Source organism: Variovorax sp. UC74_104 (assembly GCF_044055375.1).
Lineage (GTDB): Bacteria > Pseudomonadota > Gammaproteobacteria > Burkholderiales > Burkholderiaceae_C > Variovorax.
Window position 1 is genome coordinate 1,753,343 of sequence record NZ_CP171978.1, and the last position, 56,047, is coordinate 1,809,389.

A 56,047-nucleotide genomic window follows, 5' to 3' on the forward strand; every position below is an offset into this window, starting at 1 on the left:
CAGCGCGTCTTCTGCGTGTTGCCGTACTGGTAGGTCTCGTTGACGATCTTGCCGTCCTTCAGCACCAGCAGGCCGGCCACGCGATTGGTCGACATGAAATCAGCGAGCTTGTACGCCGTCGTGCCGACCATGAAGTTGAGCTGCGTCAGCTGCGTGGCGGCCATCGGCAGCGCATACGGCGTGCCGCCGGGCTCGATGGTGCGTGTGGGAAAGAGCCGGTCGATGTTGCGGTACGTGTTGACGGCCAGGTCTGGAGACAGGGCGCCGTCGTAGATCTGGCGCACCGTGCCGATGGGCTCCGACGCATGCGGATAGCCGCTGCCTGCACCCGGGTCGCCACCGCCGCCTCCGCCGCTGGCGGGCGGCGCCACCACGATGGGGAGGACGGCTCCGCCTCCACCACCGCCACCTCCGCCACCACCACCGCAGGCCGAGAGCAGCAATGCAGCCGTAAGCAGGGAAACCGGCAACGCGGCGCGCAACGGACGCGCAAATACGACGAACACCCTCCGGACACCTTGATCCACGCGAATCTCCTCGTCTGTTTGTTGGCGATGGCACCTGCGCGCCACGGGCAGGGCATTGCACCCTGCCGCCGCGAATGATCGCATTCATGCGCTCCGGCACCAACCCTGTCGTCGGAATTCACGACGATGTTGTTACTCACCACTCCGCCAGCCTCTGAATAGAGTGACCTCACGGCGCCATTCGAAGCGCGCCAAGAGGAGCTGGCAATGTTCATCACCAGAAGCAGCGGCAGCAATACGACGAAGCCGCCTTCCACCCGCGTCGCGCGTGCGCTCGAAATCCATCGAAGCGTGATGGCGTGCAACGCGCACATCGCGCGCGGCAGCGAAACCACTCACGCACTCACCGCAGCGCTGATGCTGCCTTGCTACAAGGCCGAATTCCGCACCCTCGTGCTCGCAATGACCGCGAACGAAGAGCGCGAACTTAGGTACGCGCTCGATGCTTCTTGCGCGAGCGCCGCATGAAGAAGAGAACCTTCGCGGCAATTTCCGCCGCTCCAGGTTTCATTCCGAAAGCTTGCGCGGCTTGCGGAATTACAGAGTTGGATTGAACGGGATTCCACTCGTAGCGGCAAACATCGCGAACGCCCAGACTCCGCTTCCCCGGCCGGGAAGTCATTTCATGGAAGTCATTTCTCTTGAAAGGAGTTGGCTATGGCGGAAACGCAGAAATTCACCATCCTGTCGTTCGTAGGCGGTGGCATACGAGGCCTGATGTCGGTCACCATCCTGAACAAGCTGTACGCGAAGTTCCCGCAGATCATCGACAACACCGACCTCATCGCCGGATGCTCGACGGGCTCGATCATCACCAGCGAGCTGCTCGCGGGAACGAAGCCGCAGGACCTCATCACCTTCTTCACCACGAAGGAGATCGACTTCTACAACAAGATGAACTCAGACCCGAACGTGCCCGCGTACTCGATCGACGAGGTCTTCGCCTCGCAGCTCAAGTTGCACCCCACGGCGAAGGTGTCCGACCTCGGGCGCTGTGCGCTGTTCGTGTCGTTCAACGTCGGCGGTGCCGCGCTGAAGGACGGCGTGAAAACGCCGACGCCATGGGAGCCGGTCATGTACACCAACATGATCGCGGACCACGGCGACGTGCTGGTCGCGAAGGCGGCCACCTCCAGCGGCGCGATGCCCGGGCAACTGGGCTCGTACGAAGGCAACATAGACGGGGCCTTCTTCAACCACGACCCGACGGTGGCCGCCATCGCGCTGGCTGTGAAGGCGGGCTACAAGCTGGAGGACATCACGGCCATCACCATCGGCACCGGCCTCATGTACGACTGGATCGCGAGCGATACCCACAACTGGGGCGCCAACCAGTGGATGACCGGTACGGCCAATCCGTTCAACGTCACGCCGCCCTTTCTCATGAACCAGTCCACGCCCGGGCCGGTGCTCGACGCGAGCCTCAGCGGCACGTCGGCCCAGATCATGCCCATGCTCGCCGGGTTCCTGCTGGGCGACCGCTACGCGAACGTCAACCCGACGCTGCCGTTCTTCATTCCGGAGAACACCACCTACCCGCAGGCCATCGACCTGCTGCAGGCCAAGGGCAAGTCGGCCGACACCGCAAAGGCCGAAGCGCTGCTGCAGGCCTACTGGGTGAACCACTCGCTCGGCCCCGTTGCGCCCCCGAAGACCGCCTCCGCCAATCGCGCGTGAGCGGCACCCCTGAACGCATTCCTGACACAGGAGGAACGATGTCGATCACTGAAGAGAACATTGCCGACGCAGCCGCCGGCGTCCTGGACTCGCAGGACCTCGGCCCGCACGTCATCCAGCAACTGCTGCCCACCCGCTACGTGCTCGACGTGGACGGCGGCAGCACCAAGGAAGGCACCGCGGTCATCGGATGGACCCGCAAGCCGGACAAGGGCAACACCAACCAGCAATGGATGTTCGTTCCCGCCGGAGTGAACGCCCCGGGCTGGTGGTATCTGCAGACCAACATGGGCACGGGCCTCGTGATGACCGTGCTGCCCAAGCTCGTGGTCCCGGTGCCTCCACCCACGCCCATCGTGATGATGAGGAAGGGGGCAGTTGCCGACAGCAGCCTGCAGCTCTGGTGCCTGCTGCCCACCGAGAAGCTCGGCTACTGGTACATCCAGAACAAGAGCGGTGCGAGCAACTCGAAGACGCCGATGGTTCTTACGCTCGATGGCGACAAGTCCGCTGCGCGTGCGGTGCTTGGCGCCATCAGCTTCACCGGGTTTGAAACCCAGGCCTGGGGGTTTGCACCGGCGTAGTGGTGTGGTGGCGTAGCGGTAGTCAGTCCCAGGCCGGCGACAGACCGGCCGGGTCCGTCAGCCGCTCATTGCGGTCGAGCGCCGCAATCTGCGTCATCTCCGCGTCCGTCAGCGTCAGCTGCAGCGCCTTCAGGTTTCCTTTGAGGTTCGCGCGCTTGGTGGACGACGGAATCACCGCATAGCCCAGCTGCATCGCCCAGGCCAGCACCACCTGCGCGGTGGTCGCGCCGTGCGCCTTGGCAATCGCTTCGACGACCGGGTCGTTCAGCACCTTGCCGTAGGCCAGCGTCATGTAAGACGTGATGTGGATGCCCGCGCTCTTCGCGAACTCCGCCACCTTGCGGTTCTGCAGGTAGGGGTGCAGCTCGATCTGGTTGGTGGCGATGTTCTGTGCGCCCACGGCCGCGATGGCTTCCTTCATCAGTGCGATGTTGAAGTTCGACACGCCGATGTGCTTCGTCAGCCCCTGCGCCCTGGCCTCGGCCAGCGCGCCCATGAACTCGGCCACCGGCACCGCGTTGCCGGGCGAGGGCCAGTGGATCAGCGTCAGGTCGACATGGTCCGTGCGCAGCTTCGCGAGGCTTTCCTTCAGGCTGGGCACCAGCTTGTCTTTGGCGTAGTTGTCGGTCCAGATCTTGGTGGTGATGAAGAGGCTCTCGCGGGCGATGCCGCTTTCGGCAATCGCCTGGCCCACCTCGGCCTCGTTGCCGTAGATCTGCGCCGTGTCGATGGCGCGGTAGCCCACGTCGAGGCCGTTCTTCACCGAGTCGATGACCACCTGGCCCTTCAGGCGGAAGGTGCCTAGGCCGAAGGCGGGAATGGGGTTCTTGTTCATGGTGTTGTCCTTGTGCATTGAAAAGCGAAGAAGAAAGAAGAAAGAAGGAAAGGCGGCGCTCAGTGCCCGGCCGGCACCGGCCCCGAGGCGCGAACCGGAATGCCCGCACGGCGGTCGAGCGTTCCGCTCCATTGCGTGAGGGCCAGCGACACCAGCACCACCAGCGCACCGATCCACGGCGTGTGCATCAGCCCCAGGTGCGTCACGATCAGACCGCCGGCCCAGGCCGCGCCGGCAATGCCCAGGTTGAAGGCCGCGATGTTCAGGCCCGAGGCCACGTCCACCGCCTGCGGCGTGAAGCGCTCGGCCTGCTTCACCACGTACACCTGCAGCCCCGGCACGTTGCCGAAAGCCACCGCGCCCCACATCAGCACCGCCAGCAGCGCCAGCCACTTGTGCGGCGCCGCGAAGTTGAAGAGCAGCAGCACCGCGGCCAGCAGAGCGAAGATGATCTTCAGCGCCGGAATCGGGCCCTTGCGGTCGGCCAGCTTGCCGCCCCAGATGTTGCCCACCGCCACAGACACTCCGTAAACCAGCATCACCCAGCCCACGGCACCGGCGCTGAAGCCCGACACCTCCGTGAGGATCGGCGCGAGGAACGTGAACGGAATGAACGAGCCGCCATAGCCGATGGCCGTCTTCGCATACACCAGCAGCAGGCGCGGCTCGGCCAGCACCTTGGCCTGCTGCGCCAGCGAAGCCGGCGGCGTGTGGCGGATGTTGCCGGGCACGAAGACCCAGCTGCCGATGAACGCGACCACGCCCAGGGCAGACACGGCCAGGAAAGTCTCGCGCCAGCCGAAGTGCTGCCCGATGAACGTGCCCAGCGGCACGCCCGTGACCAGCGCCACCGTGAGGCCCGTGAACATGATCGCGATGGCGCTCGCCGCCTTTTCCTTCGGCACCAGGCCGGTGGCGATCGTCGAGCCGATGGAGAAGAACACCCCGTGTGCCAGCCCAGTGAGCACCCGGGCCGCAATCAGCGATTCATAACTCGGCGCCTTCCACGCCAGCAGATTGCCGAGCGTGAACAGCGCCATCAGCCCGAGCAGCAGCGCCTTGCGCGGCAGCTTGCCCGTGAGCGCGGTGAGCACCGGCGCGCCGATGGCGACGCCCAGTGCATAGAGGCTGACCAGCAGGCCGGCGGAGGGGAGGCCGATGTGGAGGTCGGCAGCGACTGTGGGGATGAGGCCAACGATGACGAACTCTGTCGTTCCGATGGCGAAGGCGCTGAGGGTTAGCGCCAGTAGGGCGATGGGCATGAGGCACTCCTTCTGGGATGGGGAGGAGTGTCTTGCGGTTACCTTTGCGGATAAATGGGGATCGCGGCAGAAGATTGTTGCTATGAAATCAATGATTAGTGCAAATCTCGCTCTCGCTCCGTAGAGCGAATGAGTCTAGAGAGGTGGAAGCTAGCGAGCTTCACATCTTCTGCGGAGAGGCGAACCGGCTCGTGCTGCAAGAAAGAGAGGAGCGCCTTGGGCTCCAGCACCCATAGATCACGAAAACCACCAGAGTTCGCAACGAACCAGCCAGGAAAGACAATCACGGGGCGAGCCTCGAAATTGCGACCCGTGCTTTCTCTCAACAGTTGCTTTAGCCAACTCGCTTGGGCACGTGCTTGGACGATGGGGTCTCGATTCGGTGCATGCAAACCTCAACGACGTGATGCGCGCCTACGCCGCACTCAGGAAGCTCGTCGACACCAGCGCCCCGAACGACAGCGAGGAGCTCACCCCCAGCCGCACCGAACTGAGCGTAAGCCGTCAATTAACCACGCCCTTGTTCAGGGAGCAATGAGCTGTGAGGCTACGTGCCCATGTATAGCAACATGGACACGTAGACATGACAGAGCAGTACGCAGAGTTGAGAGGCCGGTTGGTTGTGGGGCGCAAGAGTGACGGTCGCGGCGTCTACGACGAATCCGCCAAGAGGGAGTTGATCGTTGCCTGTCTCAAGCAGGGAGTGTCGGTGGCACGCATGGCGATGGAGCACGGTGTCAACACGAACCTGCTGAGGACCTGGATCGCGGCTTACCAGAGGCGAAGCGCCCAAGTGTCGGCGGGCGACATCGCGCGAACGCAAGATGCGGCATTCGTTGCCGTACACGTGGAGGGCGAACAGGATCCGCCGCAGCGCGAGCGTGCGGTGGCTGTGCCCGCGGTAGCCCACACACCTGCCACGGCCGTGGCGGTGATCCCGGATGAGAGCCCCTTGGCGACACCGACTCCGATGGTCGGTTTGCAGGTGCGGCTGCCCAACGGTGTGCAGCTCGATCTCGGCGAGACGAGCTTGCAGGAATTGCCGACGCTGGTGCAGATGTTGAGCCGATTGCCATGTTCCGCTTCGACGAAGGGCTGAAGGTCTACCTGCATCGCGAGCCGGTGGACTTCCGGCTGAGCATCAACGGCCTGGCGGTGCTGGTGGAGCAGGCGCTGGGCCTGGATCCGTTCGCATCGTGCGCCTACGTGTTCAGCAACCGCAGGCGCGACCGGGTGAAGATCCTGGGTTGGGAGCGCAACGGCTTCTGGCTGTTGCTCAAGCGGCTGGAGAAGGACAGGTTCATCTGGCCCTCGGCCGAGGCGGTTCCGGCGCTGACGGCCGAGCAACTGCACTGGTTGCTGGAAGGCATCGACATCGCGGTGGTGCAACGCCACCCCCATCTGCGCTATTGCAGCGTGGCCTGACGGAACAATGCTGGGGCACGCCGATCCAAGCTGGCGTGTCCACGCCTGCCACCATCACCGCTGAAGAACTCGCTGGCCTCATCGCCGAGCGCGATGCGCTGGCCGGCGCGCTTCGTATTGCGACCACCGAACGGGACTTGGCGCTCGAACGGTTGAGGTCGCTGCAGCGCCAGCTGTTCGCCGCCAAGAGCGAAGCGCGCGGCACCGAGCAGAAGGATCTGTTCCTCAACGAGGCCGAAGCACTCGCGCCCACTGATCAGGCACCGCAGGCCGAGACTGACGAAGAGGAATCGACACCGGTCGCCGGGCATCAGCGCAAAAAGCGCGGACGCAAGCCGCTGGACCCCGCGCTGCCGCGCGAGATCGTGCGCCACGAGCTGCCCGAGGCCCAGCGCGTGTGCGCACACGACGGACACGCGCTGGTGGAGATCGGCTCCGAGATCAGCGAGCAGATGGATGTCATTCCCGAACAGGTGCGCGTGCTGCAGCACCACCGCATCAAGTACGCATGTCCCTGCTGCGATCAGAGCCTGAAGGTCGCACCGGCGCCGGCGCGCATCATCCCTCGCGGGCTGCTCACCGAGCAGGCCCAAGCCTGGGTCATCACCGGCAAGTATCAGTTCGGCATGCCGCTGTACCGCACGGCCGCGCTGCTGCGCCGCTTCGGTGGCGACATCGTGAGCAACACCCTGGCCTCTGGCGTCGTGCGCATCGGCCGGGCTGTGCAGCCCGTCATCAACCTGCTGCGCGATCACCTGCTCGACTCGGACCTGATCTACGGTGACGAGACCACGGTCCAGGTGCTCAAGGAGCCCGGAAGGAAAGCCCAGACGAAGAGCTACATGTGGGCGCAGATGAATGGCACGGGTCCACCGGTACGGCTGTTCGCCTATGCGCCGGGGCGCGGCGCCGTGCACGCCGAGAAACTGTATGCCGGCATCCGCCCCGGCACCACGCTCATCACCGACGGCTACGAGGTCTACAACGGCATCGCGAAGGCCGGTGGCCTCACGCATCTTGGATGCTGGGTTCACGCGCGCCGACCGCTGATCAAGGCCGAGGAGGCCATCCCGAAGGCAGCTCGTTCGCTCGACCAGCTCGCGACCCGGTTCGTGCGGCTCATTGGCAAGCTGTACCGCGCGGAGGCACTGGCCAAGGACTGGACGCCCGCGCGTCGGCTGCGGCTGCGTTCGCGCTACAGCGCCGCCGTTGTGCGCAACATCGAGCGGTTGCTGCTCACGCACCTGCACAGCGTTGCGCCGTCGAGCCTGCTGGGCGAAGCACTGCACTACCTGCATGGGCAGTGGCCCAAGCTCGTGCGGTTCCTGGACAACGGAACCTGGCCGCTGGACTCCAACCCGGTGGAGAACGCGATCCGGCCCTTCGTCGTTGGAAGACGAAGCTGGTTGTTCGCCGACACCGTGGGCGGCGCGAACGCCAGTGCCAACCTGTACTCGCTGATCGAGACGGCCAAGGCCAACAACGTCGAGCCCTACCGCTACCTCGTCGCGCTGTTCAAGAAGCTGCCGCTGGCACAGACCGTCGACGACTACGAGGCGCTGTTGCCCTGGAACATCGAGCTCGGCTCGCCGTAGACCACCCCGTGCACGTCGATTCCGACACCGCGCGCAAGGGCGTGGTTTATTGACGGCTTACAACTGAGCGCCTTGCTCGGTGTGCTCAACGACGCGTTGACAGCGCGCATCGACGCGATCAACCTCGCGGCCGGTGCGGTGCGCGAAGCGCTGCAAGGGCGCAAGCCTTGAAGAAATGCTCCGGCACTGGTGTTTCCCGGCTCGGAGCTTGATGCGGAGGCGTTGAGATCGAGAGCGCGCAGCCTAGGCTGCTTCAAATGCGCAACGCTCACTGCTGCTGGGGCGATGCTGCGGGGCCTTCAATCCACTTGCAGCATGAGCGTGTCTTGGCGCAAGCTGGTTGAACCGTGGCTTGCAGCCTGTCCAGGCGCTCCAGGCGTCTTGTCGGCGGGTTTTCGAGTTCATCGACATGGGTTTCCACTTCGAAAGAAGTCCCGTCGCTGAGCGTCTTCAGAAGGCCGGCGATTTCGGCAAGGCGGAGATGTGCCTTTCTCGACGAATCGGCATCGCCCTTGATCGCGAACGCAAGGATGTAGGCACGGTATATGCCGTGTGTGGCTCTGCGTGTGTCCTTCTGCTCGATGAACCAGTTTGTCAGAGAGATGACCTGTTCAGACCCGAGGCGCGTGCTGCTTGGCGGGAACTGCACTTCGCGTTCGAGCCCACCAAAAGAACATGCGATGGCCCCTTTGAAGGCGATAGTGCAAATGAGGGCGACACTCGCACACAACCATCTTCCGCGAGGCAGCGTGGATTTGAATTTCTCTTTCATCTTTGCAGGGCCGGCGGTTTGTAGAGAGGGTCACCTTTTTGGCATGGGCATTCGTGTGGACACCGACCAAGACAACTTTGCGCATCATCCTGAAACCTCCCTTGTTGAGTCGGGGAGTTGTAGGAGGATGCGCGTGTTGACACTGTGGACCAATGTCAAACGGCTACAAATTCTTCACGCTGGTTGGAGTTTTCGATTTTTTGAAGAGACGCCGCATGCGCTGCGGGCGAGCCCGACCCCGTCTCAGCGCGCAGGTGCCTGGGTTTCCACCGGAGACGTGTCGATCGTCTCCACGGGCAATGGCCCGGTGAAGATCCGCTTGAGGCGCTGGCCCGTCCACAGGTAGTAGAACTTGCCCTCCGGAGGCTTCTCGTTGAAGCTGCCGGAGATGATCAGCAGCCGGCTGTCGAGCCGGAAATCCACTCGCTCGTCGTCGTTGCCCATGGCGCCCACGATCGCATCGACGCCGGGAAGGGTGTAGGCCTGGCCCGTTTTCTGGTCGAGCACCGCGAAGTTGCGGCAATCGGTGCCGCATCCCCAGCTCGCCACCCGCAGATGGCCGGCGAAGTTGGGCGGCTCTTTGTAGGCGTTGTGGATCACGGTGGTGTAGCGCCGGGCCGTTCGGGTCGTCAGCTGCAGCGGTGGGTGCGGGCCTGCACGGGGCTGGTCGCGCGCGGTGATCGGGTAGTCGGTGAACTTCGGCGGGGCCTTGGGCGCGGCAGCGGTGGCGGCCGAACACAGCAGGGCCAATGAGAGCGCGGAGGCAACCGCCAGTGCTTGTGGAAACGCGAGCCGGCTGGCGCGCCGGGTTTCTCGAATCTTCGGGGTCATGGGGCCTTTGCGAAATGCCGGGCACGCAAGGAATGCGGACTTAAAGAACTGCGTGCGGAGGCGTTCGATTCTCCGCTTTGAGCGGGCCCCGCTCAGAACCGATGTCGCAATCCCAGTGCGAAGGAACGACCCGAGGAAAGGCCGTCGACACGGTCGCTCATGCCGGCCACATAGACATCGGTCCGCTTCGACAGGAAATGGTTGTAGCCCAGGGTCACGGTACGACGGTCGGCTGCTGCGGCGTCGAGGAGAACACCATACTGGGCAAAGACCCGGCCCGGCCCGAGTGGTACGGACAGGCCCATCCCATGAATGTCAAATCGGTTCCGTGTGGACTGGTTGTTGACTCGCCCGGTTTGAGCGAAAAGTTTCGCGACGCCGAAATCGTATGACGTGCTCAGTTGCCAGGTCTCTGTGTCCTGGCCCGTGGCGCCATTCCTCGCTTTCTGCCACGTGGCTCCAAGACCGAAACCGGAGCGCATGTAGGTGGCGCCGGCGCCGACCTTGCGCCCACCGCTGCCTTCAGGGAGTGACGCAGAGGCGTTGAAGGTAAACCCGGACATGCTCGGGCTGATGTAAACGATCGAGTCGTTCCACACGCTGTCGCCGGTCACCGTGCCGCTTCTGAAATAGTGCCGAATGGTCGGTGAGTAGCCGAACGATCCCTCTACTGCATTGAACAGGACAGAGTTGGAGAACAACGAGGTCGCGTTTCGGCCAAAGGTCAATCGACCCCAGTTCGGGTTCGAGATGCCGACAAAGCTGCTGCGGCTCCAGAAGGCGTCGCCTGCGTATCGCCCCTGTTCACCGTCGTCGGCCCGAAAGAAGGCCTCGAGCTGGAAGATGGCTGCCCATCCGCCGCCAAGGTCTTCGATGCCCTTGATGCCATACCAACTGGTCGTCAGGCTCCCGCTTGAAACATTGCTCGTTGCATGTCTCGATCCGGCCGCTCGGGTGCTTCCGATGCTGAGGTCGACAAGCCCGTTGAACGTGACTGACGACTGGGCGCGTGCGGGGGACGCATGAAGCAGAGATGCCGCACACAGGGCGAGGCTGGCGGCGGATGCGCGCGAGGGGAGGAAGGCGCATGGCGTGGGCGTGCGCGAGTTGGAGGTGTAGCGCATGAGGCATTCAAGGTCGTGAAGCCGCGGATGCTAGGAACAACACATCGCCGGCGATAGCAGCAAATTCGTTCCATCCCGTTGCGCATTTCGCATCGGGCACGAATATCGCGGAGGCGGTGAATCGCGCGCACAGCCGCGCCTACGCTCCGAGCCGACTGCCATGCACATCCACGCAAGAACCCTCAAGTACTTCGACATGATCCGCCGGTGCAAGTCCATCAGGGAGGCCGCCCGACACCTTCATGTCTCGGCGTCTGCAGTCAACCGCCAGCTCCTTCAGCTCGAGCAAGAGATTGGCTCGCCGCTTTTCGACCGGCTCGTCGGCGGCATGCGATTGACCGCCGTGGGCGAGCTGTTCGCGCGCCACGTGACGACGGTTCTCCAGGACCAGAACAGACTCGTCAGCGAACTGGATGCACTGCGCGGAATTCGCAGGGGCGAGGTGAAGATTGCAGCCGTCGAGGGCGTGAATGCCGACGTGCTTCCGAACGTCCTGGAAACAATGGCGACCCGTCATCCGATGGTCAAGATCTCGGTCGTGACCGGAGGGTCGAGTCAGGTCGCGCAGGCGGTCGTCGATGGCGATGCCGACCTGGCTCTTGGCTACAACGTTCAGCGATCCGAGCTGCTGCGCCAGTATGCCGTTGGCAAGTTCAACCTCGGCGTCATCATGCCGACCGCGCATCCGCTTGCGAAGCGCAAGAGCGTGTCGTTTTCCGACTGCTCGCGCTACCCATTGATCCTGCCAGGCCCGTCGTTGTCGATGTACGCCCAGATGCGCTCGTTCCTCATCAATCACAAGCGACCACTGACGGTGGTGCTGGAAAGCGCTTCGGTCGAGCTTGCCAGAACAATGGCCATCAGGGGCGTCGGCCTTGCCTTCCAGACCAGGGTTGGCATCGAGAAGGAGATGAGAGAAGGGACCATGGCGCATGTTCCCCTCGTCGGGCCCATGCCGATTGTCTCGGAGCTCGGCGTGTATGCGCGGGATGGACGATGGCTGCCACCCGCCCTGGATGCTCTTCTTCGCGCGTTATCGGAGGAAATCGCCCGGCGCGAGGCCGAAGAGGTTTGGCAGCCGAGTTCTCTTGATGGTGCATCGGCACGGTGAGTGTCAAAAAAGCTCGATGCTGGTGCGATTGTTAGCAAATCACATCGCTCTCGCGCACCTGTCTGGGGGTCGAATTTCTCGATAGGACTGGTGTTGCGCATTAGGCAACGGCACGAGCGATATTCGATGCTATCTGCCGCACTGAATCGTTCCTAGGATGGCGACACATTCCATCCACACAGGCAGCTATGAACCAATCTATCGACCACGCTACGGTCCCCTTGATCGATATCGGAGGGCTGTATTCGGATGACATTGCTGAGCGCAAGGCGGTTGCGCAGGACCTGCGCAAGGCGTGCGAGAACAGCGGCTTCTTCTATATCAAGAATCACGGGATCGATGCCGAGCTGATCCGCAAGGTTCTGGCGGAGACCGCTGCGTTCTTCGACCAACCCGAACCGAAGAAGCTTCAGGTGTCGAAGGCTCTTTCTCGATGCAATCGAGGCTATGAGCCTCTACGTGCGCAGACGCTTGAAACCGGCGCGCCTCCGGACCTCAAGGAAAGCTATTACCTGGGCATCGAACTTCCCGATGACCACCCGTCGGTGATAGCCGGCAAGTTCAACCACGGACCGAACCAATGGCCCGCCGATATGCCGAACTTCAGGGTGGTCACTACCGATTACTTCAATGCCCTGTATCGGCTCGGGGGCGTCATGATGCGCGGATTGGCCCTTTCGCTGGAGTTGCCCGAAGACCATTTCGACGGCTTTCTCGACGGCGCGGCAGCCAACCTGCGATTGCTTCACTATCCACCGCAGCCCGCCGTGGCGCAGCCGGATGAGAAAGGGTGCGGTGCGCATACCGACTTTGGTGCCTTGACCTTCCTCCTTCAGGACGAGGCAGGCGGCCTGCAGGTGCAACCCGCGAACACGGGCAGATGGACCGACGCACCTCCGATACCTGGAACCTACGTCGTGAACATAGGCGACCTGATCGAGCGCTGGACCAACGGCCGCTACAAGTCGACCATGCACCGGGTCATCAACCGGTCGGGCCGAGAGCGGCACTCCGTCCCATTCTTCTTCACGGGCAACTACGACTGGGTCGTCGAGTGCATCCCCGCTTGCCTGAAGGACGGCGAGGAATCGAAGCACGAGCCGATCACGGTCGAGCAACATATCGTGAACTGCTACAAGCGCACGTACGGATGAGCATGAACCGCCATCTCGTACTCATCCACGGCGCTTGGCAGGGAGGCTGGGCGTTCGACGCCTGGTTGCCGTGTCTGCATGCCAGAGGGTGGCATGCGCACGCACTGGATCTGCCGGGAAACGGATGGGGAGCGCCCGGTCCGGCAAGCCTGGTGGCGTATGTCGATCATGTCGTCGCAAAGGTCGAGTCGGTCGGGGAGCGAGTCGTTCTGGTGGGGCACAGCGGCGGCGGGCTGATAGCGACCGCGGTGGCCGAGCGCATCCCCAGGAAGATCCAGTGCCTCGTCTACCTCGCGGGCATGATGCTGCCATCCGGCTTGACCTACGCAGAGTTGCTCAGGCAGGCAGCCTGCGATCATCCTGGGCAAGATCTTCGCGGCATCGGGCCCCACCTGGCATGGACGCCGGATCGCCGCTTCAGCTACGTCCCCGAGGCGGCTGCGCTGTCCTTCTTCCTTCAAGACTGCGAAGAAGGCGCTGCCCGGAGAGCCGCGTCCCTGCTCAGGCCCCAGGCGGAGGCCGGCCGGGCAATCTCTGTCGAGTGGACCGCCGAGCGTGCAGGACAGGTGCCCCGCGTCTATGTGGAAGCGCTGCAGGATCGCTCCATCCCGCTGGTGATGCAAAGGTGCATGCAAGCACTCGTTCCGGGCGCACATCGTGTCGAACTGGATTGCGGGCACGTTCCTCAACTTGCGAATCCCGAAGAGCTGACGCTGCAGTTGGCGGCAGCCCTCGCGACCGTCCCTGCGACCACTCGCACTTAGACACTCGACATCCGACCGAAAGCTCTCTCATGCACATCAAGACATTTCTCACGGCAACCTCTCTTGCGCTGGCGTCCATCACGGCCTGTGCTGCCGAACGGCTCACCTTTCAGCTGGACTGGCTGCCCAACGGCGACAAGGCCTTTGCATACGTCGCGCTCAAGCAAGGGTTCTACGCGGCTGAAGGCCTGGATGTATCCGTCGTTCCAGGCCGGGGATCTTCGGACGCCATCACGAAAGTTGCGACTGGCGCTGCGGACGTTTGCAACGGTGCTCTTGCTTCCTTGATGATGGCGGCCGCCGAGTCGCCGATCCCGGTCAAGGCCGTGATGTCGGTCTACTCCGTGCAACCCGACGCGCTCTTCACCATCGCCGGAAGCGGAGTCAACGAACTCAAGGACCTGGCGGGAAAGACCGTGGCAATGCCCACGTTCTCGTCCTCCAACGTGCTGTGGCCCGTCATTCTTCGGGCCAATGGCATCGACCCCGGCAAGGTGAAGACGGTCAAGGTCGATCCGAGCGCGCAGGCACCGATGCTCGCGCAGGGGCGGGTGGATGCCACTATCAATTGGACAACCGTGGTCCCGCAGTTCGACGAAGCCCTGAAGCAGACCAACAAGAAGCTCTCGGTCATCGAGTGGTCGAAGTACGGGTTGGACGGCTATGGCATGAGCATCTACGCTTCGGACAAGCTGATCAGGGAACGCCCGGAGGTTCTCGCGAAGTTCCTGCGGGCGACGGCCAAGGCCATTCGCTTCTCGATCGAGAACCCGGACAAGGCGGCTGCCGATCTCAAGGCGGCAGTGCCTGAGACGGATCCCAAGGTGGCTGCGGCGATGTTTCGTGCCTCCATTCCGCTGATCGACAACCCGGTTTCGAAACGCGATGGTTTTGGAGCATTCGAGCCGAAGCTTCTCGAGGCAACCTGGACCTGGGTGTCCAGGTCCATGAACTACCCTCCGGACAAGGTGAAGCCGGAATCCCTGGTCGATCGCTCGTTCCTTTCGAAGCTCGGCCGATGAACGATGTCATCAGCATCCACGATGTTGGACAGACTTTCGTCGGCCGCGACGGCTCCAAGGTGACTGCGCTGCAGAACGTCGACCTGAAGTTGCGCCGCCACGAGTTCGTTTCCCTGATTGGTCCCTCGGGCTGCGGAAAGTCGACGATCCTGCGCTTGATCGCCGGGCTTCTACGGCCGTCGGAGGGGGAGGTCAAGATCTACGGCATGCCGGTCCTGGAGCCTCGCGATGAGATCGGCATGGTCTTCCAGCGACCTACGCTGCTTCCATGGGCAAATGTGGTGGACAACATCACTTTTCCCATGAAACACAAACATGGGCGAGTCGATGATCGTGACCGGAAACGCGCACGCGACCTGCTTTCGATGACAGGCCTGGCCGATTTCGCGGAGCGGAACCCCAGCGAGCTGTCGGGTGGAATGCAGCAGCGCGTCGCCATCGCGCGTTCCTTGCTGCACGACCCGGACATCCTGTTGATGGACGAACCGTTCTCGGCGCTGGACTCCTTGACTCGCGACGAGATGAGCCTTGAGCTCCTGCGCATCTGGACGGAGCGTCCGAAGACGGTCGTCTTCGTGACGCATTCGATCCAGGAGGCCTTGCTGCTATCGGACCGCATTGTCGTCATGAGCGCACGACCCGGTCGAGTCGCGGAGATCATCGAGGTGCCCTTCGCGCGTCCGAGAACCATCGATACGCTTGCCGATCCGGCATTCAATGCCATGGCAAACGAGATGCGGATCAAACTTTTCAGCCGTGGCAAGGAGTGACGATGAGCGAACGCAGAAAGAATCTGTTGCTAGCAGCCATGGACCGGCATCTTGCAATCGTCGTGTTCATCGGGGTCGTGGCGGTGTGGGAGCTGGCCTGTCGGGCGCTACAAATACCCCAGTTCATACTGCCTGCGCCCAGTGCGATCGGCGCAAGCATGGTCGAGATGAACTTGCATCGCTGGATCGAGCACGCCTGGACGACGCTGTCGGTCGCATTGACCGGCTACTTTTGCGCAATCTTGATCGCACTCCCTCTGGCCATCGGAATCGTCAAGTCGAGGTTGCTGTCCCGTCTTGTCCTTCCTTGGCTGGTGGTCATTCAATCCACGCCCATCATCGCCGTCGCGCCCATTCTCGTGGTGACTCTCGGAACGGGCAGCTTGCCCAAGGTCGTGATCACGACGCTCATCACCTTCTTTCCGATCGTGATTGCAACGGCAACCGGACTTTCGGCTGTTCCTCCCGAGTTGGTGGAGTTGTCCCGGTCCCTGCGGGCGCCAATCCGCCGCCAATACCTTCAGATTCGCCTTCCCTATGCGGCGCCCTTCATATTCGGTGCGCTCAAGGTTGGCGTGACGCTAAGCATCATTGGCGCGGTGGTCGCGGAGTTCGTCGCCGCCGAGACGGGATTGGGCTACCTGATCCTTTTTTCGACGTCTTCGTTCAAGGTTCCTACTGCTTTCGCTTCTCTCACCATCCTGGTCGTGATTTCTCTTTTGCTCTATGGATTGGTCGACCTTCTGCATCGTCGATTTGTCTCCTGGCAGTGAGGATTCACGAAATCGCCTCTCAGGCTGGAGGGTTGGCTGGGGATCTTCGAGTCAGTCGTGATCGTCAGGCTGCCCGAGTTCACCTCTCATCTCCCCCAGCATCCACTCCCGAAATGCCACGACCCGTGTGTCCTCGCCGCTCTCCTGCGGACACACCAGGTAGTACGCATACGGCTGCGCCATGCGCACGCCGACGTCGAACAGCCGCACCAGCCGCCCCTGCGCCAGGTCGCCCGCGATCAGGTCTAGGTCTGCCAGCCCCACGGCGCCGCTTTCCAGCACGGCCTGCACCACGAAGCTCGAATCGGTGAAGCCCACGAAGCGGCTGTCGTCGATGTCCTCGTCGTCCACGCCGGCCGCGGCCATCCACATGCGCCAGTCGGGCCAGGTCATGGTGTCGGTCTTCCAGTCGACATGGCAGAGCGTGAGGTCGTGGCGAAGCAGGTCGCGCGGCTCGTTCAGCGGCGGGCCGGTCTCGATGAGCCTGGGGCTGCACACGGGCACGATGAGTGTGTCGAACAGCCGGTCGGCGCGCGCGCCTTCATAGCTGCCGGTGCCGAAGCGGATGGCGATGTCGATGTCGTCGGCCTCGAAGTCGCGCAGTTCGTCGGTGATGTCGAAGCTCAGCTCCAGCCCGGGGTTGGCGGCCCTGAACTTCGGCAGCCTCGGCAGCAGCCAGTTGGTGGCGAAGCGCGCGCTCAGCGACACACGCAGTTGCGCCGCGCTGCGCGTGAGCTTGCGCGCGCGACCGGCGGCGCGGTGCAGGGTGTCGAGCGCATCGGCGGTGGCTTCGAACATCACGGCGCCGGCTGGTGCGCGTGAAGAGCTCCACGCCGAGCTGGTCTTCGATCTCCTTGATCTGGTAGCTCACGGCCGCGGGCGTGAGCCCCAGCTCGTCGGCCGCGCGTGTGAAGTTGCGGTGCCGCGCGGCCGCCTCGAAGGTGCGCAGGGCGCGCGTGCCGGGGAGCATGCGGTTGTTGTTGTTCGTCATCGGCGTGGATGCCATCGATCTTCAAGCTCCGTTTGACGGTTCGTTGAGAACTACTCGTTTCTCATTGCAAGGCGGGCGCAGGACGATCGAGCCAATCAAGAAACCATGAATGAATCGATAGATCGATTGATTGGAGCCATCGAATGTCTGCCAGCCTGAACCCGTGCGACGCGCGCCCTGACGATGAGGGCGCTGCTGTTGTTATTGATGTTGTCGCCGCGACGGAGAGAAACAAGGACCCCCTGCACTGGCCCGCGCGAATGTGGATCGCGCTTCTCATCTTCAGCGGCGTGATTCTGCTCGACGGGCTCGACATCTCGATGATCGCGGTGGCAATCCCCGAGATCCAGCAGGCCTTCGGCATCGGCGCGGCCACGGCGCAGTGGCTGGTCAGCGCGTACATACTGGCCTTCGGCGGCTTTCTGCTGCTGGGCGGACGCTGTGCCGACCTGTTCGGCCGCAGGCGCGTGCTGGTGGCGGGGCTGGCGGTGTTCGCGCTGGTGTCGGTGGGCGGCGCCTTCGCTACCGACGCGGGGCTGCTGATCGTCTCGCGCTTCGTCAAGGGCATGGCCGCTGGCTTCACGGGGCCGGCGGCGATGTCGTTGTTGACCACCACCTTTGCCGAAGGGCCGGCGCGCAACAAGGCCTTCGGCATCTTCAATCTGTTCGAGGCCTCGGGATACTCGTCGGGCCTGCTCATCGGCGGGCTGCTGGCGGCGCTGAACTGGCGCTACATCTTCGTGCTGCCGATTCCGGTCGCGGTGCTGCTTTTGCTGGCCGCGCTGCGCTACCTGCCGCCCGATGCGCCGCGCGTGAAAGGAGCGCAGCGGCAGCGCCTCGACATCGGCGGCGCCGTCACGCTGGTGGCCGGCATGCTGCTGATGGTGTTCACCGTGGTGTCGGTGGAAGAGGCGGGCTGGTCGTCGCCGCGCACGGTCGTCGGCTTCGCGGTGGCTGCGGCGCTGTTGATGGCTTTCGTCGTCATCGAGCGCACGGTGCAAGAGCCGCTGGTGCGGCTGGGCATCTTCCGCAACCGCGGTCTGGTGGCCGCCAACATCAGCGCCGCGCTGCTGTACGGCGGAGCGATGGGCTTCCAGTTCCTGATCGCGCTGTACCTGCAGAACATCCAGGGCTGGAAGCCGTGGCAGATGGCGCTGGTGCTGCTGCCGGCGGGGCTGATGGTGGTGCTCATCGGCCCGAAGATCGGCGCGCTCATCAGCCGCTTCGGCGTGACGCGCGTGCTGATGGTCGGCCTGCTGGCCTTCGTGCCGTGCTACCTGCTGATGCTGCGCATCGGGCCGGAGCCTGACCTGTGGGGCGTGCTGCTGCCGGCTTCGGTGCTGTGGGGCCTGGGGTTCGCGCTGAGCATCTCGGCGCTGATGGTGGCGGGCACGAACGGCGTGGCCGACGACGAGCAGGGGCTGGCGGCCGGGTTGCTGAACAGTTCGCTGCAGGTGGGCGGGGCTTGCGGGCTGGCGGTGCTGACTGCGGCGATTGCGCCCGGGACTCGGCTGGAGATGCTTTACCCCGGGGTGGGCGTGATCCTGGCGTTCGCGGTGCTGACGTTGGCGGCACAGGTCGTGCGGGGCAGAGGCTAGCTAGCCGTTTGACGAGGGGCCTCGTTCAAGGAGGCTCTCGCCGCCGTTGCGCGCCAGCACCCCGTGCCATCCGGGGGGAGCCTGGTTTGCAGCGGCCGCTCGTCGCCGATGGCCTGCCGTCGTGTGAACAATCCCTAGTCCAGCGTGATCTGGTTGTCCTTCACCACCCTGGCCCAGCGCTGCCCTTCGGCCGCGATGAGCGCGGCAAACTGCTCCGGGCTCCCGCCGGCGGGCACCATCCCCAGCTCGCGCAGCTGCTTGCGGTACTCGTCTGACTCGGCGATCTTGCGCGAAGTCGTGGCAATCAGATCGAGGACGGGTTGCGGCGTGCCTTTGAGGGCAAAGACGCCGTGCCACGAATCTCCCTCGAACCCGGGAAAGGATTCGGCCACCGTCGGCACCTGGGGCAGGCTCTCCAGGCGCTTGCTGCTGGAGACGGCCAGGGGCCTGATCTTGCGGGTCTTGATGAACTGGAGCACGTCGGCGCTGGGCGAGAAGGCCACGTCGACGGTCCCGCCAACGAGGTCGGTCATGCCGCCGTCGCGGTAGGGCACGTGGTTGAGCGCAATGCCGGCGCTGTTGGCGAAGTAGGCCATCGACAGGTGCGGCACCGTGCCCACGCCATACGAGGCGAAGTTGATCCGTTTCGGATGGGCCTGCGCGTCCTTGATCAGGTCGGCCAGGGTCTTGTAGGCCGACGATTCGGGCACCGAGACCACCAGCGGAATGGTGAGCATCCGTGTCAGCGGCACCAGGTCCGCCGGCTGGTAGGGCAGCTTCTTGTAGGCGTAGGGGTTGATGGTCACGGTGCCGCTGGCGGTGTAGAGCAGCGTATAGCCGTCGGCGGGCGCAGCGGCCACGGCCTGCGTGCCGACGATGGTGGCTGCTCCCGCGCGGTTTTCGATGACGACGGGTTGCCGCACCTGCTGGGACAGGCGCTCGCCCCAGAAGCGCGCCATGACGTCGGGGGCAGTCCCGGCCGGGAATGGCACGACCACGCGGATGGGCTTGCTGGGATAGGCGTTCTGCGCCTGCGCGCCGGGAGCGGCGCCGAGCATTGCGGCGACGGCGATGCCGCCCAGCGGCGCGAAGGTCTTGGCAAGGAACGATGGGAACAACATGTCGTCTGTCTCCGTTATGCGGCCGGGGGCCATGTGATGAAAGGAAGGCTCTTTCGCGCCGGGAGGGGCCTGGCGGCGTTTCACTGCGTTTCGCGGCGAACTCTAGGACGCCGTCTCGGCGCGAGGAAGCCGCGGGGGCGCAAATGAGTTTTCCAGTTGGCGCAGTCGCGCGAACGAATTTCTCGCCCCTTTGCATCCAAACCGGTCTCCGGTGCGTAGAGGTCCCAGCAGCGAGGAGCTGCTGCCGTCCGTCCATCTACCTACAACCAGGAGAACCTTCATGCACACCACCCGTCCCATCGCCGCGCTCGGCGCCGCCTCGGCCGTTGCACTGCTCACCGCATGCGGCTCGATGTCTTCAGGCTCCATGGCCCCTGCGTTCAACCAGTCGACCCTGCCGCCGACCATCCAGGTGCCCGCAGGCAACAAGGTCGCCATGGAAACCGTGGGCAAGGGCGACATCGCCTACGAGTGCAAGGACAAGGCCAATGCGCCCGGCCAGACCGAATGGGTGTTCGTCGGCCCCGACGCCAAGCTGTGGGACCGCGGCGGCAAGCAGGTCGGCAAGTACTACGGCCCGCCGGCCACGTGGGAGTCGAACGACGGCTCCAAGCTCACGGCCACGCAGCTGGCGGTGGCGCCTTCGGGCCCGACGAGCCTGCCGTTCCAGTTGGTCAAGGCAAATCCGGCAACGGGCACCGGCGCGATGACGGGCGTGACCTACATCCAGCGCGTGGCGCTGCAAGGCGGCGTGGCGCCCACGGGCGTTGCCTGCACGCCGGCCAACAAGGGCCAGAAGGAGATCGTGAAGTACCAGGCCGACTACATCTTCTGGAAGGCGTCCTGACGAGGCGCGGCTACTGCGGCTGAAGGGCCATGAGCACGGCATGGGCCAGGAGGTGGGTAATCATTGCCGCCTCCAGGCCGTGCCGCCAGAAGAGGTAGCCGGCCACCATGCCGAACGCGGCGTTGGCCCCGACGATGTAGACGACGAGGCCGGCACTCGGCGCGCCCGCCATGGCGATGGCCGCCGGCAGGTGCCCCGCGCCGAACAGCAGCGCGCTGCCTGCGATGGCTGCCCAGAAGACCCAGTCCGATGGCTTTGAGCGATCTCGCTGCACGACGCGCCACAAGACCCAGGCCATCGCGCTCATCAGGCCCCAGCGCACAAGCACTTCCTCGGTGATGCCGCCGTAGAGAAAGCGCACGACGGCGGGCAGCGTCACGCCCTGCAGCGGCGCGGCCACGTCGGCCGCAAGGCGCGAGATGGCCCACAGGAGCGCACCGCCGAGCAGGCCGCCGCACAGGCCGGGAACGAGCTGTTTCCCGAGCGCGCTCCATGGCGCCCTCGATTCGGCCAGCGCCGACAGTGCCGGCGCCTGAAGGCCGACGCCGGGCGCCAGTCTGGTGCCCGCGAATGCCGCAATCGCCAGCAGCAGAGAGGTCTGTATGCCCGAGGCCAGGCTCAATACCCACATCGGCACCGGCAGCGCCTTGCCCGCCAGGATCTCGGGCAAGCCAAGCCATGCGACCACGATCACGCCGGGAAGGCCCGCGCACCAGGCCGCTGCAAATACTCGTCGATTCAAGATTTTTCCTCCTGCGAGCCGGATGGCCTCTTTTGTTGTGGATGTCAATTGCCGCGTAAGCGGCTGTAGGCCGCAATCTGCGCGGGGGAAAGCACATCGGCCACGGCAAGGTGGTATCGCAAGTGGCTTTCTCGCAGTCGCCCTTGCGCGAGCGCTGCCCTGGTGGTGCCGGCCTTGAGGGCGTCCGGCGTGGCCTGCCTCGACTTGAAGAGCTGGTCCAGCGCCTGTTCGGCTTCGATGACGGCCTCGCCGGCAGTCACCGCTTCCTGCTTCATCTGGGCGAACAGCGTCTTGACCCGCAGCGCCTGCTCGTTCGACAGCTCCAGTCGATCGGCAAGTTCGAGCGTGTGCGAAGGGCCGGGGTAGCCGTTGAGCTCGGCCGGCAGCGCCAGCGACATGCCCTTTCCTTCGCGAAGCTCTGAAAGCTGCTGGGCCGACAACGCCTTGATGGCGCGGTCCTGCATTCCCGCATAAGGGCTGGAGGCTTGCCCGGGTTGCGGCGCTTCAGATGGGGGGCGGTGCGCGCCGTGGGCGTGCTGGGCGTGGACCGCTGGCATGCACAGCAGTGCGCCCAGGGTCATGAGGGCGGCGGGAAGGGGCTTCATCGGTCGATCTCCAGTGCTGATGCTGATGTTGGCCGAGCGATCATTCGGCAATCACCTTGAGCGCCGTGTCCGTTTGCGCGTCGATCTGTGCGCGCGTGAAAGGCAGTTCCACCCATTCGCGCCGGGCAAACCGTTCGGTCTGGTCGGCGAACCAGGCGGAGTCGGGGTTGGTCGACTGGGAGTACGCGAGAAAGGCCTTGGCGCGCGGGCCCTGTGCCGTGAATCCTACCGACTGCAGGTAGCTGGTCCCGTGAACGGCCTCGCGCAGCCCGTTCCCTTTGGTGTCCACGCTGATCATCATGTTGTAGACGCCCAGTTCGTCGTCTCCGCCGGGTACGGGAATGCGCCGGGCGCCGCGCGTCGCGCCCTGGATGTCGCCCCAGCGCTGGCTGGGAGCCCAGCCTTTCGCGGCGACGTTGCGAACGGCGGCCTCCATGGCCTCGCGGACCTGGGCCGCCACTTCCGGCTGCTCCACGCGCAGGCCGCGCGGCGTGTTCACGGGGTCGGCGGGGTCGAACGCCACGCGCCAGGCGCCCGGCGTTTGCCGCAGGAAAGACAGCGCGAAATCTTCGAGGTAGCCGTAGCCGATGCCGGCGTCGAGGCCCGCCGTGCGGTCCCAGGCCTGAAGCGCCGAGCAGGCCTGCTTCAGGTCGGCCGAGGCTTGCGGCGAGCCGCTTTCGCCCGGGCACAGGGAAAGCATGTCTGCCAGCACCAGCTCGGCCAGGTACACGCGGTTGTCCAGCACCATGGCCTCGACCTGGTCCTGCGATACGCGCCGCGTGGGCAAGCCGTTGCGCGGCTGCAGGGTGGCCTGCAGCCAGGCCAGCCCCTGCCGGGTGCGCAGGCCCTGCTGGGAGCCCGCGATGCTCACCAGCGGAGAGAAGCCTTCGAGCGGCGCCTGCGGGTTGGTCAGCCAGGCGCTGTCGTTCGAGTTCTGTACGTAGTCGTGGCGCTCCAGCAGCGGCAGTAACTTGCCGGCAAAGATGCCGGCCTGCGGTGCGGCGGGGTCGTTCGCCCACTGGCAGCGCGCGGTGTCGCCTCGCAGCAAAGGGGCCGGCAGGCTCTTCAGCGCCTCGGGGTCAACGTTGGCGCCGGCGACCTCGCAGCCGGCCAGCATCGCTTCGGAGATGTTCGGCGTGGGCGTCGCGCTCATGAACAGGGTGCGCCCGCCAGCGTCGGCAGCCAGGGTGTTGTTCCAGGGGTTGCCCACGATGCGCAGCACCGAGTCCTTCAGCTCGTCGAGCGAGCGGGCCTGGTTCATGGCCAGCCACTGGTCGGCGAGTCGGTGGTTGTCGGTGTTGGCGTCGCGCACGGTGTAGGCGTACTGGCTGTCCCAGCGCAGCGGCCCCAGCGCGATGACCGTGCCGAAGTCGGTCGCGTAGTAGGCGTGCTCGCGCGCGGCGATGCGCCCGTCGGATTCCAGCACGTCGACCTTCGATACCTTGCGCTCCATGGCCTTGCTCTTGCCGTCCACCATGTAGCGCGTGGGGTCCGCCGGGTCCAGGCGCAGCTGGTGCAGGGTGAGGCGCGCGGCGGTGTTGGTGGTGTGTGTCCAGGCAAAGTCGCGCGTGAAGCCGATCCCCACGATCGGCAGGCCGGGCAGGCTTGCGCCCATCACGTCCATGCGGCCCGGAATGGTCAGGTGCAGTTGATAGAGGCGCAGCACGCCGGCCCACGGAAAGTGCGGGTTGCCCAGCACCAGGCCTTGGCCGTTGGCTGTGGCGTCGCTGCCCAGGGCCATCGCATTGCTGCCTGTGCTGGGTTTGCCCACCATGGCCAGCAGCGCGGTCTGCGAGGCTTGCTCCGACGGCTGCGGCGCAGTCTTTGCGGCACTGCCCGCGCGTCCGGGCGGCGAAGCCTGGGCCAGGAAGGGCGCCGTGTCGGCCAGTCCGTTGAGCGCGGCGTAGTCGCGCATCAGGCGCACGAGGTCGGCCTCTTCCACCGCGCGCACCCAGGTCTTGTTGTTGCAGCTTTCCGGCAAGCCCGCCGCCCCCGTTTCGCGCAGGTAGCGGTTGTAGCCCGCAGCAAAGCCCTTGAACATCGCCTTGACCGGTTCGCTGTAGGCGCTCCAGGCCGTGCGCAGGCTGGCGTCGTCGTTGTGCTGGCGATAGAACAGGTCGGAGGAAACATTGGCGGGCAGCGTGCCTTGCCCCGATGCGGGCAGGGCCCCTTCGCCGAAGTACCGGGAGCGCTCGCCACGCACGGTGACCAAGTGCTCCGCAAGCACGCAGAAGTTGTCCTGCGCGTACGCATAGCCCACGCCGTAGCCGATGCCCTTCTCGTCATCGGCCTCGATATGGGGAATGCCGTGGGCGGTGCGGCGGATCCCGGCCTTGTAGCTGTTGCCCGGAGCGGCGCTTTCCTGCACACCGGGCCCGCTGCTGCTGCCAACCCCATTGCCGATGCCAATGCCGAAGTTGCTACCACCGCTGTTGCTGCCGCCGCACGCAGCCAGCGCCGCGGCGGTGCTGACGCAAAGGCCGAGCCGCCAGGCCCGCCGGCTTTCGGATGGCCGGGCGAAAGTCGAAGGCGAGGAGCGCAAGTCCCGAGAGTTCATGTCGTACCCTGATCGAAGTCGGCCGCTGCCCCCTGCAGCGGCCCTCAGGCACGATAGAAACCCAAGCTTGGCACGCGCTGAAGCAGTGCTGAAGGAATGCTGAAGCTACGGACTGCCTGGAGGTGGCGATGGGCCGGCGCTCCTGCTCTTCCCGCTCTTCGTGGCGGCGGCAACGCCGATCGCCGCCACCAGCAGGCACACCGAGAAGATCACCCCGCGCGTGCGCGCCGCATCGGCGAACGCGCCGACGATCAGCCCGGCCAGCGGCTGCGTGAGGTTGTTCAGCAGCACGATCACGCCGGTGGTCTTGCCGTAGTCGTGCGCCGGAATGATCCGCTGCCTGTGGATTCGGATGTAGATGCTGAACATCTTGTCGAAGCCGACGACGAGCAGGAAGCCGGCCGCATAGCCCCAGTGGCTGGTGCTCGCGGCCGTGAGCAGTCCGCCGGCCAGGATCAGTGCATAGGCGGTGACGCCCATGCGCCTGAGCGGTATCGACCCGCGGATGATCGCAAGCAGGATCGCGATGGTGGCCACGGCCCCGAGCGTCTGCAGCCAGGCGTAGTAGGTGGCGGAGCGCTGGTGCAGCCCGGTGACCATCGCGGCCGCGGATGCGAGCGTGGTGCCCAGCATCAGGTTCACGCCAGAGGTGAGCATGGTCAGGCGCAGCAGCCCCGGCAGCCGCAGCACGTGGCCGACGGCCGTGACGATGGGTTGCAGGAAGTGGCCCGGCGCGCCCTGCGGCTCGTGCAACCGCACGGGGTTGCCGCGGCGCCAATACGAGGTGGCAGCGTCGGCCAGCAGGAAGAAGCCGGCCGCCGCGCCGACCACCGCCTGCCACGGCCACAGCGCGAACAGCGCCGCGGCCACCAGCGGGCCGAGCACGGTGCCGGTCTGCTCGGCTGTCTGCGCATAGGCCAGCACCTTGTCGAAGCCGTGCTGCGTGGCGATCTGCGGCAGCATCACTTCGCGCGCCATCACGCCCTGGGTAGTGAGCACGCCGCATACCGCCGACAGCCCCACCAGCCAGCCGATGCCGCCGATCGCCTCGTTGGCCAGCACGCCGAGCACGCAGACCAGCGCGCGAAGAATCTGGCTGCCGCGCAGCAGCTTCAGCGGCGACACGCGGTCGCACAGCGCGCCGCAGACGGGGAACGACAGGAAACGCGGCAGCGTCTCGGCCGCGAAGGCATAGCCCGACCAGGCCACGTCCTGCGTCACCTGGAACACCACCAGCGGCACGAGGAACAGCAGGATCTGGTCGGCGAGCCTGGAGAGGAACAGCGAGAAGAGAAAGGCCGGGAACTTCATCGCGCCGTCATGTCCCGCGCAGACCCCGAGGGGAGAAGGGTGGAAGGCGCGGCGAGGGCGGGCATGCGCTGAAGATAATCGAAACATGATCGCGCTCGACTGCTACTACAGCCTCTCCTCTCCCTGGGCCTACCTCGGCGGCCCGCAGCTCCAGGACATCGTGCGCCGCCACCACGTGCGGCTCACGCTCAAGCCCTACGACTTCCAGGCGGTGGTGCCGCAGACCGGCGGCATTCCGCTGAAGACGCGGCCCGAGCCGCGCCGCACCTACCACGCGCTCGAACTCGCACGCTGGAGCGACTACCTCGGCATGCCGATGAACCTGGCGCCCGCGCACTACCCCAAGGGCGCGCCCACCGATCCCAACTGGAACAAGTACCCGGGCTGGATGGTGATCGCCGCCCAGCTGCGGGGCCTCGACGCGCAGCCGCTGTCTCACGCGCTGCTGCGCGCCCTGTGGGCCGAGGAGCGCGACACCTCGAAGGCCGAGGTGCGTATCGCCGTGGCCGACGAGAACGGCTACGACGGCGCTTCGCTGCAGGCGATGGAGCAGTCGGCCGAGGTGCTGGCGATGTACCGCGCCAACAGCGCCGAGGCGGTCGAAGCGGGCGTGTTCGGCGCGCCGACCTTCATCCTGAACGGCGAGCGCTTCTGGGGCCAGGACCGGCTCGCGTTCCTCGACCGGGCGCTGGACAAGCTGCGCGCGGCGGGCTGAGCGCTCCCCGCATCTTCAAAAGGCCGGCCGCGGCAGCAGCGCCGGTATCCGCTTGCGGGTGATCCGCTCGATTGGCGTGCCGCGCTTCAGCTCATCCGTGATGCGGCTGGCCGGCCCGGGTGCGTGAGCGGGTGCGCGGGCGCCACGCAGAAGGCGAACTCGAGGCTGCCCACGGGCACTGCCTGGCGGGAATCGGAGGGATGGAAGGGGATGGAAAGGGGGCGGAAGAAGTGTTCGAAAAATTCGATCATTGAAGATAAAAAGTTTCGTCAATGACAGCCTCGCGGCCCGCGATGATTCGTTCCATGCCAAGGAGATTTCTCTCCCGAAGCGATTGTGAATCAGATCGAACATTCAACCAACCCGCAGGAGTTTTCACATGTCCGTCAAAGCCACCCCTACCGCCGGTTCCAAGCTGCTCAAGCCCACCGATCACACGCTCGTGATGATCGACTTCCAGTCGCAGATGGCCTTCGCCACGCACTCGATCGACGCCGTGAACCTGCGCAACAACGCCGCGCTGGTGGCGCAGGCGGCGGCGGGCTTCGGGGTGTCGACCATCCTCACGACGGTGGCCGAGAAGAGCTTCTCGGGCCCGATGTTCAGCGAGATCACCGACGCCTTCCCGGGCCAGAAGATGCTCGATCGCACCTCGATGAACACCTGGGAAGACGCCGCCGTGATCGAGCGCGTGAACCAGATCGGCAAGCCGCGCATCGTGCTGGCGGGCCTGTGGACCAGCGTGTGCATCGTGGGCCCGGCGCTGTCGGCACTCGACCAGGGCTTCGAGGTGTACGTGATCGCCGACGCCTGCGGCGACGTGTCGAGCGAGGCGCACAACCGCGCGATGGAACGCATGGTGCAGGCCGGCGCGCAGCCGATGACCTCGCTGCAGTACCTGCTGGAACTGCAGCGCGACTGGGCCCGCGGCGAGACCTACGAGCTGACCACCGGCATCGCGAAGAAGGTCGGCGGCGCCTACGGCCTGGGCGTGACCTACGCCAAGACCATGTTCGGTGCGCACGAAGGCTGATCGAAGCACGAAACCTGCCGTGCCCTCGGCCTCCTGCTCGGTCGCCGAGACAGCCGGCCCCTGGTCAGCGACGCCAGGGGCGCATCGCTTCCCGGCGCTGCAGGGGAGGGCTTGAGCCTCCGGTCGCCAGGGGCGATGCCCGTGGCGATAATCCCGGGATGCGAATCCGCTTTACCAAGATGCAGGGAGCCGGCAACGATTTCGTCGTGCTGGACGAAACGCGCGGCACGCTGGGCCTCAGCGCCGCGCAATACCGCTTTCTGGCCGACCGCCACTTCGGCGTCGGCGCCGACCAGATCCTCACGGTGCGGCCTTCACCGGGCGAAGGCATCGACTTCCAGTACGTGATCCACAACTCCGACGGCGGCGAGGTGGAGCAGTGCGGCAACGGCGCGCGCTGCTTCATGCGCTTCGTCAGCGAACACCAGCTGACCGGCAAGAAGCAGGTGCGCGTGCAGACCCTCTCCGGCGTGATCGAACCCCGCGTGGGCGACGACGGCCGCGTGACGGTCGACATGGGCGCCCCCATCTTCGAACCGGCCCGCGTGCCCTTCGACCCCGCGGGTCTCGACCCCCAGCCCGAAGGCGGCTGGCACAAGTGGCACCTGGCCCTCGGCACCCGCGCCGGCAGCGCCATCGTTTCCGTAGCCGTCCTCTCCATGGGCAATCCGCACGCGGTGCAGGTGGTGGACAACGTCGACACCGCCCCCGTGGCCGAGCAGGGCCCGCAGATCGAGCACCATCCGCGCTTTCCGCAGCGGGTGAACGCCGGGTTCATGCAGGTGGTCGACCGTTCCAACATCAGGCTGCGGGTGTTCGAGCGCGGCGCCGGCGAAACGCTGGCCTGCGGCACCGGCGCCTGCGCGGCGGTGGTGGCGGGCATCCGCCTCGGGCTGCTGGAGCGCCGCGTGGACGTGCAGACGCACGGCGGCGTGCTGACGATCGAGTGGCAGGGGGAGGGCCAGCCGGTGCTGATGACCGGGCCGGCCGTCACGGTCTTCGAGGGAGACATCGAGGTGCCGGAGCTGCCATGACCAACTTCACGAGCAACAACAACGACGCCAACGCCATGAACCCGATCACCGAAGACGACATCGCCAACTACCTGGCGAACACGCCCGACTTCTTCGAGCGCCATGCCCAGCTGCTGGCGCAGGTGCAGCTCACCAGCCCGCACGGCAACCGCGCCGTGAGCCTGCAGGAGCGCCAGGCCGAGATGCTGCGCGAGAAGATCAAGGCGCTGGAGCATCGCCTGATGGACATGATGCGCCACGGCACCGAGAACGTCGTCATCGCCGACCGCCTGCAGCGCTGGACCACGGGCCTCTTGACCACGCGCGACCCGCGCAGCCTGCCGTACCGCATCGCGGTCGACCTGCAGTCGCTCTTCCTGGTGCCGCAGACGGCGATCAAGGTGTGGGACTGCAGCGGCGAGTACCTCAACGAGGCCTACGCCCAGTGGGTGAGCGACGACGTGAAGGCGCTGGCCACCTCGCTGACCTCGCCCTACTGCGGGCTGAACTCGGGCTTCGAGGCCTCCAGTTGGCTGCCCGAGCCGCAGTCTGCGATGTCGATCGCGCTGATCCCGCTGCGCCCCGGCCCCGAGTCGCCGGCCTTCGGCCTGCTGGTGCTGGCCTCGCCCGACGCGCAGCGCTTCAACGCCGAAATGGGCACCGATTTTCTCGAGCGCATCGCCGAGCTGGCCTCGGGCGCGCTTTCGCGGCTGCGTCCTTGAAACGTCCGCGCTGGTTGCGGCGGCCCTGGCAGGTCGCGTTGGCTTGTGGGTTGGCGGTTGTGGCTCTGGCATACGTGGTTGCCTGGGCGGTGGCTTGGCATCGCGCCGCGGAGCTGCTGGCGAACCCGCCGCAACGCCCGGCCGACGCCGCGCTGATCCTGGGTAGCCGGGCCTATCTGCATGGCAAGCCGAACCCCTGTCTCACAGGGCGGGTCGACACGGGTATCGCGCTGGCGCAGGCCGGCGTCGTCAGGCAGCTCGTGTTCACCGGCGGCGTCGACTCGGAAGATGGGCGCATCGAGGCTGAAGTCATGCATCAGCATGCGATGGCCGAGGGTTTCACCGGTCCGATGCTGCTCGAGCGGGCTTCGACATCCACGCGCCTGAACCTGGCGCTGTCGACGCCGGTCCTGCAATTGGCGGGTGTCCGAAGCGTGGTGATCGTGTCGGAGCCTTATCACCTGTGGCGTACCGAGCGGCTGGTGAAGATTAGCGGCTTCGACAAGAGCTTCGACGTCCAGTACGCCGCGGCGCCCACCTCCTGCTGGCGCACTTGGGGCATGGTGTTCAAGGGCGCATTGCGCGAGCCGGCGGCCATCATCAACAATGCGGCCCATGGCTATCTCTTCTGAGCCGGTCGCGTCCACCCCGCCGACTCCCACGGACTGGATCGAGAAATACCTGGAGCACGTGTGCGTCGAGCGCCGGCTCGCGGCGCGCACGGTGGAGCTCTACGCCTTCCACCTGCAGTCCCTGCGCGAGCACGCCGCCGAGGCGAAGCTGCCGCTGGACCGCGTGCAGACCGCCCACATCCGCCGCTGGATGGCGCAGCTGCACAGCGCCGGACGCGAGCCGCGCGGCATCGCGCTTGTGCTGTCGTGCTGGCGCAGCTTCTACCGCTGGCTGGGGCACGAAGGGCTGGTCGGCTTCAACCCGGTGCAGGACGTGCACGCGCCCAAGGCCGGCCGGCCGCTGCCCAAGGCCCTGGGCGTGGACGACGCGGTGCGGCTTGCAGAGCTCTACGACCCCGAGGCCGATCCCTGGACCGAAACGCGCGACGGCGCCATCGTCGAGGTGCTGTACGGCTGCGGCCTGCGCGTGAGCGAGCTCACCGGGCTCGATGCACAGGCCAGCGCCACGGCGCGCGGCTGGGTCGATCTCGATGCGATGGAGGCCAGCGTGCTCGGCAAGGGCAGCAAGCGCCGCATCGTGCCCATCGGCAGCAAGGCGGGCGAAGCGCTGCGCGACTGGCTCGCGGTGCGCGGCGACTGCCCCGGGCTCACCACCGCCCGGCTGCACGACCCGCAGGCCGCCGGTGCACTCTTCATCAGCGCCAAGGGCATGCGGATGTCGTCGCAAGCGGTGTGGAAGCTGCTGCGCGAGCGCAGCCTGAAGGCCGGCCTCGCGGCGCCGGTGCATCCGCAGCATGCTGCGCCATTCCTTCGCGAGCCACGTGCTGCAGTCCAGCAGCGACCTTCGCGCGGTGCAGGAGCTGCTGGGCCATGCCAGCATCGCGACCACGCAGGTCTACACGCGGCTGGACTTCCAGCACCTGGCCAAGGTCTACGACGCGGCACATCCGCGGGCCAAGGCCCGCGAAGACAAAGACAAGTAAGCGACAAGAAACAATGAAAACCCTTCGCCTCAAACCCAGCAAGGAGCGCTCGCTGCAGCGCCGCCATCCCTGGGTGTTCGAATCCGCCATCGCGCGCGGCGGCGCCGATTCCGGCGAGACGGTGCGCGTCGAGTCGCACGACGGCACTTTTCTCGCATGGGCCGCCTTCAGCCCCGAATCCAAGATCCGCGCGCGGGCCTGGAGCTTCAACGAGACGCAGCGCATCGACGCGGCCTTCCTCGCTTCGCTGTGCGCCCGCGCCGTGGCCGCGCGGGGCCTGTTCGATCTGCAGAGCGACGGCGTGCGGCTGGTGCACGGCGAGGCCGACGGCCTGCCGGGGCTGATTGTCGACCGCTACGGCGACACGCTGGTGGCGCAGTTCCTCTCGGCCGGCGTGGAACGGTGGAAGGGCGTGCTGGCCGATGCGTTGCTCAAGGCCACGGGCCTTTCGAAGCTCTACGAGCGCTCCGACGCGAGCGGCCGCGAGCGCGAGGGCCTGAAGCCGGTCACCGGCTGGCTGCGCGGCGAAGGGCCGACCGAGATCGTCATCCGCGAGCACGGCTGGAAGCTGTCGCTGGACATCGCCACCGGCCACAAGACCGGCTTCTACCTCGACCAGCGCGACAGCCGCCAGCGTTTTGCCGAGCTGGCGCAGCACCGTCGATTCAGGCGCGTGCTGAACTGCTTCTGCTACACGGGCGGGTTCACGGTGGCGGCGCTGGCGGGGCTCAAGGCGGCGGGCGCGCTCGAAGGCGCGGAGCTGGTGTCGGTCGATTCCTCGCTGCCGGCGCTGGAGCGCGCGCGGGGGCATCTGGCGCTCAACGGCTTCGGGGGGAAGGGAATTCAGGCCGAGTTCCTCGACGCCAACGTCAACACCGTGCTGCGCGAGTTCATCGACCAGGGCCGCACCTTCGACGCCATCGTGCTCGACCCGCCCAAGTTCGCGCCCACGGTGGCGCATGCCGAGCGGGCCGCGCGGGCCTACAAGGACATCAACCGGCTCGCGCTCAAGATCCTGGAGCCGGGCGGGGTGCTGCTGACCTTCTCGTGCTCGGGCGGCATCAGCGCCGACCTGTTCCACAAGATCGTGGCCTCGGCGGGGCTGGACGCGGGCGTGGACGGCTACATCGCCGAACGGCTGGGTGCCGCGCCCGACCACCCGATGACCATCGAATTCCCGGAAGGCGAGTACCTCAAGGGGCTGGTGGTGGTCAGGAAGCCTGCCTGAAACGGGGCTTGACCCTGCCGCCAACGCAACTCAGTGGCATTGGCTAAACTGCCGGGCCGCGCCTTCCACGGCCCCCATTTCCCGTTTTCCGCTTCCGGAGCACATTCCCCATGGCCCTCATTCCCGCGACCATCCTCACCGGCTTTCTCGGCTCGGGCAAGACCACGCTGCTCAAACGCATCCTGACCGAGGCCCACGGCCAGAAGATCGCGGTCATCGAGAACGAGTTCGGCGAGGAGAACATCGACAGCGACATCCTCGTGACCGAGTCGAAGGAGCAGATCGTGCAGATGAGCAACGGCTGCGTCTGCTGCACCATCCGCGAAGACCTGCGCGAGGCGCTGCAGCTGCTGGCCGCCAAGAAGCGCCAGGGCCTGCTCGACTTCGACCGCGTGGTGATCGAGACCACCGGCCTGGCCGACCCCGGCCCCGTGGCCCAGACCTTCTTCATGGACGACGAGATCGCAGAGAGCTACCTGCTCGACTCGATCCTCACGCTGGTGGACGCCAAGCACGCGCCGCAGCAGCTCAACGACCGCCAGGAAGCGCGCCGCCAGGTGGGCTTTGCCGACCAGATCTTCATCAGCAAGAGCGACCTGGTCGCGGCCGAGGAGACCGATGCGCTAATCCACCGCCTGAAGCACATGAACCCGCGCGCGCCGCAGCAGAAGGTGCATTTCGGCGAGGTGCCGCTGAAGGACGTGTTCGACCTGCGCGGCTTCAACCTGAACGCCAAGCTCGACATCGACCCCGACTTCCTGAAGGAAGACGACCACGATCACCACCACCATGACCACGAGCACGGCGAGCACTGCGACCACCCCTCGCACAAGCACGAAGGCCATGGCCACCATCACCACGTGGACGACGACGTCAAGAGCTTCGTCTACAAGGCCGATCGTCCGTTCGACCCGGCGAAGCTGGAAGACTTCCTGGGCGCGATCGTCAACATCTACGGCCCGCGCATGCTGCGCTACAAGGGCGTGCTGAACATGAAGGGCACCGAGCGCAAGGTGATCTTCCAGGGCGTGCACCAGCTCATGGGCAGCGACCTGGGCCCGGAATGGGGCAAGGACGAGGCGCGCCAGAGCCGCATGGTGTTCATCGGCATCGAGCTGCCGCGCGAGATCCTGGAACAAGGCCTGGAGCAGTGCCTGGTCTGACCTGAAGAGCCGCTGAAGGCTTCCTGAAGCAAAAACAAAAACGGCGCTGGCCCGCGAGGCCAGCGCCGTTTTTCGTTGGGGCAGGGCGGCTTACTTGCCCGAGCCGTTCATGCCGGGCGCTCCGCCCAGCGGCTGGCCGTTGACCTTCAGGTTGCCCTCGCTGAACTCGACCTGGGTGGTGACGTCGTCGCCGTCGCGCTTCACGAAGCCGCTTTGCTCGCCCTGTTCGACCAGGCCGGCCACCATTTCGGGCGGCGGTGTCTGGCCGCTCTCGGCACCGGTCTCGGCCAGCTTCTCGAGCCACTTCATGGGCAGCCGCGCGTGGGCCTTGAGCACGCCGCGCTTCATCATCAGCGCCGTGCCCGGCAGCTGCAGGTCTTCGTCGGTCACGCCGGCCATGCCGGCCGAGTAGCCGAGCTCGGCGCGCTTGCCGTCGATCTCGACCAGCAGCTTGTCGATGCCGGCCTCGGGCGCGTACTTGGCCATGGCCTTGAGGTCGGGCGTGAGCTGCTCGAACAGCGCCTGCATCGCCGCCTGGGAAGCCTTGCTGCCGCCCTTGCCGCAGCTGTTGGCGGCGCTGGACTGCATCCAGGCGTCGGCCAGCTTCTTGTAGCCGGCGCCGTGGATGCGGCGCGCGCCGCTGGTCAGCTCGAACTTGTCGATCTTGGTCTCGCCGATCTTGCCGGTGCCCTTGAGGGTGCCGGTGGAGGCGTAGAGGCCGTCCTTGATGCTCGCGTCGCCCACCAGGTCGATGCCTTGCAGCACGATGGCCGGCAGCGCCTTCGGCGGCTCGGAGCCGTCCTCGGCCGCCTTCTTCTTGACGGTGAATTCCAGGGAGTCGAGCCGGCCCTCGCTCTTACCGGTGGCCAGGAACCAGCCGGCGCTGCTGTCCATGTCGGCCTTGGCGGTGAGCTTGCCCATCTTCATGGTCACGCCGCGGCGCACTTCGTTGAAGTCCAGGCCGGGCATGCTCAGGTCGTAGTGCGCCTGGGTGCGTGCGGCGTTCACCTGCACGCGGGCCTGCAGGCCCTGCCAGTCGAGGCGGCCCTTGCCGTCCTCGGCCAGCTTGACGGGCGCGACCGTCAGGTCGCTCGTGAAGCCGCCGTCGAAGCCGACCTTGGTGCGGGCCGACACGGGCTTGGCCTCTCCGAAGAATTTCTTCGCCTCGGCCTGCGCCTTGTCGTCGAGCACCAGTTCGCTGTCGATGACGGCGGCCGCCAGCGTGCCGCCGGCCAGCGGGCCGTGGTGGATGGTGTCGCGGATGGTCAGGCGCAGCTGCTTCGGCGGCTTGATGGCGGGGGTGTCGTCTTCCTCGCCGTCTTCCTTTTCCTCTTCGTCCTGGCCAGCGGTGGGCTGGCTGGCGGCCGGCGCGGCCGCATCGGCCGCGCAGCCGATTTCCAGCGTGACGGTGCTGACGGCGCCCAGGAAGCCGCGTTCGTACTTGCGCTCGGTCACGCGCACCAGCGCGGTCTGCTTGGGCAGCTCGTCCAGGGCGGTGTCGTAGCGCGACTTGATCTGCGACCCGGCCCACCAGGTGCTGCCGCCGTAGGCGACGGCGATGGCCGCGGCCAGGACTCCCAAAACTGCTTTCTTGTTCAAGGCTTGTTGCTTTCTTGTGTCTGTCTTGCGATTGATCGGAATGATCGGATAGGCCCCCTGCGCCATATGGACAAAGGCCGGGGCCCGCGCGCCACCCCCTCCGGCGGCGCCGGGCGATGCTAACGGAGTCGGACGGCATGCCGGAACATGTCCCGCGCCGTCGAGTTCTCTATACAATCGCGCGCCTGTTTCGCAAGCCACGTCCTGCTCCCAGGGACAAGATGTGACTTCCGGCACGGGGCGCCGTACGTTTCTGGCGGGCTTTCGGGGGTATAACCCCGGGGTTCGCCACTTGGCGGGCACCCCGACAACGGGGGCCTGTGCGGCCTGAAAGCCGCAACGGGCCTCCATGGGAGGAGACACCCAGTGAAAGCGCGTTCCAGTTCGTCCAAGGAGCCAGTCACCGTGAAGAAACCCGCCGCCAAGGCCACGCCAGCAACCAAGCCCGCCGTCAAGAAGGCGACGGCTGCGAAGCAGGCTGTACCTGCGGCCGCGAAGGCTTCCGGTTCCGCGACCAAGGAGAAGAGCGAGAAGAGCGCGCCGTCCAAAAAGCCCGCAGCACCACCGGCCAAAGCCGCGACCGCTGCGACAAAGAAGTCCGCCAAGCCTGCAACTGCCGCCACCAAGACCGCGGGCGCGGGCTCATCGTCATCCAAACCCGTCGGCCGCCCTGCTGCCGTTCCTTCTGCCCCCCGATCCCCATGAAAAAAACGGCTGCCGCCTCCACCTCCGCCCCGGCGACACCCTCGATGCCCGCCCAAACCGCCACGCCCGCTCCCGCCGCGCGTGGTGGCCGCGTGTCCCGGCTGTCGCAACTGACCGTCCCCTCGATGCCGCAGTCGGTGGCATCGACGGCCGCCAAGTCCACTTTCTCGCAAAGCCATTCCAACGCGCTGGTGCCTCCGCCGCCCCTCGCCATCAAGAAAGATCCGAAACTGGCCAACAACTGGAAAACCAAGTCGCCCGCCGAACTGAGCGATGCCGAAGTCATCGCCATGCCCGACGACGAGTACATGAACGAAAAGCAGATGGCGTTCTTCCGCCTGAAGCTCGAAGAACTCAAGCGCGGCATCCTCGAGAACGCCGGCGAGACCACCGAGCACCTGCGTGAAGACACGGTGGTCGTGCCCGACCCGGCCGACCGCGCCACCATCGAGGAAGAGCACGCCCTGGAACTGCGCACCCGCGACCGCGAGCGCAAGCTGCTCAAGAAGATCGAGCAGTCGATCCAGCGCATCGACGCCGGCGACTACGGCTACTGCGACGAGACCGGCGAGCCCATCGGCGTCGGCCGCCTGCTGGCCCGCCCGACCGCGACGCTTTCGCTCGAGGCGCAGCAGCGCCGCGAACTCAAGCAGAAGATGTTCGGGGACTGAAGCGAGCACAAGGTAGATAAACGCCAGCGTCTTCTCTTCGATAGCCTTCGCCGAATGCCAAAGGAAGAATCGGGCCGCCTTCTGTCCAAGGTGGCCAAGTTTGTCCGCAATCCCCTGAAGGATTGGTCGGAGCTGGATGCCCCTGCGTCCGCCGCGCCCTCGGATTCCTCGCTGCCCGCGCAGACCTACAGCCGGGAGATGCTCAAGGAGATGATCGAGCGGCGCCAGCGCAACGATTTCGTGCGCCGGCGCGAGTTCGACATGCTGCGCAAGCTGCGCCAGCGCGAGGCCGCCGCGCATGCCTTCGAGGCGACGGTCACGCCGTCCTCGTTCAACATCAACAGCTCCTCCGAAAGGTCGGAGGGCCGCGCGCTCACGCTCAAGAAGATCGACGAGATCGAGCAGCAGATGTCGCAGCAGTGGTGGAAGGGGCGGGGGCCGAACGGCGAAACGCTGGTCAATCCGCCGCCCGACGCTGGCGCGGAAACCCTGCCGCCGGTGCACACCGACGAGCTGCTCTCCGAGCCCGCGGAGGCCCTGCCCGCCGCGGCGGTGACTCCGACCGGCGCCGCCGCTCCGGCCGTGGCCGAAGGCGTGCCGCTGCTGTCGTCGCGCCTTGCGCACGACGGCGCGCTCGAGGAAGCGGTGATCCGCTTCGCGCACGGCGACGACACGGGCGCCGAGGCGATCCTGCTGCAGGCCCTGGCTTCCCCGCCCGACAGCGTGTCTCCCGTCGAGAGCGCGACCGACGCAACCAACGAGCGCGACGACAACCGCTGGCGCGCGCTCTTCGACCTGTACCGCGCGACCGGCGATGCCGCCAAGTTCGCCGCCGCCCGCATGCGCTACGCGCAGCGCATGCGGCGCATGGGCCCCGACTGGGTTTCCCTGGAAGAGCTGGCCCGCAGCGTCAAGGCCGTCACCGCCAGCGAGGACGCCGCCGGGGTGGCTGCCGAGGGCGCCCACGGCCAGGCCGACTGGACCTGCCCCACGCGCTTGGGACGCGAGGGCCTGATGGAGCTCACCCGGGCGCTGTCGAAGGCCGGCTCGGTCTGGACGCTCGACTGGCGCGGGCTTCATGCCGTCGAGCCCGAGGCTGCCGCGCCGCTGCGCGTGCTGTTCACCCACTGGGCCGATTCGCCGGTGCAGCTTCGCTTCATGGGCTCGGCGCAGCTGCTGGCCGTGCTGGCCGAGGCCGCGCCCAACAACGAGCGCGGCACCGACGACGTCTGGTGGCAGCTGCACCTCGCGGCGCTGCGCTTGATGCACCTGCCCGACGACTTCGAGCTGGTGGCGCTCAACTACTGCATCACCTACGAGGTGTCGCCGCCCGCCTGGCAGGACCCGAAGGGCGAATGCACCTCGCTGGCCGCGCCGCCCGCGAGCCGGCCCAGCTCGGTGTGGTCGCTGCTGTCGGTCGGCGGCGACTCCGAGAGCTTCCCGTCCACCGACAGCGGCTTTGCCGCGCTGGCGGGCGACCTGCGCGGCGAGTCGCTGTCGAACTGGCAGCGGCTGGACCACGACCTGCGCCACACCACCGCGCCCGTCATCTCGTGCGCCGCGCTGCTGCGCATGGACCTCGCGGCGGCGGGCACGCTGCTGAGCTGGGTGCGCGCGCGCGATGCCAACGGCGAGCGCGTGCAGTTCGTCGATGCGCACCGGCTGATTGCGGCGCTGTTCAACCTGGTAGGCATTGCCGATCACGCGACCGTGGCGGTTAGAAAAAACTAAGGGATCGGCCGGCCCCCGCACGGGTTGCATTGCCTTCGGCCACCCCCAGATGGCTGCGATGGAACAGTTTCACGGCACCACCATCGTGAGCGTGCGCCGCAAGACCCCCCAGGGCGACCAGGTCGCCATCGGCGGGGACGGGCAGGTCACTCTCGGCAACATCGTCATCAAGGGCACGGCGCGCAAGGTGCGCCGCCTCTATCACGGCAAGGTGCTTGCCGGCTTCGCGGGCGCCACGGCGGACGCCTTCACGCTCTTCGAGCGCTTCGAGGCCAAGCTCGAGAAGCACCAGGGGCACCTGACCCGCGCCGCGGTCGAGCTCACCAAGGACTGGCGCACCGACCGCGTGCTGCGCAAGCTCGAGGCCATGCTCGCAGTGGCCGACGCCACCACCTCCCTCATCATCACCGGCAACGGCGACGTGCTTGAGCCCGAGGACGGCGTGATCGCCATCGGCTCGGGCGGCGCGTATGCCCAGTCGGCGGCCAAGGCGCTGATCGAGAACACCGAGCTTTCGGCCGAGCAGATCGTGCGCAAATCGCTGGCGATCGCCGGAGAAATCTGCATTTATACGAACATGAACCACACGGTGGAAGCGCTCTGACCATGTCCATGACCCCCCAGGAGATCGTCTCCGAGCTCGACAACCACATCGTCGGCCAGCCGGCAGCCAAGCGCGCCGTGGCCATCGCCCTGCGCAACCGCTGGCGCCGCCAGCAGGTGGACGACAAGCTGCGCCACGAGATCACGCCGAAGAACATCCTCATGATCGGCCCCACGGGCGTGGGCAAGACCGAGATCGCCCGCCGCCTCGCGCGACTGGCCGACGCGCCCTTCATCAAGGTCGAGGCCACCAAGTTCACCGAGGTGGGCTACGTGGGCAAGGACGTCGACTCCATCATTCGCGACCTGGCCGAGATCGCCGTCAAGCAGACGCGCGAGGCCGAGAGCATCAAGGTGCGCGCACGCGCCGAGGATGCCGCCGAGGAGCGTATCCTCGACGTGCTGCTGCCCCAGGCGCGCAGCGCCGACGGCAGCTCCACCGCGACCGACGCCAGCAACGCCACCCGCCAGGCCTTCCGCAAGAAGCTGCGCGAGCACCAGCTCGACGACAAGGAGATCGAGCTCGACCTCGCCGAGACCCGCGCTCCGCTGGAGATCATGGGCCCTGCCGGCATGGAGGAAATGACCGAGCAGCTGCGCGGCATGTTCGGCCAGCTCGGCGGAGGCAAGCGCAAGACGCGCAAGCTCAAGATCGCCGAGGCGCTGCGCCTCCTGACCGACGAGGAAGCCGCCAAGCTGGTCAACGAGGACGAGATCCGCGCACAGGCGATCGCCAATGCCGAGCAGAACGGCATCGTCTTCATCGACGAGATCGACAAGGTCGCCACCCGCAGCGAAGCCCAGGGCTCCGACGTGTCGCGCCAGGGCGTGCAGCGCGACCTGCTGCCGCTGGTGGAGGGCACGGCCGTCACCACCAAGTACGGCGTGGTGCGCACCGACCACATGCTGTTCATCGCGAGCGGGGCCTTCCACCTGAGCAAGCCCAGCGACCTCATTCCCGAGCTGCAGGGGCGCTTTCCGATCCGCGTGGAGCTGCAGTCGCTCTCGGTGGCGGACTTCGAGAGCATCCTCACGCAGACCCGTGCGTCGCTCGTGAAGCAGTACCAGGCGCTCCTCGCCACCGAGGGCGTGACGCTCGAATTCACGCCCGAGGGCGTGAACCGGCTGGCCACCATCGCCTTCGAGGTGAACGAGCGCACCGAGAACATCGGCGCACGCCGTTTGTCCACCGTGATGGAGCGCCTGCTGGATGAGGTAAGCTTCGACGCGACCCGCCTCGAAGGGCAATCGATCCGCATCGATGCCGCCTATGTCGACCAGCGCCTCGCGGCACTAAGTCACGACGAAGACCTTTCGCGCTTCATCCTCTGAAGCCGCTTCTCTCTCCCCCTGTAACGGGGGAATCCTTCACGCATCACTTTCACTGCGTGAGCTAAGTGCTTAATTCTCAACGAAATTCGCCGGTTCCAAGGATTTGGAATCGGCGCTAAGTCGTTGATTCCATTACAAAAAATAGCCCAAACGGCCAGTTGCTTCCGAAGTGTTTCCTGCTACAGTGCAAAAAAGTGCAGTTAAGTGGGAAAAAGTGCGGGTAGTGCCCCTTTCGGGTGCTGCAGCACTCCCAACACAGGGGTTTCGTGGTCGTGTTTCAAGGCGCTTCATCGCTCAGTCTGGATGCCAAGGGGCGGCTCTCCGTGCCGACCCGGCATCGTGACGTCCTGAGCGCGACGGCAGGCGGCCAGCTCACGATCACCAAGCATCCGCACGGATGCCTGATGGTGTTCCCCCGTCCCGAATGGGAAAAATTCCGCGAGCGCATCGCCGCGCTGCCGATGTCGGCCCAGTGGTGGAAGCGCGTCTTCCTGGGCAACGCCATGGACGTCGAGATGGACGGCACCGGCCGCATCCTGGTGTCGCCCGAGCTGCGCGCGGCCACCGGCATCACGCGCGAGACGCTGCTGCTGGGCATGGGCAACCACTTCGAGCTCTGGGACAAGGCCACCTACGAGGCCAAGGAGGCCGAGGCCACCCAGGGCGAGATGCCGGACGTATTCCAGGACTTCGCGTTCTGAGGGGCATCGTGAACACGCCCTGGACCCACACGACCGTCTTGCTCGGCGAGGCGGTGGAAGCTCTTCTATCCGGCAGCACGGCGGCCACCGGCACCTACGTGGACGCCACCTTCGGAAGAGGAGGGCACGCGCGCGCGATCCTCGCGCGGCTGGCGCCGGAAGGCAGGCTCATCGCATTCGACAAGGATGCGGAAGCAGTGGCCGAAGCAGCGCGCATCTCCGATGCGCGTTTTTCCATCCGCCACCAGGGATTCCGTTCGATCGGCGAACTGCCCGATGCGAGCGTCGCGGGCCTGCTCATGGACCTGGGCGTGAGCTCGCCGCAGATCGACAACCCGGTGCGCGGTTTCAGTTTTCGTTTCGACGGTCCGCTCGACATGCGCATGGACACCACGCGCGGCGAGAGCGTGGCCGAGTGGCTGGCAACGGCCGAACTACAGCAGATTGCAGAGGTGATCCGTGACTATGGCGAAGAACGGTTTGCTGTTCAGATTGCAAAGGCGATTGTTGCTCGCCGACAAGAACGGGGCCCAATTTCAACCACCACCGAACTGGCCGAGCTCGTGGCTGGCACGGTCAAAACCCGCGAGCCGGGCCAGAACCCTGCAACGCGCACATTTCAGGCTTTTCGGATTTTCATCAACGCCGAGCTTGAAGAGCTGCAACAGGCGCTAGAAGCCAGCCTGTCGGTGCTGCAGCCCGGTGGGCGGCTCGCGGTCATCAGCTTCCATTCGCTGGAAGACCGCATCGTCAAGCAGTTCATCGCGAAGCATTCGAAGGAGGTCTACGACCGCCGCGCGCCGTTCGCCGCGCCCAAGGCCATGAAGCTGCGCGCGCTGGAGCGCATCAAGCCCTCGGAGGCCGAGGTGAGCGGTAACCCGCGAGCGCGCAGCGCCATTCTGCGAGTGGCGGAACGAACGGAGGCCCCATGAGCGCCGCCCGGCCGCCCGAAGGCGCTCGCCCCCTCGCTTGCGAGGGGGTGGGCGAAGCCGCGCAGCGGCGCAGCCTGGGGGAGGTTCTCTAGCCATGGCCCGCGTGAACCTGCTCCTGCTGATGGCCGTCATTGCGACGGCTTTGTACCTTGTGCACACCCAGTACCTGTCGCGCCAGCTCTACACCGAGCTCGACCGCGTGCAGCAGGACGCCCGCCGCCTGGAAACCGAGCGCGACCGCCTGCAGGTCGAGAAGCGCGCGCAGGCCACGCCGCTGCGCGTCGAGCGGCTCGCCAAGGAGCAGCTGCAGATGCGCACCACCTCCCCGGCGATCACGCAATACGTGCGCCCCGACGGCTCCGTGATTCCCGCCGTCGCACCGGTGGCGCCGACGCCGGCCGCCACCACCGCCAAGCCGGCAGCCAAACCCGTGGCCAAGCCGGCCACCGCAGCGAGGGCCGCGCGATGACCCGTGGCAACCGCAGCGTCCGCTACACCACCAGCCCCTTGCTCGCGAGCAAGACGCCGGTGTGGCGCAGCAAGCTCATCGTGGCCGGCATCGCCTTCGGCTTCCTGGTGCTGGCCGGCCGCGCGGCCTACGTGCAGGTCATCGGCAACAGCTTCTTCCAGCGCCAGGGCGAGGTGCGCTTCGCGCGAACGCTGGAGCTGCCGGCCAATCGCGGCCGCATCCTCGACCGCAACGGGCTCATCCTCGCCTCCAGCGTGGTCGCGCCCAGCATCTGGGCCATTCCGGAGGACATCGAGCGCGACGACCCCGAGGTGCGCGCCAAGCTCAAGCAGGTGGCCAAGCTGCTGGAGATGTCGCAGAAGGACTTCGACAAGAAGCTCGAGGACGAGGACAAGACCTTCGTCTGGATCAAGCGCCAGGTCGACGAGCCCATCGCCAAGCAGATCGCGGCGATGAACCTCAAGGGCATCTACCAGCGCAAGGAATACAAGCGCCAGTACCCCGAGGGCGAGGCCGCCGCGCACGTGGTGGGCTTCACCAACGTGGAAGACAACGGTCAGGAAGGCATCGAGCTGGCCTTCAACAAGGACCTGGCCGGCAAGGCCGGATCGCGCCGCGTCATCAAGGACCGCCTGGGCCGCGTGGTCGAGGGCGTGGGCGAGACCGTGCCGCCGCTGGACGGCAAGGACATCCAGCTCAGCGTCGACAGCAAGGTGCAGTTCTTCGCCTACCAGAAGCTGCGCGACGCCGTGACCGCGCGCAAGGCCAAGGCCGGCAGCGTGGTGGTGCTCGACTCCGTCACCGGCGAGGTGCTGGCGCTGGCCAACTACCCGAGCTACGTGCCCGACAAGCGCCAGAACCTTACCGGCGAGCAGCTGCGCAACCGCGCGCTCACCGACACCTTCGAGCCCGGCTCGACCATGAAGCCGATCACGGTGGGCATGGCGCTGGAAGCCGGCCGCGTGAAGCCCTCGACGCTGATCGAAACCGGGCCCGGCCGCTACCAGATCGGCGGCTTCACCATCAGCGACACGCACAACTACGGCACGCTGACGGTCGAGGGCGTGATTCAGAAGTCGAGCAACGTCGGCGCGCTCAAGATCGCCCAGAAGATGACCCCGCACGAGATGTGGGACACCTACACCGCGCTGGGCTACGGCCAGAAGCCGCAGATCCAGTTCCCCGGCGCCGTGACCGGCCGGCTGCGCCCCTGGAAGACCTGGAAGCCGGTCGAGCAGGCCACCATGGCCTATGGCTACGGCCTGTCGGCGTCGCTGTTCCAGATGGCGCATTCGTACACCGCGTTCGCGCACGACGGCTCGCTCATCCCGGTGACCATCCTGAAGAACTCCGAGCCGCCGGTGGGCGTGCGCGTGTTCTCGCCGTCCAACGCGCTGGCGGTGCGCAAGATGCTGCAGATGGCCGCCGGCCCCGGCGGCACCGGCACGCGCGCGCAGACGGTCGGCTATTCGGTCGGCGGCAAGTCGGGCACGGCCCACAAGCAGGTCGGCAAGGGCTACGCCAGCAACAAGTACCGCGCGTGGTTCACCGGCATGGCGCCCATCGAGAAGCCGCGCATCATCGTCGCGGTGATGATCGACGAGCCCAGCGACGGCCAGTATTTCGGCGGCCTGGCGGCCGCTCCCGTGTTCAGCGAGGTCGTGCAGCAGACGCTGCGCATGATGAACGTACCGCCCGACCTGGCGGTCAAACCGCTTGTGATGACGCAGGGCGTCGACGAGAGCTTCTGAACATGCTGACCTTCACTTCCCCCCAACTGGTCGCCGCCTGGCTGAAGGAGCGCGCGCCGCAGGCCGCGCTGCACGCCGACAGCCGCGCCGTGGGCGCGGGCGACGTCTTCATCGCCTGGCCCGGCGCCGCCACCGACGGGCGCAGGCACGTGGCTGCCGCGCTGGCGCAGGGCGCCGCCGTCTGCCTGGTGGAGCACGAGGGCGTCGAGCCCTTCGGCTTCGATCAGGGCGAATACAGCGAGCGCATCGTGAGCTACCCCGGCCTGAAGGCCGCCACCGGCCCGATCGCCTCGGCCTTCTACGACAACCCCTCGGCCGTGCTCGAACTGCTGGCCGTGACGGGCACCAACGGCAAGACTTCCACCGCCTGGTGGCTGGCCGAGTCGTTGTCCACGCTGCGGGCGGCCGGCGGCGTGCGCGTGATGAAGCCCGACGGCACGATGCAGCGCGACGCGCCGTCGCCCTGCGCGGTGATGGGCACGCTGGGCATCGGCGTGCCGCCCGATCTGACCTACACCGGCCTCACCACGCCAGACCCGGTGATGATGCAGCGCGAGCTGCGCTCGCTCGTCACGCGCGGCTTCGGCGCCTGCGCCATCGAGGCATCGTCCATCGGCATCGCCGAGCGCCGCCTCGACGGCGCGCAGATCGCCGTGGCGGTGTTCACCAACTTCACGCAGGACCACCTCGACTACCACGGCAGCATGGACGCCTACTGGCAGGCCAAGGCCGAGCTGTTCCGCTGGCCCGGCCTGCGCGCCGCGGTGATCAACATCGACGACACGCACGGCGCCAGCCTGTGCGCGAACCTGCTCGACGCCGGCATCGGCGCGCTCGACGTCTGGACCGTGTCGGCCGGCGGCAAGCCGGCCCGTCTCGTGGCGCGCGACATCGGCTACGACGCGCAGGGCCTGCAGTTCTCGGTGGCCGAGCACGGCACGGCTGCCGTGGAGCGCCTGTCGACCGGGCTCATCGGCCAGTACAACGTCTCGAACCTGCTGGGCGTGCTCGGCACGCTGCGCGCGCTGGGCCTCACGCTGGCCCAGGCCGTGGCCGCCTGCGCCAATCTCACCAGCGTGCCCGGCCGCATGGACCGCGCGGGCACCGGCGAAGGCGCCCCGCTGGCCGTGGTCGACTACGCCCACACGCCCGACGCGCTCGACAAGGCGCTGATCGGCCTGCGCCCGCTGGCAAAGCAGCGCGGCGGCGCGCTGTGGTGCCTGTTCGGCTGCGGCGGCGACCGCGACCCGATCAAGCGCCCGATGATGGCCGCCGTCGCCGAGCGCCAGGCCGACCGTGTGATCGTCACCAGCGACAACCCGCGCAGCGAGAAGCCCGACGCGATCATCAGCCAGGTGCTGCGCGGTTTCTCGCGCCCCGACGCGGCGCAGGTGCAGCCCGACCGCGCGGTGGCCATCGCCGACGCGATCGCGCAGGCCGCGCCACAAGACGTGGTGCTGATCGCCGGCAAGGGCCACGAGGCCTGGCAGGAAATCGCCGGCCAGCGCATCGAGTTCTCGGACAAGGCCCATGCGCTGCAGGCGCTGGCAAAGAGGGGAGCCGCGGCATGACCGGCATCACGACACCCCTGGACATCACCCTGACCCGGATCCAGCAATGGATTCCGGGTTCGCGCCTCGTCGGCGACGGATCCATCGTCATCGCCCGCGTGCACACCGACACGCGCACGCTCGCGCCCGGCGACCTGTTCGTCGCGCTGAAGGGCGAGCGCTTCGACGCCAACGATTTCCTCGCCGAGGCGAAGAAGCAAGGGGCAGTTGCAGCCATCGCGCACCACGGCCTGGAGGCCGCGGGCCTCGCAGGCCTCGAGGTGCCCGACTCGCTGGTCGCGCTGGGCGCGCTCGGCGCGGGCTGGCGCGCGCAGTTCGACCTGCCGCTGATCGCCGTGACCGGCAGCAACGGCAAGACCACGGTCACGCAGATGATCGCGGCCGTGCTGTTCGCCTTCCGCGCCGAACGGGCGCTGGCCACGGCCGGCAACTTCAACAACGAGATCGGCGTGCCGCTCACGCTGCTGCGCCTGCGCGCGCAGCACCAGCGCGCGGTGCTGGAGTTGGGCATGAACCATCCGGGCGAGATCGCGCGGCTGGCGGCCATCTCGCGTCCGACCATCGCGCTGGTCAACAACGCGCAGCGCGAGCATCAGGAGTTCATGGCCACTGTCGAGGCGGTGGCCGTCGAGAACGCCGCCGTGTTCGCGGTGCTGCCGGAAGACGGCACGGCGGTCTTCCCCTACGGCGACGAGTTCACCTCGCTGTGGACCGACATGGCGCACGCGGGCGGCTCGCGCCGCTGCCTGACCTTCGGCGAGCACGAGGACGCCGACGTCTCGCTGCTGCGCGCCGAATGGAAGCAGGGGGCCTGGGCCGTGGGCATCCGCACGCCGGTGGGCAACTTCGACGCGCGCCTGCACATCGCCGGCCGGCACAACGTCGTCAATGCGCTGGCCGCCACGGCCTGCGCGCTCGCGGCGGGCGTGTCGCTGGAGACTATCGGCGCGGGCCTGTCGGCCTTCGAGCCGGTCAAGGGCCGCTCGCGCGCCAGCGAGATCGCGCTGCCCGGCGGGCATGCGCTCACGCTGGTCGACGACAGCTACAACGCCAACCCCGATTCCGTGATCGCCGCCATCGACGTGCTGGCCGCGCTGCCAGGCCCGCGCCTGCTGGTGCTGGGCGACATGGGCGAGGTGGGCGACCGCTCGCCCGAGTTCCACGCCGAAGTGGGCGAGCATGCCCGCCGGCGCGGCATCGAGTCCGTCTATGCGCTCGGCGCCGCCACCGCGCACACCGTTGCCGCTTTCGCCGGCGCCGACGGCCGCCATTTCGAAGAGTTCGACGCGCTCGCCGCGGCCGTGCTCGCACGCCTGCCGCAGGCCGGCAGCGTGCTCGTCAAGGGATCGCGCTTCATGAAGATGGAGCGCGTGGTGCAGGTCGTCGAGCAGGCACGGCAACAACAACCACAACAACAAGAGGAGGGCGGCCATGACGCATGAGCCGCGCGAAACCACATGCTGCTGACACTGGCCCAATGGCTGCAGACGCTGTCGCCCGAGTTCGGGTTCCTGCGCATCTTCCAGTACCTCACCTTCCGTGCGCTGATGGCCGCGCTGACGGCGCTCGTGGTCGGCCTGGTGGCCGGCCCCTACGTGATCCGCCGCCTCACCGCGCTCAAGATCGGCCAGCCGGTGCGCGGCTACGGCATGGAGACGCACCTCACCAAGAGCGGCACGCCCACCATGGGCGGCGTGCTGGTGCTGTTCTCGATCGCATTCGCCACGCTGCTGTGGTTCGACATCTCCAACAGGTTCGTGTGGATCGTGCTGTGGGTGACCATGGGCTTCGGCGCCATCGGCTGGGTGGACGACTGGCGCAAGGTGGTGCGCAAGGACCCGGAGGGCATGCGCTCGCGCGAGAAGTATTTCTGGCAGTCGGTGGTGGGGCTGATCGCGGCCTTCTACCTGCTCTTCAGCATCTCGGAGAGCTCCAACTGGCGCGTGGTGCAGCTGTTCTTCGCATGGGTGCAGTCGGGCTTCGACCTCGACTTCCCGCCCAAGATCAACCTGCTGGTGCCCTTCTTCAAGGAAGTGAGCTATCCGCTGGGCGGCATCGGCTTCGTGATCCTCACCTACCTGGTGATCGTGGGCGCGAGCAACGCCGTGAACCTGACCGACGGCCTGGACGGGCTGGCGATCATGCCGGTGGTGATGGTGGGCTCGGCGCTGGGCGTGTTCGCCTACGTCACGGGCAGCGCGGTGTATTCCAAGTACCTGCTGTTCCCCAACATCCCCGGCTCGGGCGAGCTGCTGGTGTTCTGCTCGGCCATGGCCGGCGCGGGCCTGGCCTTCCTGTGGTTCAACACGCATCCGGCGCAGGTGTTCATGGGCGACGTGGGCGCGCTGGCGCTGGGCGGCGCGCTGGGCACCATCGCGGTCATCGTGCGCCAGGAGATCGTGTTCTTCATCATGGGCGGCATCTTCGTGGTCGAAGCGATCTCGGTGATGGCCCAGGTCACCTACTTCAAGTACACGAAGAAGCGCTTCGGCGAAGGCCGGCGCGTGCTCAAGATGGCGCCGCTGCACCATCACTTCGAGAAGAGCGGCTGGCGCGAGACGCAGGTCGTGGTGCGCTTCTGGATCATCACGATGCTGCTGTGCCTCGTGGGCCTTTCGACGCTGAAGCTGCGGTAACGGAAACATGCGGCACCTGAAAGACCTCCCCGTCCTCATCCTCGGCCTCGGCGCGTCCGGGCTGGCGATGGCGCGCTGGTGCGCGCGCCACGGCGCGGTCGTGACCGTGGCCGACACGCGCGAGGCGCCAGCACTGCTCGCCACGCTGCGCGAGGAACTGCCGGGCGTGACCTTCGTCAGCGGGCCGTTCTCGGCCGCGCTGGTCGAAGGCACGCCGATCCGCGCCGTGTACCGCTCGCCGGGCCTGTCGCCCGCGACCATCGCGCCGGTGGCCGATGCGGCGCGTGCCGTGGGGCTGCCGGTTGGCGGCGAGCTGGATCTTTTCGCACGTGCGCTGCTGGATCTGCGTACGGTGGAAGTGCCGGTGGTGGAAGCCGAGGCGGAACCGGAGGCCGCGCCTGCTGCCGAAGCGCCCGTGGAAGCCGCCGAGCCCGAGCCTCAGGCGGAACTGTCGCTGGAAGAGCCCGCGGCCGCCGATCAGGTGGCGGCCGAAGCTGAGCCGATTCAGCCGTCCGCCGCTCCTGCGGAAGCCGAATCGCCCGCCGCCGAAGCAGTCGCCGAACCGGCTCCCGAGCCGACCGTGCCCGCGCAGGCCGAAGCCATGTCGCGCGATCCGTCGATGAGCGTCGCCGTGCCGCAGCCGCCGCAGGCCGAAGAATCGCCCGCGCCTGCCGAAGCCACGGAGGCTGTCGCACAGCCGGCGGCAGAACCCGCATCCGAATCCACCGACGCGGCCACGGCCGAAACACCGCAGGCTCCCGAACCCATCGCCCCCGAGACTTCCGAAGCTCCGGCAGCTACGCCCGCGCCCGCCACCGTTTCCCGCCTGCCCACCATCGGTAAGCCCTACGTCCCGACCGCAGCCAAGGAAGCCGCCGAGTTCGTCGCGCGCATCGCCGAGCTCTCCGCCACCAACCCGGCCTCGGCCGCCGTCGAGGAAGAGCCCTCGCCGCAGCTCGAACTGGCCCCGCCCGTGGAGCCCGAGGCGCCCAAGGGCTACACGCCCGCGGTGCTGGCCATCACCGGCACCAACGGCAAGACGACGGTCACCTCGCTCACCGGCCAGCTGGTCGAGCGTGGGGGCAAGACCGTGGCCGTGGCCGGCAACATCGGCCCGACGCTGCTCGACACGCTTTCGGCGCACATGGATGCCGAGACGCTGCCCGACGTGTGGGTGCTGGAGCTGTCCAGCTTCCAGCTCGACGGCGTTCAGGGCTTCGAGCCCACCGCCGCGACCGTGCTCAACCTCTCGCAGGACCACCTGGACTGGCACGGCGATATGGCGTCGTACGGTGCGGCCAAGGCGCGCATCTTCGGCGCGCACGGGCTGATGATCCTCAACCGCGACGACGCTGGCGTGATGGCGATGCTGCCCGCGCCCGTCAGGGTCAAGCTGCAGCGCCCGCAGATCCGCACGCACGTCACCTTCGGCTCCGCGATGCCGATGCGCCCGGGCGACTACGGCATCGAGCGCGTCAACGGCATGTCCTGGCTGGTGCGCGCGCTGGAGGCCGACGAGACGCAGAAGCGCAAGCGCGGTGCCGTGGTCGAGGAAGAGATCTTCCTGCAGCGCCTGATGCCCGCCGACGCGCTGCGCATCCGCGGCCGACACAACGCCATGAACGCGCTCGCGGCCCTGGCGCTGGCCAGCGCTGCCGGCTGCCCGCTGAACGCCATGCTCTACGGCCTGCGCGAGTACCAGGGCGAGCCGCACCGCGTGGAGCCCATCGCCGTCATCGACGAGGTCGAGTACTTCGACGACAGCAAGGGCACCAACGTGGGCGCCACCGCCGCCGCGCTGACCGGGCTGGGTGAGGAGCGCCGCGTGGTCGTCATCCTCGGCGGCGAAGGCAAGGGGCAGGACTTCGAGCCGCTCGCCGCGCCCGTGCGCCAGTACGCGCGCGCCGTGGTGCTCATCGGCCGCGACGCGCCGGTCATCGAAGCCGCGCTGGCATCCACCGGCGTCTCGCTGCTGCACGCCGCCTCGATGGACGAGGCCGTGAAGCTCGCCTCCGCGCGCGCCAACCCCGGCGATGCCGTGCTGCTGTCACCGGCCTGTGCGAGCTTCGACATGTTCAAGGACTACGCGCACCGCGCCGAGGTGTTCCGCGAGGCCGTGCAGGCCTACGCCGACAGCCCGCGCGGCCTGGGCGATTCGACGACGGAGGACCCGGTTTGAACTCTGCCGCCTCAGGCGCCACGCCCAACGCATCCACCAGCCGTTTCGGCGGCTGGTTCAGGCGCGCGCGCAGCGGGATCGACTCGCTGCCCGTGCACCTGCCCGTGCGGCTGGGCGGCGCCGGCATCGCGCAGACCAAGGCCACGCCGATGCGCGTGTTGGGCTTCGACCAGGCGCTGGTCTGGGTCACGGTCGCGCTGCTGACCTGGGGCCTGATCATGGTGTATTCGGCCTCCATCGCGCTGCCCGACAACCCGCGCTTCGCGCGCGCCGGCTACAGCGCCTCGTACTTCCTCACGCGCCACGCGGCCTCGGTGGTGTTCGCGTTCATCGCCGCGCTGCTGGCCTTCCAGATCCCGATGAAGACCTGGGAGCGCGCCGCGCCCTGGCTCTTCGTGGCCTCGCTGCTGCTGCTGGTGGCGGTGCTCATTCCGCACATCGGCATCAACGTGAACGGCGCGCGCCGCTGGCTGCCGATGGGCTTCATGCGCTTCCAGCCCTCGGAGCTGGCCAAGCTGGCGATGGTGCTCTACGCCGCCAGCTACATGGTGCGCAAGATGGAGATCAAGGAGCGCTTCTTCCGCGCCGTGCTGCCGATGGGCGTGGCGGTGGTGGTGGTCGGCATGCTTGTGATGGCGGAGCCCGACATGGGCGCCTTCATGGTGATCGCCGTGATCGCCATGGGCATCCTGTTCCTGGGCGGCGTGAACGCGCGCATGTTCTTCCTGATCGCCGCGCTGGTGGTGGTGGCCTTCGGCACCATCGTCGCGAGCAGCCCGTGGCGCCGCGAGCGCATCTTCGCGTACCTCGATCCGTGGAGCGAGGAGCACGCGCTGGGCAAGGGCTACCAGCTGTCGCACTCGCTGATCGCCATCGGGCGCGGCGAGATCTTCGGCGTGGGCCTGGGCGGCAGCGTCGAGAAGCTGCACTGGCTGCCCGAGGCGCACACCGACTTCCTGCTGGCCGTGATCGGCGAGGAGTTCGGCCTCGTCGGCGTGCTGCTGATCATCGGCCTGTTCCTCTGGCTCACGCGCCGCATCATGCACATCGGCCGCCAGGCCATCGCGCTCGACCGCGTGTTCTCGGGCCTCGTGGCCCAGGGCGTGGGCGTGTGGCTGGGCTTCCAGACCTTCATCAACATGGGTGTGAACCTCGGCGCACTGCCGACCAAGGGGCTGACGCTGCCGCTGATGAGCTTCGGCGGCTCGGCGATCCTGATGAACCTGGTGGCGCTGGCAGTCGTTCTGCGCATCGATTACGAGAATCGAGTCCTCATGAGAGGAGGTCGCGTATGACCGGTCGCACCGCACTCGTCATGGCCGGCGGCACCGGCGGCCACATCTTCCCCGGACTCGCCGTGGCCGAGGCCTTGCGCGAGCGCGGCTGGAAGGTGCACTGGCTCGGCGCTCCCGGCAGCATGGAAGAAAAACTGGTTCCGCCGCGCGGCTTCGCCTTCGAGCCCGTGCAGTTCGGCGGCGTGCGCGGCAAGGGCCCGCTCACGCTGTTCCTGCTGCCACTGCGCCTGCTGCGCGCCTTCTGGCAGAGCCTGGGCGTGGTGCGCCGCGTGAAGCCCGACGTGCTGGTGGGCCTGGGCGGCTACATCACCTTCCCCGGCGGGATGATGGGCGTGCTGATCGGCAAGCCGCTGGTGCTGCACGAGCAGAACTCGGTGGCCGGCCTCGCCAACAAGGTGCTGGCGGGCGTGGCCGACCGCGTGTTCACCGCCTTCCCCAACGTGCTGAAGAAGGCGCAGTGGGTGGGCAACCCGCTGCGTGCGGCCTTCACTTCCAAGCCGGCGCCGGCCGAGCGTTTCGCGGGCCGCACCGGTCCGCTGAAATTGCTGGTGGTGGGCGGCAGCCTTGGCGCGCGCGGCCTCAACACCGTGGTGCCGCAGGCGCTGGCCCGCATCGAGCCGGCCTCGCGCCCGCAGGTGCTGCACCAGAGCGGCGCCAGGCAGATCGACGAACTGCGCGCCAACTACGAGGCCGCGGGCGTCGAAGGCGAACTCACGCCCTTCATCGAAGACACCGCGCAGGCCTACGCGGACGCCGACATCATCGTCGCGCGCGCCGGTGCCAGCACCGTCACAGAAATCGCGGCCGTCGGCGCAGCAGCGCTGTTCGTGCCTTACCCATCGGCGGTCGACGACCACCAGACCACCAATGCGCGCTTCCTCGTGGACGCGGGCGGCGGCTGGCTGGTGCAGCAGGCCGACCTCACTCCTGAATTGCTGGCTGACTTGCTACAGAAAACCGGGCGCGATGCGCTGATAGAGAAGGCCGAGAAGGCCAAGACCATGCAGAAGACAGAGGCGGTGGAAGCCGTCGTCAGAGCCTGCGAGGAGCTTGCAAGATGAAGCACGCTATTCGTCATATTCACTTCGTGGGCATCGGCGGTTCCGGCATGAGCGGCATCGCCGAAGTGCTGCTGAACCTGGGCTACAAGATCACCGGCTCCGACCTGGCCGACAGCGCCACGCTGCGCCGGCTCGCTGGCCTGGGCATCGGCACCTTCGTGGGCCACGCGGCCGCGCACATCGAGGGTGCGGATGCGGTCGTCACGTCGACGGCGGTGCAGTCGGACAACCCCGAGGTGCTGGCCGCGCGCGAGAAGCGCATTCCGGTCGTGCCGCGCGCGCTGATGCTGGCCGAGCTGATGCGGCTGAAGCAGGGCATCGCCATTGCCGGCACGCACGGCAAGACCACGACCACCAGCCTGGTGGCGAGCGTGCTCGACGCCGCCGGGCTCGATCCGACCTTCGTGATCGGCGGGCGCCTAAACAGCGCCGGCGCCAACGCGCAGCTCGGCAGCGGCGACTACATCGTGGTGGAAGCCGACGAGTCGGACGCCTCGTTCCTGAACCTGCTGCCGGTGATGGCGGTGGTCACGAACATCGACGCCGACCACATGGAGACCTACGGGCACGACTTCGCGAAGCTCAAGAAGGCCTTCGTCGACTTCCTGCACCGCATGCCGTTCTACGGCGTGGCCATTCTGTGCACCGACGATCCGGCGGTGCGCGAGATCGTGGCCGACGTGACCTGCCCGGTCACCAGCTACGGCTTCGGCGAGGACGCCCAGGTGCGCGCCATCGACGTGCGCGCCGTCGGCGGCCAGATGCACTTCACCGCGCAGCGCCGCAACGGCGTGACGCTGCCCGACCTGCCCATCGTGCTGAACCTGCCGGGCGAGCACAACGTGCGCAATGCGCTGTCGGTGATCGCGGTGGCGGTCGAGCTCGGCATTTCCGACGAGGCGGTGCAGCGCGGGCTGGCCGGTTTCAAGGGCGTGGGCCGCCGCTTCCAGAGCTACGGCGACGTGGCTGTGCAGGGCGGGGATGCTGCCGGCACCTTCACGGTGATCGACGACTACGGCCACCACCCCGTGGAGATGGCCGCCACCATCGCGGCCGCGCGCGGCGCGTTTCCGGGCCGCCGGCTGGTGCTGGCCTTCCAGCCGCACCGCTACACCCGCACGCGCGACTGCTTCGAGGACTTCGTGAAGGTCATCGGCACGGCCGACGCGGTGCTGCTCGGCGAGGTCTATGCCGCCGGCGAGGCACCCATCGTGGCCGCCGACGGCCGCACGCTGGCGCGCGCGCTGCGCGTGGCGGGCAAGGTCGAGCCGGTCTTCGTCGACGACATCGCCGCGATGCCGCGCGCCATTCTCGACAACGCCCGTCCGGGCGACGTGGTGCTCTCGATGGGCGCGGGCTCCATCGGCGCGGTGCCGGCCAAGGTGGTCGAGCTCGGCGCGGCGGTGGCCACGGCAGCTACGGCGGCGGCCGCATCTTCAACATCCGAGCGCGCCTCGCGCAAAGGGAGGGCCTCATGAGCCTTCAGGACCCCAAGCTCTTCGGCAAGGTCGCCGTGCTGTTCGGCGGCAGTTCGGCCGAACGTGAAATCTCGCTGATGTCGGGCACCGGCGTGCTGGAGGCGCTGCGCTCGCGCGGCGTGGATGCGCATGCCTTCGATCCGTCGCAGCGCGAACTGTCCGAGCTGAAGCATGAAGGCTTCGCGCGCTGCTTCGTCGCGCTGCACGGCCGCCACGGCGAGGACGGCACCGTGCAGGGCGCGCTCGAGCTGCTCGGCATTCCCTACACCGGCTCGGGCGTGATGGCCTCGAGCGTGGCGATGGACAAGGTCATGACCAAGCGCATCTGGCAGGCCGACGGCCTGCCCACGCCCAAGTACGTGCGCCTGGCCTTCGACCAGCAAAGCCGCGAGCAGGTCAGGGCGGTGCCCGACGTGCTCGGCCTGCCGCTGATCGTGAAGCCGCCGCGCGAAGGCTCGTCCATCGGCGTGACCAAGGTGCAAGGTTATTCAGAGATGCAGGACGCGGTGGCGCTGTCGGCCAAGTACGACGCCGACGTGCTGTGCGAGGAATTCATCGAGGGCGAGGAAGTGACCTGCGCCGTGCTCGGCCACGGGCTCGACGCGCGCGCGCTGCCGGTGGTGCGCATCGCCGCGCCCGAGGGCGCCTACGACTACCAGAACAAGTACTTCACCGACGACGTGAAGTACCAGTGCCCGAGCGGCCTGCCCGAAGCCGAGGAGCACGAGATCCAGCGCATCACGCTGGCCGCCTACCGCACGCTCGGCTGCCGCGGCTGGGGCCGCGCCGACGTGATGATCCGCGCCAGCGACCGCAAGCCCTTCCTGCTCGAGATGAACACCTCGCCCGGCATGACCAGCCACTCGCTGGTGCCGATGTCGGCCCGCGCCGCGGGCATCGCGTACGAGGAGCTGTGCCTGCGGGTGCTGGCTGCCGCCACGCTGGACGCAACGGGAGGCTCGCTATAGCCATGGCCGACAGCATTCCAGCGCCCTTCGACGTCAAGCTCATGAACATCGTCGCCAACCTTGCGTTCGCGGCGGTGGCGCTCATGCTGCTTGCCGCGGGCGCGTGGTGGGTGCTGCGCCAGCCTTTCTTCCCGATCGCCGGCATCAAGGTGGACGGCGAGGTCACGCACAACAACGCGGTCACGCTGCGCGCCAACGTGGCGCCGCAGCTCAAGGGCAATTTCTTCACCATCGACCTGGCGCGCGCGCGCGCGGCCTTCGAGTCGGTGCCGTGGGTGCGCAGCGCGGTGGTGCGGCGCGAGTTCCCGAACAAGCTGCGCGTGACGCTGACCGAGCAGGTGCCGGTGGCCACCTGGGGCGACGAGTCGAGCTCGAAGCTGATCAACGGCTTCGGCGACGTGTTCGAGGCCAACGTGGCCGAGGTGGACGACAACCTGCCGCGCCTGGACGGCCCGATCGAGCAGGCCGGCCAGGTGCTCGGCATGTACCGCGTGCTGCAGCCGCAGTTCCAGCCCTACGACCTGAGCATCGACGAGCTCACGCTGTCGAGCCGCGGCAGCTGGAAGGTGGTGCTCGACAGCGGCGCCGAGCTGGAGCTCGGCCGCGGCCAGGGCGAGGAGGTGACGGCCCGCCTGCAGCGCTTCCTGAAGACCGTGACCCAGGTCGCGGGCCAGTACCGCCGCACCATGGCCGACGTCGAGGGCGCGGACCTGCGCCACAACGACGCGTATGCACTGCGGCTGCGCGGCGTCACCACGGTCTCGCCCGAGGCCCCAAGAAAAATCAAGTAGCGAATACCGAGGAATCGAGGACATTTCAATGCCCAAAGAATACAAAGACCTGGTCGTAGGACTCGACATCGGCACCGCCAAGGTGAT

General features: G+C 66.9%; 53 protein-coding genes and 2 pseudogenes (2 of these 55 cut by a window edge). 42 read left to right on the forward strand and 13 right to left on the reverse strand.

The window, feature by feature from the left end:
• Positions 1-527 carry the 5' portion of a serine hydrolase domain-containing protein gene (locus tag ACHMXA_RS08200; RefSeq protein ID WP_395319978.1) on the reverse strand. 826 nt of this gene lie to the left of the window's left edge, so the window shows 527 of its 1,353 coding nt (coding positions 1-527); the start codon lies at positions 525-527; its stop codon lies beyond the left edge, outside the window.
• 207 nt (positions 528-734) lie between these two features.
• Between ACHMXA_RS08200 and ACHMXA_RS08205 the strand changes: the two genes are divergently transcribed.
• The 3 genes from ACHMXA_RS08205 (at position 735) to ACHMXA_RS08215 (ending at position 2,788) form a co-directional block, all read left to right on the forward strand.
• Complete coding sequence (locus tag ACHMXA_RS08205; protein ID WP_395319980.1) at positions 735-995, forward strand: hypothetical protein; 261 nt, start codon at positions 735-737, stop codon at positions 993-995.
• Positions 996-1,184: 189 nt separating this feature from the next.
• Positions 1,185-2,204: a patatin-like phospholipase family protein gene (locus ACHMXA_RS08210; protein WP_395319982.1), complete on the forward strand. Its 1,020-nt coding sequence runs from the start codon at positions 1,185-1,187 to the stop codon at positions 2,202-2,204.
• A gap of 38 nt (positions 2,205-2,242) precedes the next feature.
• Positions 2,243-2,788, forward strand: coding sequence for a hypothetical protein (locus tag ACHMXA_RS08215; protein ID WP_395319984.1), 546 nt, complete (start codon positions 2,243-2,245; stop codon positions 2,786-2,788).
• Between the two features lie 22 nt (positions 2,789-2,810).
• Here the strand turns inward: ACHMXA_RS08215 and dkgB are convergent, their stop codons facing one another.
• The gene (gene dkgB / locus ACHMXA_RS08220) at positions 2,811-3,623 is read right to left on the reverse strand and encodes a 2,5-didehydrogluconate reductase DkgB (RefSeq protein ID WP_395319986.1); all 813 of its coding nucleotides are present in this window, start codon (positions 3,621-3,623) and stop codon (positions 2,811-2,813) included.
• A 59-nt stretch (positions 3,624-3,682) separates the two neighbouring features.
• Positions 3,683-4,885 carry an MFS transporter gene (locus ACHMXA_RS08225; protein WP_395319988.1) on the reverse strand — a complete coding sequence of 401 codons (1,203 nt, stop codon included), beginning with the start codon at positions 4,883-4,885 and terminating at the stop codon, positions 3,683-3,685.
• Between the two features lie 406 nt (positions 4,886-5,291).
• Between ACHMXA_RS08225 and ACHMXA_RS08230 the strand changes: the two genes are divergently transcribed.
• From ACHMXA_RS08230 to tnpC, 4 genes are read left to right on the forward strand one after another with little or no spacing between them, the layout of a single operon-like run.
• Positions 5,292-5,423 (forward strand): hypothetical protein, encoded by a 132-nt coding sequence (locus ACHMXA_RS08230; protein ID WP_395319990.1) that lies wholly within the window; start codon positions 5,292-5,294, stop codon positions 5,421-5,423.
• 45 nt (positions 5,424-5,468) lie between these two features.
• Positions 5,469-5,984, forward strand: coding sequence for a transposase (locus ACHMXA_RS08235; protein WP_395316601.1), 516 nt, complete (start codon positions 5,469-5,471; stop codon positions 5,982-5,984).
• Positions 5,960-6,310, forward strand: coding sequence for an IS66 family insertion sequence element accessory protein TnpB (tnpB, locus tag ACHMXA_RS08240; protein ID WP_395316602.1), 351 nt, complete (start codon positions 5,960-5,962; stop codon positions 6,308-6,310). Before ACHMXA_RS08235 ends, tnpB begins: the two co-directional genes overlap by 25 nt.
• 35 nt (positions 6,311-6,345) lie before the next feature.
• A complete protein-coding gene (gene tnpC / locus ACHMXA_RS08245; protein ID WP_395316603.1) occupies positions 6,346-7,905 on the forward strand; it encodes an IS66 family transposase in 1,560 nt (519 codons plus the stop codon).
• A gap of 268 nt (positions 7,906-8,173) precedes the next feature.
• On the opposite strand, the gene ACHMXA_RS08250 is transcribed toward tnpC, so the two are convergent.
• From ACHMXA_RS08250 to ACHMXA_RS08260, 3 genes are all read right to left on the reverse strand, one after another.
• Positions 8,174-8,677, reverse strand: coding sequence for a hypothetical protein (locus ACHMXA_RS08250; protein WP_395319992.1), 504 nt, complete (start codon positions 8,675-8,677; stop codon positions 8,174-8,176).
• 243 nt (positions 8,678-8,920) lie between these two features.
• Positions 8,921-9,508 (reverse strand): hypothetical protein, encoded by a 588-nt coding sequence (locus ACHMXA_RS08255; protein ID WP_395319994.1) that lies wholly within the window; start codon positions 9,506-9,508, stop codon positions 8,921-8,923.
• A 92-nt stretch (positions 9,509-9,600) separates the two neighbouring features.
• Entirely contained in the window at positions 9,601-10,632 is a 1,032-nt protein-coding gene (locus ACHMXA_RS08260) for a porin (protein WP_395319996.1), read from the reverse strand.
• A gap of 160 nt (positions 10,633-10,792) precedes the next feature.
• Between ACHMXA_RS08260 and ACHMXA_RS08265 the strand changes: the two genes are divergently transcribed.
• The 6 genes from ACHMXA_RS08265 (at position 10,793) to ACHMXA_RS08290 (ending at position 16,226) form a co-directional block, all read left to right on the forward strand.
• The gene (locus tag ACHMXA_RS08265; protein WP_395319998.1) at positions 10,793-11,743 is read left to right on the forward strand and encodes a LysR family transcriptional regulator; all 951 of its coding nucleotides are present in this window, start codon (positions 10,793-10,795) and stop codon (positions 11,741-11,743) included.
• A 188-nt stretch (positions 11,744-11,931) separates the two neighbouring features.
• Positions 11,932-12,897, forward strand: coding sequence for an isopenicillin N synthase family dioxygenase (locus ACHMXA_RS08270; protein ID WP_395320000.1), 966 nt, complete (start codon positions 11,932-11,934; stop codon positions 12,895-12,897).
• Entirely contained in the window at positions 12,894-13,661 is a 768-nt protein-coding gene (locus tag ACHMXA_RS08275) for an alpha/beta fold hydrolase (protein WP_395320002.1), read from the forward strand. The genes ACHMXA_RS08270 and ACHMXA_RS08275 overlap by 4 nt, the downstream gene beginning before the upstream one ends.
• A 29-nt stretch (positions 13,662-13,690) precedes the next feature.
• A complete protein-coding gene (locus ACHMXA_RS08280; RefSeq protein WP_395320004.1) occupies positions 13,691-14,683 on the forward strand; it encodes an ABC transporter substrate-binding protein in 993 nt (330 codons plus the stop codon).
• Positions 14,680-15,453 (forward strand): ABC transporter ATP-binding protein, encoded by a 774-nt coding sequence (locus ACHMXA_RS08285; RefSeq protein WP_395320006.1) that lies wholly within the window; start codon positions 14,680-14,682, stop codon positions 15,451-15,453. Before ACHMXA_RS08280 ends, ACHMXA_RS08285 begins: the two co-directional genes overlap by 4 nt.
• A 2-nt stretch (positions 15,454-15,455) precedes the next feature.
• Positions 15,456-16,226 (forward strand): ABC transporter permease, encoded by a 771-nt coding sequence (locus tag ACHMXA_RS08290; RefSeq protein WP_395320008.1) that lies wholly within the window; start codon positions 15,456-15,458, stop codon positions 16,224-16,226.
• A gap of 51 nt (positions 16,227-16,277) precedes the next feature.
• Here ACHMXA_RS08290 and ACHMXA_RS08295 read toward each other — a convergent pair.
• Positions 16,278-17,217: pseudogene (locus ACHMXA_RS08295) on the reverse strand (LysR substrate-binding domain-containing protein).
• Between the two features lie 260 nt (positions 17,218-17,477).
• On the opposite strand from ACHMXA_RS08295, the gene ACHMXA_RS08300 reads away from it, so the two are divergent.
• Positions 17,478-18,815 (forward strand): MFS transporter, encoded by a 1,338-nt coding sequence (locus ACHMXA_RS08300; protein WP_395320010.1) that lies wholly within the window; start codon positions 17,478-17,480, stop codon positions 18,813-18,815.
• A 134-nt stretch (positions 18,816-18,949) separates the two neighbouring features.
• Here the strand turns inward: ACHMXA_RS08300 and ACHMXA_RS08305 are convergent, their stop codons facing one another.
• On the reverse strand, positions 18,950-19,936 hold the full coding sequence (locus ACHMXA_RS08305) for a tripartite tricarboxylate transporter substrate binding protein (RefSeq protein WP_176667809.1): 987 nt from the start codon (positions 19,934-19,936) through the stop codon (positions 18,950-18,952).
• 280 nt (positions 19,937-20,216) lie between these two features.
• Between ACHMXA_RS08305 and ACHMXA_RS08310 the strand changes: the two genes are divergently transcribed.
• Complete coding sequence (locus tag ACHMXA_RS08310; protein ID WP_395320013.1) at positions 20,217-20,783, forward strand: DUF3455 domain-containing protein; 567 nt, start codon at positions 20,217-20,219, stop codon at positions 20,781-20,783.
• Positions 20,784-20,793: 10 nt separating this feature from the next.
• On the opposite strand, the gene ACHMXA_RS08315 is transcribed toward ACHMXA_RS08310, so the two are convergent.
• The 4 genes from ACHMXA_RS08315 to ACHMXA_RS08330 all read right to left on the reverse strand — a co-directional run bounded on the left by ACHMXA_RS08315 (position 20,794) and on the right by ACHMXA_RS08330 (position 25,998).
• Positions 20,794-21,525, reverse strand: coding sequence for a CPBP family intramembrane glutamic endopeptidase (locus tag ACHMXA_RS08315; protein WP_395320015.1), 732 nt, complete (start codon positions 21,523-21,525; stop codon positions 20,794-20,796).
• 44 nt (positions 21,526-21,569) lie between these two features.
• Positions 21,570-22,130: a hypothetical protein gene (locus ACHMXA_RS08320; RefSeq protein ID WP_395320017.1), complete on the reverse strand. Its 561-nt coding sequence runs from the start codon at positions 22,128-22,130 to the stop codon at positions 21,570-21,572.
• Between the two features lie 40 nt (positions 22,131-22,170).
• Positions 22,171-24,687, reverse strand: coding sequence for a penicillin acylase family protein (locus ACHMXA_RS08325; RefSeq protein WP_395320019.1), 2,517 nt, complete (start codon positions 24,685-24,687; stop codon positions 22,171-22,173).
• 105 nt (positions 24,688-24,792) lie between these two features.
• Entirely contained in the window at positions 24,793-25,998 is a 1,206-nt protein-coding gene (locus tag ACHMXA_RS08330) for an MFS transporter (protein WP_395320021.1), read from the reverse strand.
• A gap of 85 nt (positions 25,999-26,083) precedes the next feature.
• On the opposite strand from ACHMXA_RS08330, the gene ACHMXA_RS08335 reads away from it, so the two are divergent.
• The 8 genes and pseudogenes from ACHMXA_RS08335 to ACHMXA_RS08370 all read left to right on the forward strand — a co-directional run bounded on the left by ACHMXA_RS08335 (position 26,084) and on the right by ACHMXA_RS08370 (position 33,487).
• Positions 26,084-26,713, forward strand: a complete 630-nt coding sequence (locus ACHMXA_RS08335) for a 2-hydroxychromene-2-carboxylate isomerase (RefSeq protein ID WP_395320023.1) — start codon at positions 26,084-26,086, stop codon at positions 26,711-26,713.
• A gap of 379 nt (positions 26,714-27,092) precedes the next feature.
• Positions 27,093-27,746 carry a hydrolase gene (locus ACHMXA_RS08340; RefSeq protein WP_395320025.1) on the forward strand — a complete coding sequence of 218 codons (654 nt, stop codon included), beginning with the start codon at positions 27,093-27,095 and terminating at the stop codon, positions 27,744-27,746.
• A gap of 158 nt (positions 27,747-27,904) precedes the next feature.
• A complete protein-coding gene (dapF, locus tag ACHMXA_RS08345) occupies positions 27,905-28,780 on the forward strand; it encodes a diaminopimelate epimerase (RefSeq protein WP_395320027.1) in 876 nt (291 codons plus the stop codon).
• Complete coding sequence (locus tag ACHMXA_RS08350; protein WP_176667815.1) at positions 28,777-29,481, forward strand: DUF484 family protein; 705 nt, start codon at positions 28,777-28,779, stop codon at positions 29,479-29,481. Before dapF ends, ACHMXA_RS08350 begins: the two co-directional genes overlap by 4 nt.
• Positions 29,478-30,113: a YdcF family protein gene (locus ACHMXA_RS08355; RefSeq protein ID WP_395320029.1), complete on the forward strand. Its 636-nt coding sequence runs from the start codon at positions 29,478-29,480 to the stop codon at positions 30,111-30,113. The genes ACHMXA_RS08350 and ACHMXA_RS08355 overlap by 4 nt, the downstream gene beginning before the upstream one ends.
• Positions 30,097-31,096, forward strand: a pseudogene (locus ACHMXA_RS08360) (tyrosine recombinase XerC). Before ACHMXA_RS08355 ends, ACHMXA_RS08360 begins: the two are co-directional and overlap by 17 nt.
• A gap of 13 nt (positions 31,097-31,109) precedes the next feature.
• Positions 31,110-32,324 carry a class I SAM-dependent rRNA methyltransferase gene (locus ACHMXA_RS08365; protein ID WP_395320031.1) on the forward strand — a complete coding sequence of 405 codons (1,215 nt, stop codon included), beginning with the start codon at positions 31,110-31,112 and terminating at the stop codon, positions 32,322-32,324.
• A 110-nt stretch (positions 32,325-32,434) separates the two neighbouring features.
• Positions 32,435-33,487: a GTP-binding protein gene (locus ACHMXA_RS08370; RefSeq protein ID WP_176667819.1), complete on the forward strand. Its 1,053-nt coding sequence runs from the start codon at positions 32,435-32,437 to the stop codon at positions 33,485-33,487.
• A gap of 90 nt (positions 33,488-33,577) precedes the next feature.
• Here the strand turns inward: ACHMXA_RS08370 and ACHMXA_RS08375 are convergent, their stop codons facing one another.
• On the reverse strand, positions 33,578-35,086 hold the full coding sequence (locus tag ACHMXA_RS08375) for a YdgA family protein (protein ID WP_256099189.1): 1,509 nt from the start codon (positions 35,084-35,086) through the stop codon (positions 33,578-33,580).
• Positions 35,087-35,452: 366 nt separating this feature from the next.
• On the opposite strand from ACHMXA_RS08375, the gene ACHMXA_RS08380 reads away from it, so the two are divergent.
• The 19 genes from ACHMXA_RS08380 to ftsA form a co-directional block, all read left to right on the forward strand.
• Positions 35,453-35,791, forward strand: a complete 339-nt coding sequence (locus ACHMXA_RS08380; protein ID WP_395320034.1) for a histone — start codon at positions 35,453-35,455, stop codon at positions 35,789-35,791.
• 44 nt (positions 35,792-35,835) lie between these two features.
• Positions 35,836-36,462, forward strand: coding sequence for an RNA polymerase-binding protein DksA (gene dksA / locus ACHMXA_RS08385; protein ID WP_093196966.1), 627 nt, complete (start codon positions 35,836-35,838; stop codon positions 36,460-36,462).
• Positions 36,463-36,516: 54 nt separating this feature from the next.
• A complete protein-coding gene (locus ACHMXA_RS08390; protein WP_176667820.1) occupies positions 36,517-38,193 on the forward strand; it encodes an STAS domain-containing protein in 1,677 nt (558 codons plus the stop codon).
• 58 nt (positions 38,194-38,251) lie between these two features.
• Positions 38,252-38,797, forward strand: a complete 546-nt coding sequence (hslV, locus tag ACHMXA_RS08395) for an ATP-dependent protease subunit HslV (protein WP_007832466.1) — start codon at positions 38,252-38,254, stop codon at positions 38,795-38,797.
• A 2-nt stretch (positions 38,798-38,799) separates the two neighbouring features.
• Positions 38,800-40,128, forward strand: a complete 1,329-nt coding sequence (gene hslU, locus ACHMXA_RS08400; protein ID WP_395320037.1) for an ATP-dependent protease ATPase subunit HslU — start codon at positions 38,800-38,802, stop codon at positions 40,126-40,128.
• A gap of 272 nt (positions 40,129-40,400) precedes the next feature.
• Entirely contained in the window at positions 40,401-40,829 is a 429-nt protein-coding gene (mraZ, locus tag ACHMXA_RS08405; protein ID WP_081270207.1) for a division/cell wall cluster transcriptional repressor MraZ, read from the forward strand.
• An 8-nt stretch (positions 40,830-40,837) separates the two neighbouring features.
• A complete protein-coding gene (rsmH, locus tag ACHMXA_RS08410; protein WP_395320039.1) occupies positions 40,838-41,761 on the forward strand; it encodes a 16S rRNA (cytosine(1402)-N(4))-methyltransferase RsmH in 924 nt (307 codons plus the stop codon).
• Positions 41,762-41,855: 94 nt separating this feature from the next.
• Positions 41,856-42,230 (forward strand): cell division protein FtsL, encoded by a 375-nt coding sequence (gene ftsL / locus ACHMXA_RS08415; RefSeq protein ID WP_395320041.1) that lies wholly within the window; start codon positions 41,856-41,858, stop codon positions 42,228-42,230.
• A complete protein-coding gene (locus tag ACHMXA_RS08420) occupies positions 42,227-43,981 on the forward strand; it encodes a peptidoglycan D,D-transpeptidase FtsI family protein (protein WP_395320043.1) in 1,755 nt (584 codons plus the stop codon). Before ftsL ends, ACHMXA_RS08420 begins: the two co-directional genes overlap by 4 nt.
• Before the next feature lie 2 nt (positions 43,982-43,983).
• Positions 43,984-45,552, forward strand: coding sequence for a UDP-N-acetylmuramoyl-L-alanyl-D-glutamate--2,6-diaminopimelate ligase (locus ACHMXA_RS08425; RefSeq protein ID WP_395320045.1), 1,569 nt, complete (start codon positions 43,984-43,986; stop codon positions 45,550-45,552).
• On the forward strand, positions 45,549-46,994 hold the full coding sequence (murF, locus tag ACHMXA_RS08430) for a UDP-N-acetylmuramoyl-tripeptide--D-alanyl-D-alanine ligase (RefSeq protein ID WP_395320047.1): 1,446 nt from the start codon (positions 45,549-45,551) through the stop codon (positions 46,992-46,994). The genes ACHMXA_RS08425 and murF overlap by 4 nt, the downstream gene beginning before the upstream one ends.
• Before the next feature lie 15 nt (positions 46,995-47,009).
• The gene (mraY, locus tag ACHMXA_RS08435; protein WP_395320049.1) at positions 47,010-48,188 is read left to right on the forward strand and encodes a phospho-N-acetylmuramoyl-pentapeptide-transferase; all 1,179 of its coding nucleotides are present in this window, start codon (positions 47,010-47,012) and stop codon (positions 48,186-48,188) included.
• A 7-nt stretch (positions 48,189-48,195) separates the two neighbouring features.
• Entirely contained in the window at positions 48,196-50,367 is a 2,172-nt protein-coding gene (gene murD, locus ACHMXA_RS08440) for a UDP-N-acetylmuramoyl-L-alanine--D-glutamate ligase (RefSeq protein ID WP_395320051.1), read from the forward strand.
• Positions 50,364-51,662, forward strand: a complete 1,299-nt coding sequence (gene ftsW / locus ACHMXA_RS08445; protein WP_176667828.1) for a putative lipid II flippase FtsW — start codon at positions 50,364-50,366, stop codon at positions 51,660-51,662. Before murD ends, ftsW begins: the two co-directional genes overlap by 4 nt.
• A complete protein-coding gene (murG, locus tag ACHMXA_RS08450; RefSeq protein WP_395320054.1) occupies positions 51,659-52,723 on the forward strand; it encodes an undecaprenyldiphospho-muramoylpentapeptide beta-N-acetylglucosaminyltransferase in 1,065 nt (354 codons plus the stop codon). Before ftsW ends, murG begins: the two co-directional genes overlap by 4 nt.
• Positions 52,720-54,201: a UDP-N-acetylmuramate--L-alanine ligase gene (gene murC, locus ACHMXA_RS08455; RefSeq protein ID WP_395320056.1), complete on the forward strand. Its 1,482-nt coding sequence runs from the start codon at positions 52,720-52,722 to the stop codon at positions 54,199-54,201. The genes murG and murC overlap by 4 nt, the downstream gene beginning before the upstream one ends.
• Positions 54,198-55,169, forward strand: coding sequence for a D-alanine--D-alanine ligase (locus tag ACHMXA_RS08460; protein ID WP_395320058.1), 972 nt, complete (start codon positions 54,198-54,200; stop codon positions 55,167-55,169). Before murC ends, ACHMXA_RS08460 begins: the two co-directional genes overlap by 4 nt.
• 2 nt (positions 55,170-55,171) lie before the next feature.
• Positions 55,172-55,960, forward strand: coding sequence for a cell division protein FtsQ/DivIB (locus tag ACHMXA_RS08465; RefSeq protein ID WP_395320060.1), 789 nt, complete (start codon positions 55,172-55,174; stop codon positions 55,958-55,960).
• 28 nt (positions 55,961-55,988) lie between these two features.
• Positions 55,989-56,047, forward strand: the beginning of a protein-coding gene (gene ftsA / locus ACHMXA_RS08470; RefSeq protein WP_093196937.1) for a cell division protein FtsA. It continues 1,171 nt past the right edge of the window; only the first 59 of its 1,230 coding nucleotides appear in the window; it begins with the start codon at positions 55,989-55,991; its stop codon lies beyond the right edge, outside the window.

What these genes read in the sequence shown, in the direction of transcription:
- murC (WP_395320056.1), top strand. Translation starts at nt 52,720, where the DNA reads ATGAAGCACGCTATTCGTCATATTCACTTCGTGGGCATCGGCGGTTCC.
- ACHMXA_RS08210 (WP_395319982.1), top strand. Translation starts at nt 1,185, where the DNA reads ATGGCGGAAACGCAGAAATTCACCATCCTGTCGTTCGTAGGCGGTGGC.
- ftsL (WP_395320041.1), top strand. Translation starts at nt 41,856, where the DNA reads ATGGCCCGCGTGAACCTGCTCCTGCTGATGGCCGTCATTGCGACGGCT.
- ACHMXA_RS08335 (WP_395320023.1), top strand. Translation starts at nt 26,084, where the DNA reads ATGATCGCGCTCGACTGCTACTACAGCCTCTCCTCTCCCTGGGCCTAC.
- ACHMXA_RS08280 (WP_395320004.1), top strand. Translation starts at nt 13,691, where the DNA reads ATGCACATCAAGACATTTCTCACGGCAACCTCTCTTGCGCTGGCGTCC.
- ACHMXA_RS08370 (WP_176667819.1), top strand. Translation starts at nt 32,435, where the DNA reads ATGGCCCTCATTCCCGCGACCATCCTCACCGGCTTTCTCGGCTCGGGC.
- ACHMXA_RS08420 (WP_395320043.1), top strand. Translation starts at nt 42,227, where the DNA reads ATGACCCGTGGCAACCGCAGCGTCCGCTACACCACCAGCCCCTTGCTC.
- dapF (WP_395320027.1), top strand. Translation starts at nt 27,905, where the DNA reads ATGCGAATCCGCTTTACCAAGATGCAGGGAGCCGGCAACGATTTCGTC.
- ACHMXA_RS08265 (WP_395319998.1), top strand. Translation starts at nt 10,793, where the DNA reads ATGCACATCCACGCAAGAACCCTCAAGTACTTCGACATGATCCGCCGG.
- dkgB (WP_395319986.1), bottom strand. Translation starts at nt 3,623, where the DNA reads ATGAACAAGAACCCCATTCCCGCCTTCGGCCTAGGCACCTTCCGCCTG.
- ACHMXA_RS08340 (WP_395320025.1), top strand. Translation starts at nt 27,093, where the DNA reads ATGTCCGTCAAAGCCACCCCTACCGCCGGTTCCAAGCTGCTCAAGCCC.
- ACHMXA_RS08215 (WP_395319984.1), top strand. Translation starts at nt 2,243, where the DNA reads ATGTCGATCACTGAAGAGAACATTGCCGACGCAGCCGCCGGCGTCCTG.
- murF (WP_395320047.1), top strand. Translation starts at nt 45,549, where the DNA reads ATGACCGGCATCACGACACCCCTGGACATCACCCTGACCCGGATCCAG.
- dksA (WP_093196966.1), top strand. Translation starts at nt 35,836, where the DNA reads ATGCCCGCCCAAACCGCCACGCCCGCTCCCGCCGCGCGTGGTGGCCGC.
- ACHMXA_RS08465 (WP_395320060.1), top strand. Translation starts at nt 55,172, where the DNA reads ATGGCCGACAGCATTCCAGCGCCCTTCGACGTCAAGCTCATGAACATC.
- murD (WP_395320051.1), top strand. Translation starts at nt 48,196, where the DNA reads ATGCGGCACCTGAAAGACCTCCCCGTCCTCATCCTCGGCCTCGGCGCG.
- murG (WP_395320054.1), top strand. Translation starts at nt 51,659, where the DNA reads ATGACCGGTCGCACCGCACTCGTCATGGCCGGCGGCACCGGCGGCCAC.
- ACHMXA_RS08320 (WP_395320017.1), bottom strand. Translation starts at nt 22,130, where the DNA reads ATGAAGCCCCTTCCCGCCGCCCTCATGACCCTGGGCGCACTGCTGTGC.
- ACHMXA_RS08310 (WP_395320013.1), top strand. Translation starts at nt 20,217, where the DNA reads ATGCACACCACCCGTCCCATCGCCGCGCTCGGCGCCGCCTCGGCCGTT.
- ACHMXA_RS08290 (WP_395320008.1), top strand. Translation starts at nt 15,456, where the DNA reads ATGAGCGAACGCAGAAAGAATCTGTTGCTAGCAGCCATGGACCGGCAT.
- hslU (WP_395320037.1), top strand. Translation starts at nt 38,800, where the DNA reads ATGTCCATGACCCCCCAGGAGATCGTCTCCGAGCTCGACAACCACATC.
- ACHMXA_RS08270 (WP_395320000.1), top strand. Translation starts at nt 11,932, where the DNA reads ATGAACCAATCTATCGACCACGCTACGGTCCCCTTGATCGATATCGGA.
- ACHMXA_RS08255 (WP_395319994.1), bottom strand. Translation starts at nt 9,508, where the DNA reads ATGACCCCGAAGATTCGAGAAACCCGGCGCGCCAGCCGGCTCGCGTTT.
- ACHMXA_RS08425 (WP_395320045.1), top strand. Translation starts at nt 43,984, where the DNA reads ATGCTGACCTTCACTTCCCCCCAACTGGTCGCCGCCTGGCTGAAGGAG.
- ACHMXA_RS08460 (WP_395320058.1), top strand. Translation starts at nt 54,198, where the DNA reads ATGAGCCTTCAGGACCCCAAGCTCTTCGGCAAGGTCGCCGTGCTGTTC.
- tnpB (WP_395316602.1), top strand. Translation starts at nt 5,960, where the DNA reads ATGTTCCGCTTCGACGAAGGGCTGAAGGTCTACCTGCATCGCGAGCCG.
- ACHMXA_RS08205 (WP_395319980.1), top strand. Translation starts at nt 735, where the DNA reads ATGTTCATCACCAGAAGCAGCGGCAGCAATACGACGAAGCCGCCTTCC.
- ACHMXA_RS08225 (WP_395319988.1), bottom strand. Translation starts at nt 4,885, where the DNA reads ATGCCCATCGCCCTACTGGCGCTAACCCTCAGCGCCTTCGCCATCGGA.
- ACHMXA_RS08260 (WP_395319996.1), bottom strand. Translation starts at nt 10,632, where the DNA reads ATGCGCTACACCTCCAACTCGCGCACGCCCACGCCATGCGCCTTCCTC.
- mraY (WP_395320049.1), top strand. Translation starts at nt 47,010, where the DNA reads ATGCTGCTGACACTGGCCCAATGGCTGCAGACGCTGTCGCCCGAGTTC.
- ACHMXA_RS08285 (WP_395320006.1), top strand. Translation starts at nt 14,680, where the DNA reads ATGAACGATGTCATCAGCATCCACGATGTTGGACAGACTTTCGTCGGC.
- hslV (WP_007832466.1), top strand. Translation starts at nt 38,252, where the DNA reads ATGGAACAGTTTCACGGCACCACCATCGTGAGCGTGCGCCGCAAGACC.
- ACHMXA_RS08300 (WP_395320010.1), top strand. Translation starts at nt 17,478, where the DNA reads ATGTGGATCGCGCTTCTCATCTTCAGCGGCGTGATTCTGCTCGACGGG.
- ACHMXA_RS08350 (WP_176667815.1), top strand. Translation starts at nt 28,777, where the DNA reads ATGACCAACTTCACGAGCAACAACAACGACGCCAACGCCATGAACCCG.
- ACHMXA_RS08325 (WP_395320019.1), bottom strand. Translation starts at nt 24,687, where the DNA reads ATGAACTCTCGGGACTTGCGCTCCTCGCCTTCGACTTTCGCCCGGCCA.
- ACHMXA_RS08305 (WP_176667809.1), bottom strand. Translation starts at nt 19,936, where the DNA reads ATGTTGTTCCCATCGTTCCTTGCCAAGACCTTCGCGCCGCTGGGCGGC.
- ACHMXA_RS08365 (WP_395320031.1), top strand. Translation starts at nt 31,110, where the DNA reads ATGAAAACCCTTCGCCTCAAACCCAGCAAGGAGCGCTCGCTGCAGCGC.
- ACHMXA_RS08250 (WP_395319992.1), bottom strand. Translation starts at nt 8,677, where the DNA reads ATGAAAGAGAAATTCAAATCCACGCTGCCTCGCGGAAGATGGTTGTGT.
- ACHMXA_RS08390 (WP_176667820.1), top strand. Translation starts at nt 36,517, where the DNA reads ATGCCAAAGGAAGAATCGGGCCGCCTTCTGTCCAAGGTGGCCAAGTTT.
- ACHMXA_RS08275 (WP_395320002.1), top strand. Translation starts at nt 12,894, where the DNA reads ATGAGCATGAACCGCCATCTCGTACTCATCCACGGCGCTTGGCAGGGA.
- ACHMXA_RS08330 (WP_395320021.1), bottom strand. Translation starts at nt 25,998, where the DNA reads ATGAAGTTCCCGGCCTTTCTCTTCTCGCTGTTCCTCTCCAGGCTCGCC.
- ACHMXA_RS08230 (WP_395319990.1), top strand. Translation starts at nt 5,292, where the DNA reads ATGCGCGCCTACGCCGCACTCAGGAAGCTCGTCGACACCAGCGCCCCG.
- ACHMXA_RS08235 (WP_395316601.1), top strand. Translation starts at nt 5,469, where the DNA reads ATGACAGAGCAGTACGCAGAGTTGAGAGGCCGGTTGGTTGTGGGGCGC.